Raw genomic sequence first — 43,913 nt, 5'->3', positions numbered from 1 at the left:
GCTGGGCGCACGTAAAAAAAGTTCAGGTAATAAACCTGAACTTTTTAAATGATATTTTATTTAAGGATTGTAATAAGCCGGTTAATTTTGCACTTTCACTTTTTGGCTTAGTACAGTTGTGGTCCCATTATTGCCTGTCTCTCTAATCGTTATGGTGTGTTCACCATTGGTGAGTTTCGTTGTATCAAGGGTATATTGATAGCCGGAGTTCGCATTTTTATATTCTGGGAAAGCCTTTTGTACATCCAAACGTGTACCACCATATTGTGCTGTACCCACGCTTTTTCCATCAATCAACACCTCAATCTTGGCAACGCCGCTCCCATCCAAAAACCAGCCTTGAATTTTGCTTGATCCACTAATGGTTGAATTACTTGAAAGTGAATCAACATATCCTTTTGCCGGTAAGTTTTGAACATTCACCTTTTGGCTTAGCTCCGTTTTGTCTCCATTTTTACCAATCTCTCTAATTACCAATGTGTGTTCGCCGTTAGTTAATTTCGTGGTATTAAGAGTAAATTGATAGCCAGAATTTGCATTTTGAAATTCCGGAAAGGCCTTTTGAACGTCAACCCGTTCACTGCCATAATTTGCGAATCCCATGCTAGTTCCATCTACTAACACTTCGATTTTGTCAACACCGGCTTTATCTAAGAACCAGCCCGATACATTACTGTCTCCACTAATGATAGAATCGTTTGCCGGTGCATCAATATATCCTCTTACTGATATATTGTGTACATTCACTTTTTGGCTTAAAACCGTTGCAATTCCATTTTTGCCTGTCTCTTTAACCATTAAGGTGTGTTCACCATTGGTAAGTTTTGTTGTATCAAGGGTAAATTGATAACCGGAGTTCGCATTTTTATATTCTGGGAAAGCCTTTTGGACATCTAAGCGTGCCCCGCCATATTGTGCGGTTCCCACACTTGTACCATCAATTAACACTTCAATTTTGTCAACGTCGTTTTGATCTAAAAACCAGCCTGATACTTTAGTTGACCCACTAATGGCAGCATTATTTGCAGGTGAGTCAATATAACCCTTTGCAAGTAGATTTTGAACATTCACTTTTTGGTGCAGCTCCGTTGTTGATCCATTATTGCCTGTCTCTCTGATGATTAAAGAGTGTTCGCCATTGCTAATTTTCGTGGTATCAAGGGTAAATTGATAGCCAGAGCTTGCATTTTTATATTCCGGAAAAGCCTTTTGGACATCGGAACGTTCACTACCATATTTTGCGGTTCCCATGTTAGTTCCATCTATCAATACCTCGATTTTAGCAACGCCGCTTCCATCTAAAAACCAACCAGATACATTACTTGATCCACTAATGGCAGCATTGTTTCCAGGTGTATCAAGGTATCCTTTTGCCGTTAAATTTTGAACATTTACCTTTTGGCTTAGTTCAGTTATTTTTCCATTATTGCTTGTTTCTCTGATCACTAAAGTGTGTTCTCCATTTTTTAATTTCGTGGTATCAAGAGTAAATTGGTATCCGGATTTCGGATTTTGATATTCCGGAAAAGCCTTTTGGACATCGGAACGATCACTACCATATTTCGCCGTTCCCATGTTAGTTCCGTCAATCAACACCTCGATCTTGGCAACGCCGCTTCCGTCTAAAAACCAGCCCGATACATTACTTGATCCACTGATGGCCACATTAATTCCAGGTGCATCAAGGGATCCTTTTGCTGCTAAATGGGAAGTATCCTCTTTCACTGTTACTTTAACTGATGCCGTCAATCCATTAGGATTTGTTATACCATCAGACAATCCCAATATACCCTTAAATTCATAGATTCCTGCTTTACCTGAATTATAGGTAGGGGTTCCGTTATCCCAGGTTACATTCGCTGATACAGTTGAATTATTACTCAGAGTTACATTTACAGTAGAAGGCAGTCCTACCGTATCACGAGTAGTTCCAAAAGCTACCGTCTTATCTGGAACAGCTTGTATAGATGTTACTGTTACTGCCGGTATCTCTTTATTCACGGTAACCTTTATTGATGCCTTTAGTCCATTAGGGTTTGTTACACCATTAGGCAATGTCAATGTTCCCTTGAATTCGTATGTTCCAGCAGTATTTGGATTATAGGAAGGTGTCCCATTATCCCAGGTTACATTTGCTGACTTTGTAGTATTGTTACTTAAATTTAAAGTTACAGTAGTAGGCAATCCTACTTTATCAAGTGTGGTTCCAAAAGCTACCGACTTATCTGGAACAGCTTGTATGGATGTTACTGTAGTACTTTGTTCTGGTTCGGTTGGTGGTTGTTGTCCCCCCATATACGAGTTATACCATTCACTCATGGTAGCAACTTCAATTTTTTTATTTTTCACCTGTTGGTCAACATAATCGACAACTTTGGAGAAATTAGTAGTCGTTATTGTGTCCTTGGCAACGACATCTTGTACTCTGTGTATCATTAAAATAATGGTTGAACCTGTTTGAATTGCTTTGTCAATTTGTTCCTCAACTTCTGGCACTCTGTCGGTGCCATCGCTGTTTTCTTCAACATATACGGTTTTGAGTTTATATATGTTATTTACAGGAGTCGGCTGAATCCCTGCAGTAGTGACTCTGGCCGTTTTAACACCAATACCTTTTAGGATCTCAACCAATCTGTCACTATAGCTTCCGGAAGGATAAGCTACATCATATGCTCCTCTTTTCCATCCTTTTGACACCAGCCAGTTCTGATTATCCAAATATTCCTGTTTTACTTGGGCATCTGTATATTTAGCGGTGTTGGCAAGATCATCATGATGGCCAACAGTATGATTCGCAAGATCCCAACCATCTGCATACAATTTAGACAATTCGTCTTCATTCATAATTTCATAATCCCGAGCAGCTCCATCAGTAGTGGCTTTCTCCGTCGCACCTTTATTTACATAAACGGTTGCCTTGAAATTTTTAGCTTTCATAATGGGATATGCTTTTGTATATGTATCATACCAACCATCATCAAAGGTAAAGACTATTTTTGGTTTTCCGCTTACATTAAACGACATCCTGTCTACATTTATCACGGGACTCTGGCCAGCCACAGGAGTCACAATAACTCCAACATGCTTGATTTTACTTAGATCTACGCCATTAGCTGATGAATAGAAATCTGATTTAACCCTACGAATTATATTCCAGCCCGAGCTAATCTCCCAATCCCCAATGGTGGTTTCAGTATAGTTGGTTAGGGTATCATCGCTGTAAAATCTCACGTCAATTTGTTTAATTTGGTCTGGGTTAGGCGTATATAAACTCAACTCTGCATTACTCAAAGCGGATAAGTTTTGGGCTGTACTCATTGTATTTGTTAAGGAAAATACTCCTCCCGCTGCACTAGGGGTCAATTTAATAGACGCAGTTCCGGAAGTTTTATTTGCTGTATCCAAGGCCAATGTAGCACCCGTGGAAGTCCATGAGGACATACTATCAAACTCATCAATCAGAGTTCCTTTACTAGTTTGTAATGGCGTATTTGGATTTGGATCATCAGCCGTTGCTGCTAAAGCTATTGTTGTATTCATATTCGTTATTGGCAAAGCACAACCACATATAATGCCTGCAGTTGCAACAATTCTTGCAAACTTTTTCAAGACGGTACCTCCGAATTTATAATTATATAAAACATCTAAAACCTTCCTTCCATCCTTGCATTTAAAGGGCTCACATGCAGCTTACTAATTTACATAGAGAGTCGGGAATGGTTCTATAAACATCACCTCCTTGAATTAAAACTTTTTGGAAAAATAACCTAACTATATTTGCCCTAACAATCAGATTTCTGCCTTGGTAAATTTTATAATGAAATTATTGTACGTTATAAAGAACATTTTGGCAATACCTAATCAATCTATTCTTTTTTAAGTAATGGATTTCATTGTTCTAAATTTGGATGAATGTAAACAATAAATTAATCCTATGACAAAATTATACTTTTTTTATTTGTTGAAGGCTACAGAATTTTGTATTAATTGGAATTTTATTGAAATAGATTATCTGCTACAAATCTAAAAAAACAAAAAAGACATTAAAAATATGCATTTGCTTGACTTCATACAAATGATAAAACCTTTTTAAACTCGGAATAAGTACCTAATAATACACCAAACTAAAGAAAGTGATATTACTATATCTTACCTATTTAAAGCAGTTTTTTCAGGAGGACTCTCATGAAGGTATCCGATGTACTAGTACGTTGTTTAGAAAATGAAGGTGTAAAATACGTATTTGGAATGGCGGGCAAGGAGAATCTGGATCTAATTAATTCGTTATCAAGATCAAAACAAATTCACTTTGTCAATGTAAGGCATGAACAAGGTGCTGCTTTTATGGCGGATGTATATGGAAGATTGTCTAAGGAAGTGGGAGTTTGTTTGTCAACATTGGGTCCAGGTGCTACCAACCTTCTCACGGGTATTTCAAGTGCCCAACTCGATCACTCACCCGTGGTAGCATTGATTGGACAAGCAGGGGTGGAGAGGCAACATAAAGAGTCACACCAATTCTTAGACATTGAAAAAATATATGAACCCGCAACAAAGTGGAGTACTCAAATCAAGGACTCACAAAACGTACCTGCCATTATCCGTAAAGCGTTCAAATTGGCTTTAATGGAAAAGCCCGGAGCGGTCGCCATCTCGATACCAGAGAACTTTTCCTCTGAAATGATTAATAATATGCCAATCCCGGTAAAAAATTTACCTGAGAGTGTTCCTGTTACTGAAGCCATAAACGCTGCATCTACCCTTATCCGAAATTGCAGCCAACCTTTTATTATTATAGGTAACGGCGTGCTAAGGCAAAACGCCGTCGATGTGCTTCGAACCTTCGTCAATACCCTTCAATCCCCAGTTACTCATAGCTTTATGGCAAAAGGTGTATTAGATAAGGAGCATCCTTGTAATTATTTCACTTTTGGATTTTCTGAGGAAGACGAAGTTTTACCCGGTATAAATGAAGCCGACTTATTAATCGTTATTGGGTTCGATTTTGTTGAAAAACTTCCAAAGGATTGGAATACAAAGAAAATTCCCGTCTTACATATCGATACATTACCAGCCGAAATAAATGAATATTATCCTGTTGAGATTGAACTGGTAGGCAACCTCCAGAAGACACTACAATTGCTTAATAACACCGCACTACCCAAGAAAGCTTGGAAACCACTGGGAACTCTCAAGTCCAGAATAATTTCTGCTTATCAAATTAATGAAAATCAACGTCAACCAAGCAATTTACCTTTTACTATTGAAAATATGCTTCATTGTATTGAGGAGCTTACTTCAGAGTATACAATTGTGGTATCAGATGTTGGGGCCCATAAAGTTTCTATCGCCCGAACGTATCAGCCTAAAAAAGCAAATGGGTTAATCATCTCCAACGGATTAGCCTCCATGGGAGTTGCCATACCAGGTTCGATTGGGGCAAAACTTGCTTGTCCCAATGACCTCGTCATTTGTATTACCGGTGATGGTGGGGCATTAATGAATTTTGCTGAAATAGAGACAGCAAACAGACTAGGTCTTCCTTTTATTATCATTGTATTAAATGATTCGGAGTTAAAACTTGAGGTTCAGCAAATGAATAAGTTGTTTGGTGAGAGTTTCGGTGTCACCTATCAGAACCCCGATTTTGTCAAATTAGCTGAAGGGTACAGAATTAAGGGGAGAAAAGCTAGAAACCTGGATGATTTTGAGAAAGCTTTAAAAGAATCTTTGCAAACCTTAGAGAAAATGGTTTTGATTGAGGTTTTCTTACAGGATTCAAAATAACCCTGGAATTCCTCTTCAGCATGTACAAAAGCTTTGTTTTTCAAAGACTTTATATATATATATGACGTTGAGTTAAGAATGGCTGTTCAATAATACGTCCTTTAGGGGTTGTTTGTCTTCTAGTGTGGGTGGCATTAAGACAAGCAACTGGCCTTTATGAATATCCGTGGGCATTTCCATGTTTATCGATTCCACTTAAAAAGCTCCCCCTTCATAAAAAAGGGGAGAAAAATTTCCGTTATACTAAACTTTTCAATAATTATTTATTTATCGACAACAAGTATTCTGCATCTCGGATGAGGTAATCTGGATACTGCTCAGAAATATGCTTACCACCTTGGGCATGTACTTCATTCAAAAATGCAGCCAAATTTCCTGCGTCTAGCTTGCTTTCCAAGCTATTAGTGATGCCGTTACTATCTATCCATCCAGCTTCCGTAAAGCGTGTAATCAATTCCTTTAATGATTGCATGCTTGTAGAAGTTTGGAACTTAACGACTTGTTTTTCCATGTTTCCTGCCAAATCATATACTGTTACGCTATACTCGTGCTCACCGAGTGGCAGCGTATAAAGCGAGATGGTCTTCCCATTTTCTACGGTGTTTCCATCCAATGAGATTGTTGTTTTTGCGGTGTCAATTCCGGACAAATTGTCTTTCAAATCTATGACCGGATTGATAACCATGGAATCGCTGTAACTATCATTCACAAGGCCAGTTATATCAATAATAGGAGCAGTTGCATCTAGATTAATAGAAACGCTTTGCTTCTCTTCTATATTCCCGGCATAATCCAATGAACGATAGCTTATATTATATTTTCCATCTTTATCAATGCTGATTGGCTCAGTGTATGTTTTCCATGTGTTTCCATCATCCAAGCTATACTCTGTTTTGGCGGCACCCGATAGATTATCAGAAACGTTAAGACTCAACTTTACATCATGGTTATACCACCCGTTCAGCCCGTCCGGTTGAGCGGGTGTGACAGTAGCCGTTGTAACAGGTGCTGTTGTATCGGCTGCTGTCACTTCAACACCGTCCACTACCAGTTTGATATCGCTAAAGGTAATATCCGCATTACGTGCTACAAACATACCTACGTAAACGTAATTTGGATCGATGCTTGTAAGTTTAAAATCAAACCCTCCAGTGATGGTTTTTTCATTTCCAAATTTAGTTGCATAACCGTCTGAATTTCCTGAAATAGAAAGATCTACTGTATCTCCTACTGAAATTGGGTTTGCTGCGGTTCCACCTTGGGTAAGAACTCCACTCTTTCTAGCGAAACTATTCCAAAATCCTCCTGTGGCTGCCTTAGAGAGCTTTAAAGGTGCTGCTGCAACATAATCACCCATAGTAGTGTTTATATATGAATCGATATGCATTTCATCCCTGGCCATCAAACCAAAGGATACTTGATCATTCAAGCTAAAGCCATTAATCTTAGCTTTAGCTGTTAGGGTAAATGTGCTGTTTGCAGGTACTTTATAGTAATACATGGCAAATCCGTCAGTCACACTGGCCATTTTCCCTTTATTATTTCGTACTGCAATATGCATATTTCCATCTCTATCTGTTTCAAGGGTTTGATTTGCAATGCTAGGATCTCCTCCAATATCACCAAATACCGTACCTTTCCAAATACCATAATCTTCCCATAATGCACTTTGTGGCAATTCTCCGGTGTACGGTGTTTCTTGGTAATTAGGATTAGGGACTAACGTATCTGCTTTCGTTGGCGCTGCAGCATTTATCACATGTTCTGAGAGTCCGCTTACGCCTGATTCTTTAATTGCCTTTGTTAGAAGGTATGCATTATACCTTCCGCCCCAGATATTGGTATGTGTATTATCCACACTTGCCGGTTTGGAAGAAGTCCACGCATGGAGATACAGAGTTTCACTTGGACCCAGTTGGTCATATAAATTTTTAGTTAAATTAGTCATATCAACTACCGGTATATTAAGAGCATTCCCCAACTCCCTAATGGCTTGCGGATAATCTCCGCCTGGATACTCTCCGACAGTGCCCGTAATATGAAGATTTGAATTGCTCCAGACACCTGATTCCGTTCTTCTGACAATAGGGGTAGAAAGGATTACTTGTGTTCCCGCTGCCTGAGCAGGTTTAATATAATTTTCATACAAGGAATTGGCAAATGATCCTTGGTCCATATAGGTTCCATTCGGATTTGTATATCTTTCCGGCTCGGCTTTTTCATCATTATGGCCAAACCCGATTAATAAGTAATCTCCATTCTTCATACCACTGAGCAACGTTTGATACTCAGGATCAGTGGTATAACTTTTTGAACTTCTTCCCGACAAGGCAAGATTTTTTATGGTGAAGGAGCCATCGAGATAATTTCCAATTTGAATGCCCCATCCATACCTTGGATAATAGTAATTATCCGTAAAAGAGCTTACGGTCGAATCCCCAACAATCCAGATCGTTGGAGCACCAGCAGTCGTTTTTTCTGTTATGTTAGATGTTTCACTGGCAAATGCAAAAACGTTGTCAAATGCTAAGGTAAAAAGCATCATGATAGTCAGTATTGTGCCAATCAGTTTCTTTGACTTCATTTTCATTCTGAAACCCCTCTCAAATAAGTAAAGCTTCTTAGCCCACAAATTCTCTAATAAAGTAGTTTAATAATGTCTAGTAACAATTTAACCGTAGACATTTCCATGTTTATCAATGCCCATTTTAGAAAAGCTCCCCCTTCATGAAGAAGGGGGAGAAAATAATTCGTTGATTTAAACTTTCCACTGATGATTTATTTATCGGACAACAAGTATTCTGCATCTCGGATGAGATAATCAGCATACTGAACAGAAATATGCTTGCCACTTTGAGCCTTAACTTCATTTAAAAATGCAGCCAAATTTCCTGCTTCCAACTTGCTATTCAAGCTATTAGCTATGCCGTTAGTATCTATCCATCCAGCTTCTGTAAAGCGTGTGATTAATTCTTGTATGGATTGGATGCTTGTAGAAGTTTGGAACTTAACAACTTGGTTTACCCTATTCCCTGCCAAGTCATATGCTGTTACGCTATACTCGTGCTCACCAAGTGGCAGTATACAAAGCGAAATTGTCTTCCCGTTTTCTACGATATTTCCATCCAATGTGATGGTTGTTTTTGCGATGTCAATTCCGGACAAATTGTCTTTGAGCTCTATGACCGGATTGATATCCACGGAATCGTTGTAACGATCATTCACAAGGCCAGTTATATTGATAGTAGGAGCGGTGGCATCTAGATTAATAGAAACGCTTTGCTTCTCTTCGATATTTCCGGCTTTATCAATAGAATAGAAGGATACTGTATGATTTCCCTCCGAACTTATTGTAAAGGTTGTTCCACTCACATAATCAGACCCATCAATTGAATAGAAGGTCTCGGCCACACCACTCTCGTTATCAGAAGCGTCCAGTTTGACAGTAACGTCGCCATTCGACCAATCTGTTGGAGCATTGGAGGTTGTGACTGGGGCGGTATGATCCACAGGTTTAGATAGACGATTAATAAGAGCCTGCGTCTCACCAGTCCAATAATCATTTAGCTGACTTGTATAAACACCACTTGCATCAGGGGTATACACACTTACTTTACTGTGTGAATCCACTTCAAATTGTACACTGTTCTTATTGTCTACACCGCCTACTCTTACAGGTGGAATCACGTAGTTAGAGATGTTATATCCTAGGCCCCGTACTTCATTGGCCAATAATGCGCCGTTATAAAAACCGCCAATTTTATTATTGTGAGTTGAATCTGCCGGATTCATGATTGCCTTCGCTAATGGAGAGCTTCCATTAGTAGCTGCAGGGTCATTCTTGTATGCTTTTTCTAAAGAATCTTTTGTTAAATCAAACATATCAATTACTTTAACACCCTGCTCCGCACCTAACTGTTCAACAGCTCTTACATAAGCATTATTGGAAGTTGTAGTTGTTCCCGTTGTGGTGTCGGCAGCATCATGATGAGGTCTTATTGTGCCATCCTGGTTAAAATATTGTCTTGAAACAGGAGTCACTAAAATCGGTGTTGCTCCAGCATTTTTTGCTACATCAATATACTGCTGCAGATACCACTTGAAGGTACCGCTTGTATATGGGTAATATTCTGCTCCATACTGTTGGGAAAGACTGGCCGGTGTTGCCTCTTTAACACCCGGAATCGAAGGATAAATCCCATTTGCATCCGGTTCTCCCATAGAAACAAATCGGTCTAAGAGATATCCTGTTTGATTGGCAGAGTCATTATGTCCAAATTGAATCAGCAAATAGTCACCAGTTTTAATGGTAGAAGCAATTTTATCAAGACTTCCCTCATTAATAAAGCTTCTTGAGCTTCTGCCTCCGTTTGCATAGTTAACCACATTCACCTTATCCGAATTGAAAAAGCTCTGTAAATATTCTCCCCAGCCACCTGTATCTGAGGTTGGTCCGTATGTCTTAACCGTTGAATCACCTGCTAAATAAATATTGACACGCTCTCCATCCGGAATCTCATTGCCTCCGCCACCGGATGAGCCAAATCTAACCAGGTTATCCAGCTTAATGGACATCGGTGCGCCCTTCAAACCATTCACGGTTTCCGGCGTCACAACAGCCTTGATATAGTATCCTGCATCAGCACTTGTCAGTTTGTAAGTTTTTGAAATATATGCTGTTGTTGCATTAATCAACGTCTCCGTTCCATCCGGGCTTACTCTATACCACTGAATTAAAGAACTGTCGTTTACGTTATCATTATGATTAGTAAACTCATAACCTAAGCTAATGGTATTTCCGACGTAAGGTAGATTGATATCATCATCTGTAGTAAAGAATGGAGCAACCTTAAATGTTGGCGCTGTATCACTGTCAGCTGTATAAGATGATGGAGTCCAGCCTCCAAAATAATCGGCAACATTAATGGCAGCAGCTTGTGCCTCCGTTAAAACGGGTGCTCTTCTTTGGGATGTATCTACTGCTGAATGATTATAAGTCGTATTATATTCTGCGAAATGCGCATTTTCAGGTGGGCCGCTCATATCCGTCCAGCCTTTGGGGTCTAAGATTGATTCATTCTGAAGCTTGGTATTCAAAAAAGTTACTCTTGCTCCTGCTCCCCATGGTCTTCCGAAGAAACCTGAAGTTTGCATATTTTTGCTGCCCGCTGTTACTGTGCTGTTCCTAAATAGGTATCCATAGGAAGCTGTATCCCTTGCTGCTGTAATATAACCACCTACAGCCTTATCACTGTAACCAGCGAAATTCAATGTAACATTATCAAATACTACATTTCCATCACCAAATATATAATCTGTGTTACCTTCTATAAAAGAGTTTTTAAAATAACTGCTATTCGTAGCACTGCTGCCGGTGTAAAGTGTGTCCTGGCTTCCAAGGAAACTACAATTAACAAACTCTGCTCGGTTTCCCTCGATCAGCATAGCTGCAGCTCTTTCGGTAGCTGCTTTTGAAGTCACATCTGTAAAAGACTTTCTGTCTTCATTTATTGGGCTTGCGGTTGGTATTTTGGCAAGCTCCACACCATCAGCCAATTCTTCATCTGTCATGTATTTGTTAAAGGAATTTTCAAATACGATGTTTTCAGCCTTGAAGTCAGTAGCCGTACTGGTGAGATAGACGGTTCCTCCCCACTTGCTGGCAATATTCTTGGAATACTTATCAAATGCATTTTCTGCATTATAGAAGCCGTCAGCCCCCGCACTGTAATATTTATACCCAATCCCGTAATACCAAGTAATTTTAACCTGTGTACTTGGATCGCTGGTCGGGTTTGGATTAGAGTTTACTAATGTAATATAGGGAGTTTTTATGACAAGCTGTGCCCTATATACACCCGGTGCGATATGAATGGTGATTCTATGCGCTTCGTCTGTTGGATTCATTCGGGCTGCTGCATCAAGAGCATCCTTAACCGTACTGAAATTATTAGTCTTCGAGCTGTCCCCAACATACAAATCCGGAACCCAGGCAAGCGGCTCTGGGGCCGTGTTGTTAACAAACAGAATATCCTTGGTGGTATCCTGCCCATTGATCACTATGTGAGAACTCGTACTATAATTCTCGGAAGCAACAGCTGTAACGGTATACGCCCCATCCCTGAGGCTTACTGTGTATCCTCCATTTGTAACAGTCCCTGCATAAGTGTAGCCATCATCAACATTTGTAAATGTAATACTTGAAATTTGCGTTTTTGAAGGTAATCCTTGGAACAATCCAGTTGCAGTATGTACTGCTTTTTTAGCAACTGTAATATCCTGAACCGTGTCAGCGCTTAAATGTATACTACCGCCATCCACAATTTCGTAATCATTGACACCCGAAATAACCGCTGTATATGGTAATCCATCCTGAACATCGGCTGTAAATGTCTTATCATTTGTATTAACAGTAGCTGCAACCGGTGAGGCAAGGCTTCCCTCTGGAGGAGTAAATTTCATTTGTAATTTACTTACATCATAACTGCTGTCGAAGCCCTTAATATGACCACTTATAGTTACAAGCTTGTTAGCTACAACATCAAAGCTTACACTCTTTCCTGCCCTAATATCAGAAGTTGATGTGCTTACGACTTTGGTTTCATCGGAAATTCTGTAACTGGCTATATTCTTTAAATTGACAATATAATCATAGCCCGTCGCGAGAACCGTATCAAAGCTATTGTCTGCATTAACATTTACGCTTGTAGTTTCGCCTGTTTTCTGATTCGTAAAATTAAGGGCATAGCCTGCGGAAATATCACTGCCGTTTAGATTCACAGATCCGCTTACCTTCACTCCAGGAGTCCGCATTACTCTTTGGAAATAAGGTTTTCCACCTTTATCAGCTGAAACATAAATTTGATAGGATCCGGAATATTGTGCTGTAAATTCAACCTTTTGTGCAGATGTAGTAAAAGCAGCTGTGCTATCTTGAACCTCTGTAGCATCCGGTTTTACTGTTACTGTCGTACCGCTTACACTTACGTCTGCGTGAACAAAGTGAAGGGTTTCATCTCCATTGCTCGTTCCACCATAAACGGTAATTTTATCCCCGGCTACAACATGATCAAGGGTCAAATACCTTCTCCCAGGACCTCCCGTACCATTTGCGTAATACACTCCGTTTGCATTATAGCCATCATCATAACTATACTTTTGAGTTCCCCAGAAACCAGAGGAATTTACACCTACCGTAGAACCATCTGCCTCATAATAGTAGGATCGATCCGTGGTACTCGGATTGGCTATGGTTAAATCCCCAAATGAGGTGGTTACAAACGTACCGGTTTTAATGGTCGTTTTACTGTCAAGAACATCTGCTGTAATCATATTGTTGTATAACTCTCCTGAAGTTTGGATTCCTCCAAAATCCCAAATGTCAATCTTCCGGTCGTTAGATGTGTCACTGGCAAATGCCACAACGTTGTTAAATACCGAAATGAAAACCATAATGATAGTCAGTAATGCGCTAATCGCTTTCTTGGACTTCATTTTCATTCTTGAACCCCTCTCAGCTATTGAAGCTTCTTTAAATTACTAGAATACTAATACTTTAACAAATAGAGTTTGTCCTCCTAAGCATAGCTCTTTAACAGAGATCCAAAAATGCAAACGTTAACAAAAAGTGGCTGCCTTTTCTCTTTCTTACGCATGTATCAGTTCCCCCTCCATTCATTGTGAGTTACCCACGTGTTATTATGAAGGCTGACACTATGTCATAGTAAATAATCCAAAAGTTACATTTCCTCAATAGGAACACCAACTAAAACATACTGCATTTCCTGTTGTTCTTCTATTACATTGGCAATGACAATTCCAATAATGTCTCCATTCATTTGTAAGTGATGCTCCTGCATATACTTAAAGGGTTCTTTCAATAAATCTTCTTTTACATTTTTTTCGCCATTTGTCGGGATTTTGGCAAAACTAATGAGGGATTTTCGTTTTTCATATCTTTCCGTAAAATCATTTTCTTTTATATGATATCGATCCAAATGGGCCGTTTTAATAGCTACACCCGAATTTAGAATGAAACGGTTGTTTTCTACGTCTTCTTTTCTAATAAGATAGATTCGTACTACTTCCGGTGACAAATATAAATAATCCTGGATAGCCGTTATTCTTTGGGGTTCCGTTAATATTTCATCGTTGCTTTGATAAAGTACATATGAAAAATCTACGCAATCTCTTATGTAGCATAGTTGTTTCATCTCATCGGCTTTTTTCATTAGAACCAAATCATCTTTAAGTCTATGTCTTAGATTTGTTAAATAGTTAATTTGTTCGTCAAATTCCCTCATTCGCCTCTCGTATTCAGAGATTAAATCTGACAAATTACTATTCTTCATATCTTTTATTTCGGTATGTGTAAAACCATACTTTCGTAATAGCCTAACATTCATGAATGTGGATAGGTCATCTTCATTGTAGTATCGATAATTGCTATTTTCAGATCGTTTGGATGTGATATACCCCATCTTTTCATATCTTCTAATGGTATTGGTTGTAACGTTAAGTACAGTGGCCAATTCACTAATCTTGTATTTCATAGAATCCCCCTTGGAAATAACAGTTAGTTGTCATATTTATATTATACAAATTTTTCTGTCATATCTTAATGTTTGCTTTTTATAACAGTTCTTTATGCCTAGTAAATTAGCCATCATTTACGCTAAGGTAATTTATTTTCAATTATCATATGATAGCAGTAGTAATCGAACTGTTTACGACAATATGGCAAAATAAAACCCCTGCCATAATAAATATCTTGATGATCCTTTGTACCTTTGAAGATAGTTATATAAGCGACTCCGCTACTGGTAAATATAATTTTATAAACAACTTAACTGAGGGAAGAACTAGTAAAAACAAGGATTATGTCCAGATATTGATTAAAGAGTAAACTCCCATAATCCAAGCTTTCCTTGGGCAGGAGTAAATTGATTCAACAAACGCATTTGTTCAACTTCCCAAGCATAATTTCCAACTTTAAAATCCCCTAATAAATAATCATTGCCCGATACAATTTGTCCATCCTCTAAAACAGCCCATGTTTGGTTATTTTCTATAACCTTAAAACAATTTTTAAGCTTGCATTTAGCAATAATCACACCAGTTGGAAGATTTTCTTTCGTAAACCCATACTTACTTAGTAATGACTGATAAAATACATTGTTGCAGGCATCCTTATCTAGTTTTTTACTTGTGTGGATTGCGAGTGGACCACGAAAATTTGTCCTCCAGGTTCTTGTTTCATATTTGGCCTCCCCAAGGGCAAAAAGGCTTGCCCAAGGTTGAATCATTGTTAAAACTTTCACTAAAATCCCTCCAGCCCATAAGAGCTTTTAATTTTAGATAAAGATTAATGATTCTTTAATAAAATTATCCAAATCTTCCTTTACCATTTAAGATTTCCTTCACCAAATAAATACGCTTTTCTTTTGTATGATTAAACTTTTCAATACCCTGAGTTTTATTTCCCTGATATTTTCAATTGCTTTTTAATTTTATCTAAATCCTCACTATTATACTCTTCTCTCCAGGACGTAATAGTATAATCTTCTACCAGTTTTTTCCCGATAGGATGCTTTACCTGTAATTTCATCAGTCTTAATAAAACCACATATATATGCATGTATTGGTTTAAAATCTGGTAAAATGCTTTTTAGCTTTTCAACATCCCCCTCTGTTAATACACCGATTTCCTATCCTTTTTGCAAAATGGTATTCCTAACGATTTAAAAATTTAAATAAGTGATCCCCCGCCACCCCCTATTTCAACCAAAACATGATAAGCTGGTTTCCCAGTAGGCAGCAAAATCAGCAAAAAAACCAATTGAGAAGGTAAGGGGCGGCTCAATGGTATTAATCCAACTATCAAAAAAAGAATTAAAAAAGGGAGACATTAATAATGTTAGGATCAATTAAAAAAGATGGTAACTCATGGTATGTTGTTTTTGACCTTGGAAAGGACTCCGTAACTGGTAAAAGGAAGCAAAGAAGAAAAAGCGGCTTTAAAACCAAAAAGGAAGCAGAAAAACATTAATGAACACTTGATTGAAATTGATAAGGGACATATTTTGAGCCAAGTGAAATTTCCCTATGTGAGATTGGCTGTAAATCATGCAAAACCTAATACTGCACAAAGAACTTTCAGTATTACCAATACATGATTAATCAGTAAAACATCACCACCAGCTAATTTTTAAAACCTTAAAAGATGCAGTTAAATGGCAACTAATTGTGAAAAAAATCATACATATCAGACAATCCTTACAAGAAATAAAAAAGATGGGATTAACATTTAATGTACTTAAATCAGGGGAAATTAGGTCAATCACTTTAAAGTCTCTGACTCAACAATTAGAAAAAAAACTTTTATTTAGACAGGCGGGTCAACTAGATTTAGTTGTTGCTCAAAGAAATAGTAAATCCAACAACCGAAACGGCAAGGATTTATCGTAAGATGGTAAACAAAGAGGATGACCATGATTTAAGACACACTCACGCTACTTTATTATTAAAGCAAGGTATTCACCCTAAAATCGTTTCAGAACGATTAGGTCATTCGACAATTGGGATTACGATGGACACATATACTCACGTGTTACCAAACATGCAAAAAGAAGCTGCCCAGCAGTTTGAGCAGCTCATTGAGTAGTAAAAATATGTAAGTATAAACCTTGTGTCCATTTTGTGTCCACTTATGTAGATTCCTTATATTTCAGGGAAAAAAACTTTCTATTCTCAGCTTCTAAAATATCCTCAGAATTTTAGATATATCAAGGTTGGCGGGACTGCGTGGGAATCGAACCCACCTGACCTGGCACGCAGGTCACAAGCAGTTTTGAAGACTGTGGAGGACACCAGTACCCCATTCAGCCCCATATAAGATATTTGGACTATCTTTAACTTTTGTAACACTATATTACAATACAAAATAGTGACAATCAATAAAAACGCACTTATTGTCACTTTTCCGACAACTTTCTACTAACTCAAGGAAGTTCTGCCTAGTTTAAATACTATCCCCCTTCCCCTTAAGCTGTTTGTGACAATTACTTGTCTTATCGTCGAAAAACCGTCTATAATAAAAGAAGTATAAAAAGGTTTTGTAGGTGAATTAGATGCAGCTTCAAGGTTGGTTTTTATGGTTTATCCTGTTCTGGGTTGTGTTTTTAGTCGTGATGATGGGCATCGGCGGATTTTTTATGTTCCGCAAGTTTTTAAAAAAGATGCCTAAAGAAGATGGAAAATCCGTCATGGATTGGGAAGAATACTATGTGAATCAATCGCGCCATTTATGGGGCGATGAAGAAAAGGCCTTGCTGGAAGATTTGGTCAGCCCTGTTCCGGAATTATTCCGGGACGTTGCCCGCCATAAAATCGCAGGCAAAATTGGGGAACTAGCCGTTAACGAAAAGGTTCCTAAAATTACCGAAGAATTAGTAATCCGCGGCTATATACAAGCCACTCCTAAACGTGATCATAAATTCTTGCGCAAAAAACTGTTTGAAAATAAAATTGACGTCACACCATATGAACACCTATTCTAAAACCGTCCATTGAGGCGGTTTTTTTCACTAAAAAACACTGACCAAAGTTGGTCAGTGTCCTCTTTAAATGACATTTAGTCCATCCAGTTCCTTCTGCAGCTTCATATAGTTCCGATACATGGCCACACGCCAAGGGACAATCATACTGAATGCCAACAGGAAGAACATGCCGCTTAATTGCCCTACATCGATTGTTGCGCTTAAGACAGATTTTAATGCCACCCTTATGACTAATAGTCCAATCAGGATAAAAACAAATGCTTTAGAACGTTTTAAGTAAATATCGTTTCCTTGAATTTCGAATTTAGAAGTTTTAATTAATAAAATTGAAAAAACCATCCCCAGCACAATGGCTTCTATTATTTCAGCCGGCGTCAAACGAAACTGCGGGATGATATACATGAACGCACCGGTTGACATAAAGATGGGCGGCATAATGATTTTTTTTGCGTTAGTCGGTTTTTTGGAAGCTTTCAATCGGACGAAAATGACCGTAACTCCCATTAAAACAGCAACAATGGTAGATATAATAATGTAACTCATAAGTAATCTTCCCTTACCAGTAAATATTCACCTTCTCATTATAACGCAAAACTTAATAATTGAATAACGAAACATACTATAATAATGTTGCCAATTTTGTTAATGTCATTCCTTAATGATATTGATATGGAAAAAACCATTTCAGTGTTACTAAAATGGTTTTTTTACAGGAAATCCTTAATTCATTTAAAATCCAGTAAACCCACCAAATATTGGGGATAAAATCTGGATAATTTTTGTCATCCAATCAAAGAATAGCACGACCCCCATGACAATCATGATATAGCCGCCAATCTTCATAATCATTTGACTATGGGTTTTAATCCATTTCATCCTGCCGACAAAGAACGAAAGAATGAAGAATGGAATGGCAAAACCAAGCGAATAGGCAGTCATATAAAGAACACCTGAACCTGGATTTGAGGCTGCAAGCAGTATAACGGATGACAAAATAGGACCGGTACACGGTGTCCATCCGGCAGCAAATGCCATACCAATTAATATCGATCCAAAGTATCCTGATGGCCGGTTTTTGAATTCAAAACGGCGATCCTTCATCATGAACTCCGGTTTAAACACACCAACAATAATCAAGCCAAATAGGACAATAAAAATCCCACCCAATTGGCGAATTAAATCCCTGTACTCCTGGAAGAAACCTCCGATGAATGAAGTCCCAAAGCCAATCGCAATAAAAATCACGGAAAATCCAATTAGAAAAAATAGCGTATGCAGTAGACTGCGCCGTTGCAGCATCGCATTATCACTCTTCAGCTCACCCACTGACATTCCGGTTATGTATGATAAAAATGCTGGATAGAGCGGCAAGCAGCATGGAGAAATAAAACTTAAAAAACCTGCTCCAAGCGCCAAGAATATATTAACATCTGCCATATTAACACTCCCACCTAGTCGATACCCTTTCATTCTAACAAAACATTGGCGGAAAGGATATTGATGTGCATGAATATTTTGTGTCGCGATAAAAATAATCTTGCTTTATTTGCCTCATCAAGTCTCCAATATTTTACAGAATATTACAACTCAAATGGCTTTGAAATAATTTACATCTTAGGTTATACTAGTAAACAGTTCCCTTTTAGGAGAATCAATTTTTTACCAATTTTATTTCCACTATAGGAGATATTCCGGAAAGGAAAGCGGCCGTGATTAAACAGGATTTAATAGCATTAATAGAAAACAAGCGAACTGAATTAATTAAAGTCGCCACCAGCAACGGTTTAACCTCCTCGTTGGCTATTCGATACAGCCAGGAGCTCGATCATCTAATAAACGAATATAACCGAAGATATATAGAGAAAGTTACTTCTTAAACTGTTATGAGAGAAACTTATACAAATTACAAAAGCCTGTTCCATTTTGGACAGGCTTTTTCTATTAATGTATAGGATCCTCTACCTGTTGAGAGAGACCATTTTGCAGCAGGTACATTTTATGGTAGAGCCCTCGTTGCGAGAGCAGCTCTTGGTGCGTTCCCCGTTCCACGATTTCCCCTTGATGCAGGACCAGAATTAAATCTGCATCTTGAATGGTTGATAATCGGTGGGCAATCGCAATCGTGGTACGGCCTTTTCGCATTTTTGCCAACGCGGTTTGAATTGCCTCTTCTGTCTCCGTATCAATATTTGCGGTTGCTTCATCCAGCACTAATATTTTGGGATTTGCCGCAATCGTTCGGGCAAAAGCAATCAGCTGGCGCTGGCCGCTCGAAAAAGTGGCGCCCCGTTCGACAACCTTATGATTGTAACCTTTCTCTAGTTTTTCAATAAAAGCATTTGCTTGAACAAACTTGGCTGCTTCCTCGACTTGTTCTTCTGTCATAGTCTTCTGATGGAGACGAATATTGTCTTTTACTGTTCCGTAAAACAAGAACGGATCCTGCAGGACCAGCCCTAACTTTTCTCTCAATTCCTGTTTTGAAAACCTGCGGATTGATTGTCCGTCAATCGAAATTTCTCCACGGTCAAATTCATAGAATCGCATCATTAAATTTATGATGGAACTTTTTCCGCTTCCTGTATGGCCCACTAATGCCACCGTTTCTCCTGGATTGGCGGTAAAGGATATATTTTTTAACACATCACGCTTTCCGTCATAGGAAAAGCTTACGTTGTTAAATTCTATTTTCCCTTCTTCAATGGCAAACTCCTGCTTCTGCTCTTCCTCCTGGGCTGGAGCCAGTTCTTCATGATCCAATAATTTAAATACGCGGGAACCAGCTACAATTGCTTGTTGGTACAATGAAAGCCGCATCATCATCTGGTTAACGGGTTCAAAAAAACGGTCAACGTAATTAATAAATGCGTATATAACCCCTATTTTTACCGTTGTATCAAAAGAGGTAATCCCAAAGTAAGTTAACACGATGATAAGGCCAAAAATATAAATCAGGTCGATCGCTGGTCGGAGAAGCAATGCATCGATTTTAATATTTTTCATGCCGGCATCGTAATGCTTTTCATTGATGGCGGCAAATTCTGCCCGAAGCCGTTTTTCCTGACGGAAGACTTGAACAATTGACATGCCCTGAAGCGATTCACTGAGCTTAGCGTTTAGCTGACTCAGTCTTTCCCTCATATCTAAATAGTACCGGGAGCTATACTTTCGATATAAAACAATCACAAGCATTAATATGGGTATTAAGACCACACATAACAAGCCAAGTTTAATATCCAATATAAACATGCTGATAAAGATACCCGCAAGGAACACCCCGCTCTGGATAAACGTTGATATGACCGTCACGAACATATCTTTAATCGCTTCCGTGTCATTGGTCACCCGGGAAACAATACTGCCAGCGGGCGTTTTATCAAAGTACTTTAATCCTAGAGATTGTACCTTTGCAAAAACATCGATCCGCAGCTGCTGGATAATGTAAAGTGCTATTCTTTGAAACGCCACCAGCTGATAAAATAATAGGATTGCTTTAACAAATTGAATTCCCATATAGGTAGAACCGAGGATGACCAATGGGGTAAAATCAAGCTTCCTTGGTGTTAAATAATCGTCAATAAAAACTTTAACCAATAGGGGGAGAACAATATCTCCGACAGTGGTTAGCAACAGTAACAAAAAGGCAATCGCAATTTCTTTCTTATGGGGTTTGGCATAAGAAAGCAGCCGAACTAATACTCTTCTTTGTTCGCCATTTGACAGCTGTGTTTTTTCTTCCATGTTACTGTCCTCCATGTTCCACCAGCTCTTCAAGCTGCTGATGTAAATACATTTCTTTATACCATCCGGCATCCGCCATAAGCGATTCATGGGTGCCCCGTTCCATAATTTGGCCCTCATCAATGACTAGAATAAGGTCCGCATGCTGGATCGCACTTAAACGATGAGAAGTAATAATGGTGGTTTTACCCTCGCGATTTTCCCGCAGCGAAGATAAAATGGCCTCCTCCGTTTTCGCATCCACAGCCGATAATGAGTCATCGAGTATCAAAACTTCCGGATTCATCAGAAGTGCCCGTGCAATCGATATGCGCTGCTTTTGTCCGCCAGAAAGCGATACCCCGCGTTCCCCGACCACTGTTTGGTATCCGTCGGTGAATTGAAGTATATCCTCATGAATATTTGCCAGTTTGGCAGCTGTTTCGATTTCCTGTTTGGTTGCGGATGGGTTGGTGAAGGCAATGTTTTCAGCCACTGTCGCTGAAAATAGGAAATGGTCCTGCGGCACATACCCTACCGCTTCTCGCAATCTATCTAATTTGTATGCTTGCAAAGGATGGCCGCCAAATAAAATTTTCCCCTGATAGCCTTCAAATTCCCGAATGAGCAGCTTTAACAAAGTCGTCTTCCCGGCTCCTGTTTTGCCTACAATACCAAGGGTTTCTCCTCTTTTTAGCGAAAAATAAATCTCCTTTAACATTGGCCGTGATTCACCAGGGTAGGTAAACTGCGCGAGTTGATATTCAATATCACCAACTGGTACTTTATTGAGGGCATTAGCCGTGTCTTTAATCTCCACTTTCTCCCTCAGTAGTGCAGATACCCGGTCATAGGAAGCACTTCCCCGTTCCATAATATTAAATAGCCAGCCAAATGCCAGCATCGGCCAGATTAATAAGCCCAAATAAGTCGTAAACGAAATTAATTGCCCAATCGTCAACTCACCATTTAAGACATATTTTGCGCCAAAGACAATGGATAAAAAATAGGAAATGCCCACGATAATGGAAATGGTAGGATCATAGAGAGAATCAATTTTTGCCACTACGATGTTTTTTTGCACCACATCTTCCGATTGCCTTCGGAAATCTTCTATATCTTCTTTTTCTTGACCAAAGGTTTTGATAACCTTGATTCCCATGATGCTTTCTTGGGTCTTATCATTGAGGGAAGAGAAGGCTTCCTGTGCTTTATAGAAACTTTTATGGAGCATGGTGCCGAACCAGCTGGTCAAAATGGCCAACAGCGGCATCGGGATTAAACAAATCAAAGTCAATTTCCAGCTGATGGTAAATGCCATCGCCAGAATTACGAAACCTCCTGTTGATAAAGAGTCGACCAGTGTTAAAACCCCTGAACCGGCTGTTTGCTGAATAGCTGCCAAGTCATTGGTGGCGTGTGCCATCAAATCTCCTATCCTGTTCTTTTGATAAAACGAAGGAGACATCTTTGTAAAATGATGATATAACTGATTTCTTAGTATTTTGCTTAACTTCACGGCAGAGCCAAAAATCTGTATACGCCAGTAATAACGCAGGACGTACATAGCCAGCCCTGAAGCAATAAGAACCAGCACCCATTCAGCCAGCAATCCTTTTGTCAGTGTTCGATCATGAATATGATCGGCGATAATACCTATGACCTTAGGTGGTACTAATTGCAATAATGCTACAAATAATAAAATTAAAACGCCTGATATATATGCCTTTTTCTCTTGTTTAAAAAACCAGCCCAGTTCCAAAAATACCTTCATTCACATGCCCCCAAACCATTAGATGTCAACTTCTAAGCGGACTAAAAAGAAGCCCTAATTTTCTCCGTCAAGGCTTCATTTTATCAAATGTTTATAAAATAATAAAGATTGAAAATAGTAAAAAATTACACCCTCACAGTCACTAGCGGTAAAATAAAAAAACCACCTTTCCGTTTTTGGCGAAAAAGTGGTTTTGAAAGAATAGGTATTATGGCTAATCAACCATTAAAATAAACGATTTAAAAAACAGTTTATTTTGATTGCTGCTTGTTCATCGCATTCATCATTTGATTGATTTTCTTCTGGGATGGCTTCATACCCATCTGCATCATCATTGTTTTTAACATTTGCTCATTGATTGGCGGATTTTTCTTTAAATAGCTCATCATATAACGGCGAGCAATGAAAAATCCTAGCGCTATACCTGCAGCCAAGCAGAGTATACCAACTAGAATGTACATACCCATTAAAACTTCCTCCTTCAAGTTGTCTAACATACATCAGTTTACTAAATAAAACACAAATAGACAATATTTCATTTTGATTAGACAAATTTTCTTTCTTTTATCGGTTTCAACCAGCCAAACCGTTCATGTTCCATGTCGATTGCCAGGAAGGAAGACTCGCATTTTCGAAGAACTTCAAAAAATGCGGTTTCTGCTTCAAAGGACCCTTGTGCCTCAATCGTGATTAACTCTTGGAACACCTCTAATTTTGCTCTGCTTATTTTTCCACTTAATTCAAGTGTATATGCACCATGATCAGCTCTAAATCCAGATAATTTACCTAACTGTTTTTGTATCAATTGATGGATTTTTAAAACTTCTAATCTCTTCGTTATGTAATGGATTTGTTTATTAATAATATATTCTAGTTCGCCGCGCGCCTGCTGCTGATCCTGAAAAAGCCGAAAAAATATACGCTCTCGTCCGAAGTAATGGGTGGCAAATTCATCTTCTATTAAATATAGCTGATATTTTCTCACACAGACCTCTCCTTCGCTGACATGTCCTTTTATTCATTATAAAAAATCAGTAAGGAAACATTTGTCTTATGGCGGCAAAAACTTCCACTACTTTTGTCGATTGTCAAGTAGTTTATTCTTTTATTTGATTTATTCAATAGAAGAAAGCCATTATCCTGCTAAAATTGCCATTTTTCATATTTTATTAATATTTTATACAAGGCTCTACTAAATTTGGTTGGTTGATTTCCGCTCCAGGCGCTCCAATCAACAGAGTTAAGAAAATCAACATTATCGTTTAACAGAGCCTTATACAAAAAAAAGAGACGGAATAACCGTCCCCATGTCTCTTTTATTTTGAAAGTAAAGCTTTTACTTTTGACACGACATTTTCTACTGTAAAGCCGTATTCGCTCATTACTTTTTCGCCAGGTGCGGAGGCGCCGAATCGATCTATAGCTAAAACATCGCCTTCGTCTCCGGTGTATTTATGCCAGCCTAGAGATGCGCCTACTTCGATTCCCAAACGTTTTTTTACGTTTTTCGGAAGAACGGATTGTTTGTATTCTTGTGATTGTTCCTCAAATCGATCCCATGATGGCATGCTGACAACAGATACGTCGATGCCTTCACCAGCTAGTGTTTGTTGCGCTTCAACTGCAAGGCTTACCTCGGAACCGGATGCAAGCAATAAGGCATCTGGAGTTTCTTTGGATGCTGGTGAAACCACATATGCACCACGCTTCACACCATCATATGCGTTTTGATCTGTTCCTTTTAATGTAGGTAAGTTTTGCCGAGTTAACACCAATGCTGTTGGTTTATTCGTGGACTCGACAGCCAATTTCCATGCTGCAGCAGTCTCGTTACCATCAGCTGGACGAATAATCGAAAGATTCGGCATGGATCTTAGAGCAGCAAGTTGTTCGATTGGTTCGTGGGTTGGCCCATCTTCTCCAACTGCGATACTGTCATGAGTGAAGACATAAGTAACTGGTAGTCCCATGAGGGCTGCCAAGCGAATAGCAGGGCGAAGGTAATCAGAGAAGACAAAGAAAGTTCCCCCGAATACTTTGACTCCACCATGAAGAGCAATACCATTCATCGCAGCACCCATCGCAAATTCCCGAACGCCAAACCAGATATTGCGGCCATCATAAGAGCCAGGCATATAGTCTTTTGTTCCTTTAATGGTTGTTTTATTAGAACCCGCAAGGTCAGCAGATCCGCCAATTAAGATTGGAAGATTCTTAGCAATCCCATTTAAGGCTTCACCAGATGAAGCACGGGATGCTAGGCTTTTACCTTCAGCATAAACAGGAATGTCTTTATCCCAGCCTTCAGGAAGTTGGTTGTTCAAGGCTTGTTCAAGTTGTGTTGCTAATTCTGGATATTGATTTTTATATTGAGCGAACAGATCATCCCACTCTTTTTCTTTTTTCTCGCCGTTTTCGCCAATTAATTTGCGGAAGTTTTCATATACCCCATCCGGAACATGGAAATCTTCTTCTAATGTCCATTGATAACTTTGCTTGGTCAGTTTCAGCTCTTCGGCCCCAAGTGGTGCTCCGTGAACGCCTGAAGTTCCGGCGCGATTTGGCGAACCAAAACCGATAACAGTTCTTACCTCAATAATAGTTGGATGGTCAAGATCGTTCTGTGCTTCCTCTAAAGCTTTCGCAATTTCCTCCATATTATTTCCATCTTCAACACGAAGGTATTGCCAGCCATAGGATTGGAAACGGTTTTTTACACTCTCAGAGAAAGATTTATTTAAATCCCCATCTAAAGAAATATCATTAGAATCATAAAGAACAACCAATCGACCTAATTTTAAATGGCCTGCTAGGGATGCTGCTTCAGCAGACACACCTTCCATTAAATCGCCGTCTCCGCAAATACCGTATGTAAAATGGTTCACAATTTCATAATTGTCTTGATTATAAACACTGGCTAGATGACGTTCAGCCATTGCCATTCCAACAGCCATCGCAATCCCTTGTCCAAGTGGACCAGTAGTTGCTTCTACTCCTTCCGTGTGGCCATATTCAGGGTGGCCTGGAGTCTTACTGCCCCATTGACGGAATTGTTTTAAGTCATCGATAGAAAGATTGTAGCCGGACAAATGTAACATGCTGTATAGTAAAGCAGAACCATGGCCTGCAGATAAAACAAAACGGTCACGGTTAAACCATTTCGGATTCTTCGGATTATGGTTCATAAATCTTGTCCATAATGTATATGCCATTGGAGCAGCCCCCATCGGCATTCCAGGATGGCCTGAGTTTGCTTTCTCAACCGCATCAATAGCTAATGTACGGATTGTGGTTACGGATAAATCATCAATCGTATTAAACATCTTTTACATCCTCTCTTTTTCACAGGATTATTAACCCACAATTTTAATATTATATTTCACTGGTCATTAATTCAACTAATATAATAAAAAATGGAACAAAAAGTAATTTTATTTAATATATTCCTGCAATTAGTGGCCTAATATGTAAAAAGGAATACAATTTTGTATTCCTTTAATGAAGGTTTCTTTTTTTCCTTTGTTTTATTTTTTCTGGTGTGACATCGTTTCCCTGTGGATCGATGATTGTGGTATGGGTCAATGTATCTAACATCTGGGAACGAAAGGCTGCTAGATACTCACTTCTTAATGAGCTTTGCTCCCTCGCTTCTTCTTTTGATAAGCCCGAAGTTTTACCTTTTCTTGCAAGTTCATTAATTCTTGCCAACTTCTCTTTAGATAGCATGCATGCACCTTCTTTCGAAATCTACTACATAAAAATTGATTTTACTAAAAATAACACCTTCTGACAAGGCAGAAGGTGTTATCTAAAATTATTCCCACATTTAAACTATACATGTTAACCTATGTTGGGAGGATTTTATAGTTAATTTATCGGTTTAAATAAAAAATCAAGTGCTTCATGTATATTGCCTGTTGTTACTATATAAAATCGGCCAAAGGGGTTTCCCCTTTGGATTCCTAATTAGTGTTCAATTAATTCAATTCGGATCTTCCATAGTTTTTCTTTCAATATATTCTTGGTATCTCCTATGGACAGTTGCCTTCGAAATGGGGTAACCAAATCCCCTTAATGTAGCTGCAATTTCGGCAAAGGTTAGCCCATTTGTCCGCAATCTAGCGATTTCCTCCACCGGGACTTCAATTTTTTCACGACCCGAATTCTCCCCAAGATTTTTTAAGTTTTTTTGGGGTTTATAGCCCTGCTGAACGGCTCGTTTCATGCCACGCTTTATTTTCACATTATGTAATTTCCGCTGGTATTCTTCTACCATACTGACAATTTGCAATACCATGGAATCAGACTCGGACAGCTGTAATTCACCATTATGAGCAATGCTATAAAGCTTTATTCCTTCTTTAACAATACAGTGCAGGATAGCAATTTTGGCATTTCCTCTGCCAATTCTTGTTTCGTCCTGAATGAGAACCGCTTGTACATCCGGTTCCTTTATATGTTCTAGCAGTTGAAGTATACCTTCCCTGTCAATTTCATAGCCGCTCGCCTGCTCCTTAATGACAGCAGCAACTTCAAACTGATACTGAGCAGCTAATTGAATGAGCTCTTCCTCCTGACGCTTTAGGGAGGTTTCTTGTGTTTCTTTATTGGTACTGACGCGACAGTAGATAATTGCTTTCATTGTGTTCCCTTTCTATTCTTCCATTGCACCGGCTAATTCTGTAACTGTTGAAACGTCGTTGCCTATAGGAATGATAATCTCTTCACCTGGATAAATTTCATCGTCTATTTTCTTGTTATGCTTTTTTACCCAATTAACAAATTCTTTATTGGTCATAGAGTGGTCATTAGCGTACGTTTTAGAAATCTTCCATAGGGAGTCTCCGTCCGAGACAGTAATTTTCATATATTGCTCTTGATCGTTCGGTCGGTGCTGAATCGTAAAAATTAGGGCAAAGGCACAACTTATAAGTAAAAGAATGATAGCATAGGAGTATTGAGTCCATAAATTTTTCATACTAAACACCTCTTGTAGAATATATGTTCGCAATTTCTGTTTTTAGTATAATCCGAACGCTTGTTTGTTGTCAACAAAAAATTCGAACTTATGTTTGTATAAAAAATGCGAACATGCTATAATAAAGACAACATTAACCAGGGCGAGGTGCAATTTATCATGGTAAAAATATCAAAGCGGCAGCAGGATATTTTGAATTTCATAAAAGACGAGGTTAAGAGCAAAGGCTATCCTCCATCCGTTAGAGAAATTGGAGAAGCTGTCGGGCTTGCATCCAGCTCTACCGTACATGGCCATCTAGCCAGATTGGAAAGCAAAGGATTGATTCGACGAGATCCTACTAAGCCAAGAGCAATTGAGGTATTAGAAGCAGATGAAGCAGCAAGTATACCAAGAAACCAAGCTATTAACGTTCCTGTAGTGGGTAAAGTCACTGCCGGGATGCCTATTACAGCCATTGAAAATATTGAAGAGTATTTTCCGCTCCCTGAAAGACTTGTGCCCGCAGATGAACAAGTATTCATGCTGGAAATCATGGGTGAAAGTATGATAGAAGCCGGAATACTAGATGGAGACTATGTTATTGTAAAGCAGCAGCAAACAGCTAATAATGGGGATATTGTGGTAGCCATGACGGAAGATGATGAGGCTACCTGCAAAAGGTTCTTTAAAGAAAAGGATTTTATTAGGCTGCAGCCTGAAAATTCCACAATGGATCCCATTATTCTAAAAAATGTATCTATCCTTGGAAAAGTTATCGGAGTATATAGACAAATTCATTAAGAAGTCACAAAATCAATGAGAATTTCTTTCGATTTACCGTCTGGTTGTTAAGAGAATAGCGAATTTACTAAAGTGCCGGCAATCCTGATTGTCGGCACTTTATAGTCAAGGTATAGAGGCTATGTTTCATATATCTAACAATATTGTTTCAATTTATTGAAAATTGCATATATTTACCTATGCTATTGTGTTTCCAAGTTTTGTATAATGTTAATACACCAAGATTTACCTTAGGTCAAAAAATCAGGCTTAAGGAGAGTGAGAATAAGTGTATGATGACATGATTTTCTCGTTTGTAATTGGTGGTTTAGTTGGTATTATTGGACATGTCTTTAAACATGGAAAAATCATTATGCCCCGAAGAACAAAAAAATTTCTTTACCTCGGCTTTTTGCAAGAAATGCTGCTAGGTTCTGTCGCCGCCCTTCTCCTGGTTTTGTATATAGCCCCAAACTCTTTCGTTGAAACGATTCTTTATTCTATTATTGCAGGCATTGCCGGTGATGCCATCCTTTTAAGGGCGAGGCTATTAAGCGAGAACAGCCAGAAAAATAACGAACCATAACTTATAAACTAATGACAAAAGACAAACTCTTCATCCAAGTTTTTAAATTCCCCCATAAACCACAAAAACACCCAGTTACATTAACTGAGTGTTTTTGCTGATGGATCAAATGATTTCCTAACAATTAATACATTGACATATATTGTTCGCGTTCCCAAGGATGGACTACCGTACGGAACATATCCCACTCAATTTCTTTTGCTTCAACAAAGTGTTCAAAGATATGCTCGCCAAGACCAGAAACAATTACTTCGTCTGATTTTAGGTTTTCGAGAGCAGCCATTAATGTTGCAGGAAGATCGATGATGCCTTCTTCAATTCTTTCTTCTTTGCTCATCACATAGATATTACGGTCAACTGGTGCAGGAGGAGTTAATTTATTTTTAATTCCGTCAAGACCAGCTTTTAATAGAACAGCCATAGCTAGATATGGATTAGCAGCCGGGTCAACGCTGCGGACTTCAACACGAGTACTTAAACCGCGGGAAGCAGGGATCCGAATTAATGGTGAACGGTTTCTAGCAGACCAAGCCACGTAACAAGGTGCTTCATATCCAGGAACCAATCGTTTAAAAGAGTTTACAGTAGGATTGGTTACTGCTGTAAAGTTTGGTGCATGCTTCAGTACACCAGCGATAAACTGACGGGCAGTGTCGCTCAATTGAAGATCGCCTGTTGGTTCAAAGAAAGCATTTTGGCCGTTTTTGAATAATGAAAGGTTACAGTGCATTCCAGATCCGTTTACACCGAACAATGGTTTTGGCATGAAGGTTGCATGCAATCCATGCTTACGAGCAATAGTTTTAACGACAAGCTTAAATGTTTGTATTTGATCGCAAGCAGTTAGCGCATCTGCATATTTAAAGTCAATTTCGTGCTGGCCAGGAGCAACCTCATGGTGAGAAGCTTCAATTTCAAAGCCCATTTCTTCTAATTCAAGTACGATATCACGGCGACAGTTTTCACCTAAGTCAGTTGGAGCTAAGTCAAAATATCCGCCTTGGTCGTTTAACTCTAGAGTTGGTTCTCCATTTTGGTCTAATTTAAATAAGAAGAATTCAGGCTCTGGTCCAAGGTTGAAGTTAGTAAAACCAAGTTCTTCCATTTCTTTTAATACCCGTCTCAAATTGTTGCGAGGGTCTCCATCAAATGGAGTACCATCTGAATTATAAATATCACAGATTAGGCGTGCTACTTTTCCTTTTTCAGCTGTCCATGGGAAGACGACCCATGTATCTAAATCTGGAAACAGATACATGTCAGACTCTTCAATACGTACAAACCCCTCAATCGAAGAACCATCAAACATCATTTTGTTATCCAGCGCTTTTTCCAATTGGCTGATTGGAATCTCCACGTTTTTAATCGTTCCAAGAATGTCAGTGAATTGCAATCGGATAAACTTTACATTTTCTTCATTCGCCATGCGCTGAATATCTTCGCGTGTGTACTTAGTCATTTCATTTCCCCCTGCTTTAGTAAGAATTTTTAATGGAAAAAGCGAGACATATCACCTTGTCTCAAGGTGGAGCGATTGAATCTTCCTGAATGCATTAATTCATTGCGGAGAAGATGACGCAACTGATCGTCCGTTAACTCACGTTTTGCTTTTTCCGATTGCTGCTGTTCATTATTAGTTTGTTCTTGTTGTTGTTTGACAAGGAATATTTGTTTAATTCCGGCCATGTTAACACCTTGATCGATTAAATCCTTAATCTCTAATAATCTATCAATATCGTTTAAACTATATAACCGGCGGTTACCTTGGTTCCTTGCCGGAGAAATTAACTGGTGCTCCTCATAATATCGGATTTGTCTTGCAGATAGCTCTGTCAGCTGCATAACAGTACCGATTGGAAAAAGCGGCATCGAACGACGAATTTCTTTCCCACTCACCAAATTTCTCCTCCTTTTTTCTATTTCATACTGCTATTATATTTATTGTTAGAAAAGATGTCAATGATATGTCAGAAAATCTAACATGGTTTTTAAACAGGAAAGAACAGCTTCTAATTTGGCTGTTCTTCGTATCATTTCCTAATTTAATTCCATTAATCCCTTTTCAACTAAATGATCGAGGGCAAGACAAATGGCAATTTTTACGTGCTCGTAGGTCAACCCGCCTTGGACATAGGCAACATAAGGGGGACGAATCGGACCATCGGCCGTCAGTTCAAGACTAGCTCCTTGAATAAACGTTCCTGCTGCCATAATGACATCATCCTCGTAACCGGGCATATAGCTAGGATGCGGGGTGACATAAGAGTTAATCGGTGAGGCAAATTGGATGGCTTGGCAGAAGGACACCATTTTGTCTCTGTCGTCAAATTGCACCGACTGAATTAAATCCGTCCTCTTTGCATTCCATTTTGGAGACGAATTCATTCCTATTTTTTCAAGCATAGCGGCCGTAAAAACTGCCCCCTTTAGCGCCTGTCCGACAACGTGCGGCGCCAGGAAAAATCCTTGATACATTTCTTGCAGGCTATAAAGAGATGCACCTGCTTCGGCACCGATGCCAGGCGAAGTCATCCGATAAGAACAGGCCTCTACCCATTCTTTCTTTCCGACAATATATCCTCCGGTTTTGGCTATTCCGCCCCCAGGGTTTTTAATCAATGAACCCGCCATTAAATCCGCTCCAACATGGCATGGCTCGATCTCCTCCACAAATTCACCGTAACAATTGTCTACAAAAACGACGATGTCTTGTTTGATTTCTTTTACAAACTTAATCATTTCGCCAATTTCCGTTACGGTAAATGATGGACGAACCGCATAGCCTTTGGACCGTTGAATCCCTATCATCTTAGTTTTGGGTGTTATTTTTTGAGCTACTGCGTCCCAATCAATTCCTCCCTCGCTTGTTAAGGCAACACTATCATAGGAAATCCCAAATTCGCGCAGCGAACCGACTCCGTTGCCGCGGATCCCAACGATTTCCTCTAATGTATCATAAGGTTTCCCGGTAATATATAGGAGTTCATCACCGGGACGAAGCACCCCAAATAATGCAATTGAAATTGCATGGGTACCAGAGATAATTTGCGGCCTGACAAGTCCCGCTTCACCACCAAACACATCCGCATAAACTTTCTCTAGAGTATCCCGGCCGATATCATCATAGCCATATCCTGTGGAAGGAATAAAATGCGAATCACTCACTCTGTGTTTTTGAAAGCTTTCGAGTACCCGAAATTGGTTGGTTTCCATTTTCTCCTCGATTTGTTTATGTACTTCAGCGATTTGCTGTTCTACTTCTCTTACTAACGTCTGAAGCTTTTCCCCATTTTTTAACTGTTGAAACATGTTGATGTACTCCAATCTAAACTTTAAATTTCTGCAATTGCCCTGTTATTCCATGATCCTGTAAGGAGTATCCTCTGCAGCGATATAACTCTTTTTCCTCATCAAACGAAAGTTCTCTTAAGATGGTTTCGTTTTTTAATTGAGAAAGCAGTTTTCCTTCAGTCGAAGGAACCTCCACTTTGTAGGGCTCCATCATATCCATCATAACCTGCTCAATTCTTAACTTTAATGCGTGGCGGTCTTCTTCATCAAACGCACTAATGAACGCAGTTGGTGTATCAGATGTTGGAACAAAGTCTGGATGCTTGATATCTCGTTTATTATAAACCGTAATCTGCGGAATGTCTTTCACTTCTAAATCCTCCAACAGCTTCTGGACGGTTTTTTCGTGCTGATAATAATCCGGGTTTGACATATCCACTACATGAAGAAGCAAATCTGCTTCCTTTACTTCTTCAAGGGTCGAGCGGAAGGCAGCAATTAAAGCAGTCGGCAAATCTTGTATGAAACCAACCGTGTCGGTAATCAATGCCAAAAAACCACTCGGCAGGATTAATTTCCTTGTCATGGGATCCAGTGTGGCAAACAATTGATTTTCTTCATAGGAATCCGCTTCCGAAAGGCGGTTAAACAAGGTGGATTTGCCAGCATTCGTATACCCTACAATTGCCACCTGGAAGGTTTTATTTTTCTTGCGCCGTTCGCGATATCGTTCTCGGTGCTGAACAATCACGGAAAGCTGACTTTTGATATCATCAATCCTACGGCGGATATGGCGTCGGTCTGATTCTAATTTCGTTTCTCCAGGTCCTCTTGTCCCAATACCGGCACCAAGCCTCGATAATGCGGTACCTTGACCAGCGAGCCGCGGCAATAAATATTGAAGTTGGGCAAGTTCTACCTGCAGTTTCCCTTCTTTAGACCGAGCGCGAGTCGCAAAAATATCTAAAATCAGCTGGGTGCGGTCGATAATGCGAGCCTCGATTCCTAAAGCTAGATTCCGCTTCTGGCTCGGTGACAGTTCATCATTAAAGATCACGATATCCGCTTCGAGCTCCTCCACCAATGTTTGCAGCTCCTCCACTTTCCCCTTGCCGATATAAGTCGCGGGATGAATTCTTTCCCGTTTTTGAACAAGTGTGGCTACCGTCTTTCCTTGTGCTGTATCTGTTAATGATTCTAGTTCCTCCATTGAATATTGGAACCTAGCATCTTCATCATCTGTTTGGCAGCCAACAAGAATGACCTTTTCTTTTGTTTCCTGTTGTTCCAAAGACATCCATTCCTTTCCTCATGCTTAATCCATCATACCAAAAAGTTCCTTGATTCTCTAATTTTCCTACTGAGTATTAAAAAAATCGGCATTCCCTAAGATTGGCCGATTTTTTCAATATATACCTCATTTCCTGTGAGTACTAGTCTTCCTCAAAAACTAAATCATTACTCCTCAGGGTCATCAATTCGTGCTTATCATAAGCGTTAATCATGAGCAGCCTCATTGCTTGTGAGCGGATTGATTTTTCAATAATATTTCTGATGTATCTGCCATTGGAAAAATGATTGGGATTCAGCACTGATTTCACCCAAATTAAGTGGTCCTTTAGCTTTTTTTCAGCTTCACGGCTAAACATATATTCCCTTTCCGCCAACATTTTGCTGGCTATTTCCATTAATTGATCAATATTGTAATCCGGAAAATCAATCACTAATGGAAAGCGTGAATGGAGCCCAGGATTTAGGGATAAAAAATAATCCATTTCTCTGGAGTACCCCGCAAGGATCAGGATAAATTCGTGCTGTTTATCTTCCATATGCTTTACTAGTGTATCAATGGCTTCCTTGCCAAAATCTTTTTCGCCGCCTCTTCCTAACGAATAGGCTTCATCAATAAACAGGATTCCTCCTTGGGCTTTCTTAACCAGGTCCCGTGTTTTTTGAGCGGTATGCCCAATGTATTCCCCCACTAGGTCAGCACGTTCTGCTTCAATCAGATGCCCTTTTGAAAGAACATTCATTTTATGAAATAATTTTCCGATTAGCCTTGCTACGGTAGTTTTCCCAGTTCCCGGATTCCCTTTGAACATCATATGCAGGGCTTGCCTTTTTGCTTTTAGCCCCATTTCTTCCCGCTTTTTATTGACATATATCCAAGCGTAAATTTCTTTTATGGTTCGTTTCATTTCCTCCATTCCAACTAATGCTCCAAGTTCTTCTTCTATATCCTTTAGAGCCGAATGCTCAGGGGAAATAACCTTTGGAGCAACATGAAAGTCTGGTAACTCTTTCGTTACAGGTTTCCTTTCTTGATTCTTAAGAACGACTCTTATTTGACCATTGCTCTTCGTACGAATGGGTTGATCCAAAGCTTTCACCTCTCATTCTGCAGACAATACCCTATATGGTCTTTTTTATCGCCGTTTTACTGAATGTCCATAAACAACCATTTGTGTTATTTTCAAATACATAATCTTTCATACTATGTGTATTCACCGTTAAGTCATTTCATTAAAGGTTTTCTTGCTTATAAATGAAAAAAGAGCCCAATAATGGGCTCTGGTTTCAAATCGTTTATTGGTTATCCAAATCAAGTTGTACATTTCTTTGAGGAGCAAATGTAGAAATCGCATGTTTATAAACAAGCTGCTGTTTCCCCTCGGATTCAAAGAGAACAGTAAAATTATCAAAGCCCTTAATTTGGCCTCTTAATTGAAATCCATTTAATAAAAATACTGTGACGTTTGTGTTGTCCTTGCGGCATTGGTTTAAAAATTGGTCCTGAATATTAATGGTTGTTTTCATTATTGTAAATCCTCCTCTTTTATCTCTACTAATATGTATTCGATTTTACTTGAAGCTTTCCTTCAACATAATGTGAAATTTCATCTATTTTTTTTGAGAAAATTTTCACATTCGTTGTATCAAACCATTTTACCTCCATTTTGTTCCGAAACCAAGTAAGTTGCCTTTTGGCATAGCGCCTGGAATTTTGCTTAAGGTTTTCCACCGCTTGTTCCAATGAAATGCGCCCATCCAAGTATTCATATATTTCTTTATATCCTATCGCTTGAATGGATTGACAGTCACGCAAACCTTGTTCATATAAGTGTTTAACCTCATCCAATAATCCTTCTAAGAGCATCAAATCAACACGCGCATTAATTCTCTCATAGAGTTGCTCGCGGTCCATTGTTAATCCGATCATGGCTGCATTGTATAAAAGGTCTGGTTCCATCTCTTGTTTATTCCCATTTTGACTGTTTTCACCTGACAGATGGTGTATTTCAAGTGCACGTATGACTCTTCTTACATTGTTAGGATGTATCTTGGCGGCACTTACCGGGTCAACTTCTTTTAACTGCTGGTGTAAAGCCTCGTTGCCAATTTCTTTGGCGCGTTCCTCCAGCTTCTTGCGAAAATCTTGGTTACCCGTAACATCGGAGAATTGATAGTCGTAAATAACCGACTGAATATATAATCCGGTACCACCAACTATGATTGGAAGTTTTCCTTTTTGGGCAATCTCCGTTATTTTAGCCCTGACAAGCTGTTGGAATTCAGCAACAGAAAAACTTTCATTTGGATCCTTAATGTTAATTAAATGATGGGGGATACCCTCCATTTCTTCGTGCTTGATTTTAGCCGTCCCAATATCCATGCCACGGTATATTTGCATGGAGTCTCCGCTGATGATTTCGCCATTAAAACGTTTAGCAAGTTCGATACTTAATTTTGTTTTTCCGACTGCGGTTGGTCCGATAATGACTAATAACTTTTGGTTTTCATCCAAACTTTTCACACTACCTTTACCACTTATAAAAATTAACTCTCAGCTAAGTAGAAGATTATCACATTGAAAAGTCACGAATCCTCTACTAAGATTCCCGTGTGACTCAGCTTTATCGTACCACAATTTAAACGCAGTTGAACATCAAACAAGTATAGTCAAAATCATTGTTTTCTATGCGTAAATTCAAGAATGATTTTTACAAACCAAATCAGGTAAATATTTCTTACATATTTACAAAAAGATAACGGTTCTTTTACAAAAGCCTTTTCACCCCCAAAACAGTGATAAGCTTATTCGTAGTTTATTCTTGTAGAAATAACTCAGATTATGTCAGTAGCCTCATGAAGTGAACGATGGTGAATAAATAAAAATAAGAAATAAAGGTGAATAATATGTTTTCAGGATTTGATATTGGTATTGATTTAGGAACAGCAAATACACTGGTCTATAGCAAGAACAAAGGAATTGTAGTGAATGAACCATCTGTCGTGGCCATTGATACAGAGTCGAAAAAAATTGTGGCTGTCGGTATGGAAGCAAAGGAAATGATCGGGAAAACACCAGAGAAAATTATTGCTGTCCGTCCGTTGAAGGATGGCGTGATTGCAGACTTTGATACGACAACTGAAATGATTAAGCACATTATGCGACAAGCATCTAAAAAGATTGGTTTAGCCCTTCGTAAGCCAAATGTAATTGTGTGTATTCCATCAGGTTCGACTAGCGTGGAAAGACGGGCTATCCATGACACCGTAAAAAATGCCGGTGCTAAAAAAATCACCCTGATTGAAGAACCAGTAGCAGCTGCGATTGGTGCTGGTCTTCCGGTCGATGAACCGATTGCCAATGTGGTTGTGGATATCGGCGGAGGAAATACGGAGGTTGCGATTATCTCCTTTGGTGGGGTTGTGGCTTGTCATTCGATTAAAGTTGGCGGCGACCGCTTGGATGAAGATGTGATTCAGTATGTTCGTAAAGAATACAATGTGATGATTGGGGAAAGAACAGCGGAGAATGTAAAAATGGAGATTGGCTATGCGTTGATTGATCACGAGGAAAAGTTCATGGATGTCCGCGGACGCGACCTTGTTACAGGGCTGCCTAAAACGATTAAACTATCATCCTATGAAATTCGAAATGCGATCAAGGAATCATTGCTTCATATCTTAGAAGCTGTCCGGGCCACACTGGAGGATTGTCCTGCAGAGCTTAGCGGTGATATTGTTGACCGTGGAGTTATTTTGACAGGCGGCGGCGCTCTCTTGAATGGGATGAAAGACTGGTTGAGCAAAGAAATTTTTGTTCCTGTCCAATTGGCCGAAGAGCCTTTAGAATCTGTGGCGATCGGTACTGGCATGGCAGTTCCTTATATTAATAAACTTCCTGCTACGATAAGCAAATAAGATGATTGGGGTGGTTGGCTTCTATTAACCCTAAAACCAGATTAGCATGGTACTCGGGTGGTAGGGAGGTCTTCTATTTACCTTAACTCGTCTTTGGATTGGTTCTCGGACGTTAGGAGGGCTCCCTACTTCCCCTGACTTCTCTTCGGATGGGTTCTTGGGCGTTAGGAAGGCTCTCTACTTCCCCTAACTCTTCATTAGACAGCTATTAAGGCATTAGAAGGAGTTAACTATAAAACACCAATCTACTGAGGGCATTTGAAAGAATCCCTCCCAGCCCCCTATTCAACAAGAAAAGTCCGATTCGTCTTTGCGAATTGAAAGTACAATTTATATTACATAACTCGCTTAAACATCTTTTCCATTTCATAAATAGAATAATGGACAATTATAGGTCTGCCGTGCGGACAGGTAAATGGATCTGAAGCTTTTCTAAGGTCATCCAGGAGGGTTTGAATTTCATCGTTTCTCAGATGTCGATTGGCTTTGATGGATGCCTTACAGCTCATCATAATTGCCGCCTCTTCACGAAGTTTCTTAATATCGACTTTTTTCATCGAGAGGAGCTGTTCTATCATTTCTTCAATAATCTCTTTTTCCTGCCCCTTTGGCAGCCACGTGGGATGGGCACGAACAATAAAACTGTTAATCCCAAATTCCTCTAAAAACACGCCTACCTTTTCGAGTTCATGTTTATATTCAATGATTTTCAAATAGTCATCTGATGCATATTCAAAAGTTAATGGCATCAGCATATCTTGCAGTTCCGAATCGACACGTCCCACTTTTTCACGAAAATACTCATACTTTAACCGTTCCTGCGCCGCATGCTGGTCAATGATGTATAAGCCATTTTCATTTTGAGCGAATATATAAGTTCCATGCATTTGTCCGATCGGATACATCCTCGGTACCCTGCTTTCACTAGAATCGGTCTCCTGCACTACCTGATGTGTTTCTGGCTCTTCATGAGAAGGAAACTCGTTTACCTCTTCTGGAGGAAAATCATAGCTAAACGGGTTAATTTGGTCCCATGTTGAACTCTTAACAGGTGAAATTTCGGCAGGTTTTTCTTGGTTAGCAGAAATACCAAAAGAATCTCTCACTTGATTTTCTATAGGAACTTCATGAGTTTGAAATTCTGTAAAAACATCCGTACTCGGTTTCGTGAATGTCGGTTTTGCAGCATAAATACTCGATGGCAGTGTGCCCTCATCAAGCTCAAGTGCAGTTTGCTCGGACTTCGGCTGCTGTGCTTTCGATGGCGTAAAGCCGGTAGGGATTAATACCTTTGATTTGAACGTATTTTTTATGATTGTGCTAACCAATTCATTTAACTCTGGTTCTTTACTAAAGCGGACTTCCATTTTCGATGGATGGACGTTCACATCGACTAATAACGGATCCATTTCAATGCTAAGCAGGACAATGGGGAATCGGCCGATTGGAAGCAGTGTATGATAGCCTTCCTGAATCGCTTTTACCAATGGATAATTTTTAATAAACCGGCCATTAATCATGGTAGAAATATAGTTTCGTGAAGCCCGGGTCACCTCCGGCATCGAGGCATATCCGGATATCTTATAGTCCAGAGATGTCCCCGAAATCGGCACAAGCTGCTTGGCAATCGCCAATCCATAAATAGAGGCAAGCACTTGGCGGACATCACCGTTGCCATTGGTCTGTAACAGCTTCCGTTCGTTGTGGATTAACCGGAACGCAACTTCTGGATGGGCCAAAGCTAAACGGTTCACGACATCCGTAATGTTACCAAGCTCCGTATGGATTGTCTTCATATACTTCAATCGAGCCGGTGTATTGTAAAATAAATCGGTAATCGTAATATCCGTGCCGCGTCTGCTCGACGCTTTTTCAAACGTCACGACCTTGCCGCCTTCAATCACAACTAAGTTTCCCGCCCCTTCACCGGTGGAGGTCTTTAATTCGAGCCTAGATACAGAGGCGATACTTGGCAAAGCTTCGCCCCGGAACCCTAGGGTACGAATGCGGAACAAATCATTTTCATCTTTAATTTTGGAAGTCGCATGGCGCTGAAAGGCGATTAGCACATCGTCCTCATCAATTCCACCGCCATTATCGGTGATCCTGATTTTCGCAAGTCCTGCTTCTTCGACTTCTATTTCTATCACGGTGCTTCCCGCATCAATCGAGTTTTCAACTAGTTCTTTGACAACTGAGGCAGGGCGTTCCACAACTTCTCCCGCCGCTATTTTATTTGAAAGAGCATCGTCTAATTGAATGATCTTCCCCATGATACTGCCTCCTTACTTTTTTCAGCCCTTTAACTTCTTTTGCAACTCATAAAGCATGTTAATCGCTTGTAGCGGTGTTACATCCAATAAGTCAAGCTGTTTTATTTTCTCTAACACTTTTCGTTCTTTTCCTGATGGTTCCTGCTTTTTCGGCTGAGCTGGTTCATCAAAGAAGGATAATTGAGATGTTTCTTCCACAGGCTTTGCCGGCTGTTCCTTTATGGTTTCCGCAGATTTTATCGGAACAGAAACTTCTGATGAATGCTCTAATGCGGTTAAAATTTCATTGGCCCGTTTAATTAATTCAGGGGGCAATTCCGCAAGCTGAGCGACATGAATCCCGTAACTTTTATCAGCTGGACCTTGTTTAATTTTGTGCAGGAACACGACTTTGCCGTTATGTTCAATAGCACTCACATGCACATTCTTTAATTTGGCCAGTTCTTCATCCAATACCGTTAATTCGTGGTAGTGAGTCGAGAACAGCGTCTTTGCCCCTATCCGGTTATGAATGTATTCAATAATCGCTTGGGCCAATGCCATGCCGTCATAAGTTGATGTTCCACGCCCAATTTCATCAAATAGAATTAAGCTATTTTGTGTAGCATTGGCAATCGCATTTTTAGCCTCCAGCATTTCCACCATAAATGTACTCTGCCCTGAAATCAAATCATCAGCGGCACCAATTCTGGTAAATACCTGATCAAAGATTGGCAAAATGGCTTCTGCTGCTGGCACGTAGCAGCCAATCTGTGCAAGGATTGCGGTCAAAGCAATTTGACGCATGTACGTACTTTTACCAGACATATTCGGACCGGTAATTAAAAGTACCTCACGCTCGCTGTCCATATCACAATCATTCGGCACATATTCCTGAGAATTTAATACTTTTTCCACAACAGGGTGGCGGCCGTCCTTGATTCTAATTTTGCGGTCTTGTGAAAATACCGGTTTTACATAATGCCGGTCCTCGCTAACCTTGGCGAAGCTTTGCAGTACATCCAGTTCACTGACTGCTTTAGCTAATGCCTGCAAACGTGGGATATATTCTTTCACAATTTCGCGAATCTCTGTGAACAAGTCATACTCTAATTCGCCAATTTTCTCTTCTGCTTGTAAAATTAATGCCTCTTTCTCCTTTAACTCTGGAGTAATAAACCGTTCGGCATTGGTCAGGGTCTGCTTCCGCTCATAGCGTCCTTCTTCTAACAGATGCAGATTGGCACGAGTCACCTCAATGTAGTAGCCAAAGACACGGTTATAACCGACTTTTAACGATTTTATGCCCGTTTTTTCCCGCTCTTCCCGCTCCAGCTGGGCTATCCAGGTTTTGCCGTTGCGGCTGGCATCGCGGTATTGATCCAACTGCTCGTTATACCCATCCTGAATCATGTTGCCTTCTTTTAACGATAACGGTGGATTCTCCACAATTGACTGCTCTAACAAATCCGTCACTTCTTCACATGGGTCCAACTGTTCCGCCAACCGTTCCATTTCTTCACTGTTCATAGATTGAAGGATTTCTTTTAAAAAGGGAACCTGCATTAAGGAGCGTTTTAATTGGACCAAATCCCGGGCATTTACGTTGCCAAAGGCGACCCGTCCGGCAAGCCGTTCCAAATCGTATACTTCTTTTAATTTTTCCCGCAGGTCCTGCCGTTCAAAATAGTGACTCATCAAAACTTCCACTAAATTATGACGATGCTGAATCTCTTCCCGGTCGATTAATGGACGGTCAATCCAGTATTTCAGCATCCTTCCACCCATTGCTGTCATCGTTTCATCCAACAGCCAAAGCAAAGAACCTTTTTTTCCCTTAGAGCGGATGGTTTCTGTAAGCTCCAAGTTCCGCTTGGAATAATAATCAATTTTTAAAAATTGTTGTATTTGATAGGTAGTAACCGGCTGAAGGTGGTCTAAGCTCCGTTTCTGGGAGCGGAATAAATAGTTAAATAGTCTGGCAGCCGTCTGCTTCAACTTGTCTTGATTTAGATTTTCAAGCAAGTGGGAAAAGTTCAACTCTATTGAACTATTATCCTCAAATGAGATCGTTAGGATATCCCGCTCACGCATTTTCCTTTGTAGTTCCCCATCAAAATCGCTGGCAACTACTACTTCTTTTGCGTTTAAAACAGATAATTCATTTAATACTTCATCAAAGTTCTTCGCAAGCAAGGTTACCTTGCTTTCACCGGTTGAAATATCGTTATAAGCAAATCCATAGGTCTGGTCGTCAAACGCGGTAACAGAAGCAATATAGTTGTTCTCTTTGTCAGCAAGCCCCTTGCCTTCCATCATCGTTCCCGGAGTGATGAGTTGAATCACTTCCCGCTTCACGACACCTTTTGCTAGCTTGGGATCTTCTACCTGTTCACAAATGGCCACTTTATAGCCTCTAGAAATCAACGTTTCAATATAGTTTGCGGCCGAATGGTAAGGGACGCCGCACATTGGGATACGTTCCTCCATTCCGCCCTCTCGGCTTGTTAAGGTAATCTCCAGTTCCTGTGATGCTTTTACAGCATCGTCAAAAAACATTTCGTAAAAATCGCCTAAGCGAAAAAATAAAAAGGCATCTTGGTAATCTGCCTTGACTTGTAAGTATTGTTGTACCATCGGAGTGTATGCCATAATTTCCTCCATTGTTTCTAATTCTCTCGAGTATCTTCGACAAATTATTATAACATACATTTCGCCAACTTTATTAGGCAGAAATATCCTATTCTCTTAAAATGCCTTGCTAAATTGTCCATTATTTTAATGTTTATAATGGTAAATTAATGGTAAAATAAATATATCAAGCATACGAGTGTAACGGCATAAAATAGTTTTAGGAATGTCTAACTAAGTGGAGGCTCGTGAATGTGGTTTGGCGGCCAAGTCGAAGGTTATCGTTTTGAAATGTTTTCAGTCAGCCATATCGTAATGATTGCCTTACTCCTTATCGGTTCTACGTTGTTATTATTAAGGAGAGAAAAATTAAAACCGATTGAATGGGCCAAGTTTGAATTTTGGCTGGCCGTTTTCCTAATTGTTTTTGAAGCAGTTTACCATATTTGGATGCTTTGGAATCACAACTGGCTAGTCAGTCATTCCCTCCCTTTAGAATTATGCAATATCAGTTGGATTTTAACGATTCTTTTACTATTTACCAAAAAGAAGATTTTCTATGAGATTCTGTTATTCACAGCACTTTTAGGAGCATCACAAGCGGTTTTCACACCCGTTTTGCATTACGATTTTCCTCATTTCCGGTTTTTCCACTTTTTCTTAACGCATTTAATCATCATTTGGGTGTCCCTGTTTTTTACTTGGGTGAAAGGTTACCGGCCCACCATTTGGTCGATTGTTAAACTGTTTGTTTTTTTAAACGTATTGTTGCCGTTTATTTTGCTGATTAACAAATGGGTAAACGGAAACTATATGTTCTTAAGTCATAAACCTGCCAGTGCCAGTTTGTTGAATTATTTAGGCCCCTATCCTGTCTATATTTTATCGATGGAAGCTTTACTAATTGTACTCAGTTCCATTGTTTGGCTCCTTTTCCGTGAAAAAGACGGAAACAAAATCAAAGAACCCAAAGATTTTTCAATTCGTTAACTTTTTTGTTGACCTCAGCCGATTAACTCTTTATAATAGAAAACGTTCCTATTAATGAACTTTTTATTTTTTCTTTACTTGTCCCAATAGCTCAGCAGGATAGAGCAACAGTTTCCTAAACTGTAGGTCGGAGGTTCGAATCCTCTTTGGGACGTCACTAAAACCCTTGTGCAACAAGGGTTTTTCTTTTTTTCCTATTCTATTACACCTTCCCCAAAAAACAAACGCCCTACAAAGGGCGTTTCAGATTGTAGACAAAAGGCCTTCCGAATGTCCCCATTTGGGTGCCTTTTTCTAATTATGAACCTTTTTACCATAGATTTTTATTCCAACCGACCCCTTTGGGGTCAATTTTTATGCCATTTTTGGATTAGCC

At 39.5% G+C, this 43,913-nt stretch carries 32 protein-coding genes, 2 tRNA genes and 1 pseudogene; 10 read left to right on the top strand and 25 right to left on the bottom strand.

Features of this window, described 5'->3' with window-relative positions:
• Positions 1–81: 81 nt before the first annotated feature.
• Entirely contained in the window at positions 82–3,609 is a 3,528-nt protein-coding gene (locus BN2425_RS06750) for an Ig-like domain-containing protein (RefSeq protein ID WP_052352791.1), read from the bottom strand.
• Between the two features lie 576 nt (positions 3,610–4,185).
• Between BN2425_RS06750 and BN2425_RS06745 the strand changes: the two genes are divergently transcribed.
• Complete coding sequence (locus BN2425_RS06745; protein ID WP_042456653.1) at positions 4,186–5,787, top strand: acetolactate synthase large subunit; 1,602 nt, start codon at positions 4,186–4,188, stop codon at positions 5,785–5,787.
• Positions 5,788–6,046: 259 nt separating this feature from the next.
• Here BN2425_RS06745 and BN2425_RS22460 read toward each other — a convergent pair whose 3' ends face one another.
• The 4 genes from BN2425_RS22460 to BN2425_RS06725 form a co-directional block, all read right to left on the bottom strand.
• Positions 6,047–8,377 carry an OmpL47-type beta-barrel domain-containing protein gene (locus tag BN2425_RS22460; protein ID WP_154663469.1) on the bottom strand — a complete coding sequence of 777 codons (2,331 nt, stop codon included), beginning with the start codon at positions 8,375–8,377 and terminating at the stop codon, positions 6,047–6,049.
• A 188-nt stretch (positions 8,378–8,565) separates the two neighbouring features.
• Positions 8,566–13,287 (bottom strand): pectinesterase family protein, encoded by a 4,722-nt coding sequence (locus BN2425_RS06735; protein WP_081798017.1) that lies wholly within the window; start codon positions 13,285–13,287, stop codon positions 8,566–8,568.
• A 239-nt stretch (positions 13,288–13,526) separates the two neighbouring features.
• The gene (locus BN2425_RS06730; protein WP_042456650.1) at positions 13,527–14,339 is read right to left on the bottom strand and encodes a MerR family transcriptional regulator; all 813 of its coding nucleotides are present in this window, start codon (positions 14,337–14,339) and stop codon (positions 13,527–13,529) included.
• A gap of 342 nt (positions 14,340–14,681) precedes the next feature.
• Positions 14,682–15,107, bottom strand: coding sequence for an ASCH domain-containing protein (locus BN2425_RS06725; protein WP_042456647.1), 426 nt, complete (start codon positions 15,105–15,107; stop codon positions 14,682–14,684).
• A 593-nt stretch (positions 15,108–15,700) separates the two neighbouring features.
• Here BN2425_RS06725 and BN2425_RS06720 point away from each other — a divergent pair.
• Complete coding sequence (locus BN2425_RS06720) at positions 15,701–15,835, top strand: Arm DNA-binding domain-containing protein (protein WP_081798016.1); 135 nt, start codon at positions 15,701–15,703, stop codon at positions 15,833–15,835.
• A gap of 441 nt (positions 15,836–16,276) precedes the next feature.
• A pseudogene (locus tag BN2425_RS06715) lies at positions 16,277–16,450 on the top strand (tyrosine-type recombinase/integrase); the annotation flags it as partial.
• Between the two features lie 128 nt (positions 16,451–16,578).
• Here BN2425_RS06715 and BN2425_RS22455 read toward each other — a convergent pair.
• Positions 16,579–16,675: transfer RNA gene (locus BN2425_RS22455), tRNA-Sec, on the bottom strand.
• A gap of 241 nt (positions 16,676–16,916) precedes the next feature.
• Between BN2425_RS22455 and BN2425_RS06710 the strand changes: the two genes are divergently transcribed.
• Positions 16,917–17,345, top strand: coding sequence for a DUF2621 domain-containing protein (locus BN2425_RS06710; protein WP_042456644.1), 429 nt, complete (start codon positions 16,917–16,919; stop codon positions 17,343–17,345).
• Positions 17,346–17,408: 63 nt separating this feature from the next.
• Here BN2425_RS06710 and BN2425_RS06705 read toward each other — a convergent pair whose 3' ends face one another.
• Positions 17,409–17,888 carry a CcdC family protein gene (locus BN2425_RS06705; RefSeq protein WP_042456641.1) on the bottom strand — a complete coding sequence of 160 codons (480 nt, stop codon included), beginning with the start codon at positions 17,886–17,888 and terminating at the stop codon, positions 17,409–17,411.
• 186 nt (positions 17,889–18,074) lie between these two features.
• Positions 18,075–18,782, bottom strand: coding sequence for a cytochrome c biogenesis CcdA family protein (locus BN2425_RS06700; protein ID WP_042456638.1), 708 nt, complete (start codon positions 18,780–18,782; stop codon positions 18,075–18,077).
• Positions 18,783–19,054: 272 nt separating this feature from the next.
• On the opposite strand from BN2425_RS06700, the gene BN2425_RS06695 reads away from it, so the two are divergent.
• On the top strand, positions 19,055–19,222 hold the full coding sequence (locus tag BN2425_RS06695; RefSeq protein WP_074433018.1) for an aspartyl-phosphate phosphatase Spo0E family protein: 168 nt from the start codon (positions 19,055–19,057) through the stop codon (positions 19,220–19,222).
• Between the two features lie 64 nt (positions 19,223–19,286).
• Here the strand turns inward: BN2425_RS06695 and BN2425_RS06690 are convergent, their stop codons facing one another.
• From BN2425_RS06690 to yneA, 8 genes are all read right to left on the bottom strand, one after another.
• Positions 19,287–21,086: an ABC transporter ATP-binding protein gene (locus tag BN2425_RS06690; RefSeq protein WP_042456634.1), complete on the bottom strand. Its 1,800-nt coding sequence runs from the start codon at positions 21,084–21,086 to the stop codon at positions 19,287–19,289.
• Between the two features lies 1 nt (position 21,087).
• The gene (locus BN2425_RS06685) at positions 21,088–22,839 is read right to left on the bottom strand and encodes an ABC transporter transmembrane domain-containing protein (RefSeq protein WP_042456631.1); all 1,752 of its coding nucleotides are present in this window, start codon (positions 22,837–22,839) and stop codon (positions 21,088–21,090) included.
• A 251-nt stretch (positions 22,840–23,090) separates the two neighbouring features.
• Positions 23,091–23,306, bottom strand: a complete 216-nt coding sequence (locus tag BN2425_RS06680; RefSeq protein ID WP_042456629.1) for a YneF family protein — start codon at positions 23,304–23,306, stop codon at positions 23,091–23,093.
• 77 nt (positions 23,307–23,383) lie between these two features.
• The gene (sirA, locus tag BN2425_RS06675; protein ID WP_042456626.1) at positions 23,384–23,824 is read right to left on the bottom strand and encodes a sporulation inhibitor of replication protein SirA; all 441 of its coding nucleotides are present in this window, start codon (positions 23,822–23,824) and stop codon (positions 23,384–23,386) included.
• A 331-nt stretch (positions 23,825–24,155) separates the two neighbouring features.
• On the bottom strand, positions 24,156–26,162 hold the full coding sequence (gene tkt / locus BN2425_RS06670) for a transketolase (protein ID WP_042456622.1): 2,007 nt from the start codon (positions 26,160–26,162) through the stop codon (positions 24,156–24,158).
• Between the two features lie 172 nt (positions 26,163–26,334).
• The gene (locus BN2425_RS06665) at positions 26,335–26,565 is read right to left on the bottom strand and encodes a DUF896 domain-containing protein (protein WP_042456619.1); all 231 of its coding nucleotides are present in this window, start codon (positions 26,563–26,565) and stop codon (positions 26,335–26,337) included.
• Positions 26,566–26,821: 256 nt separating this feature from the next.
• Positions 26,822–27,481: a YneB family resolvase-like protein gene (locus BN2425_RS06660; protein ID WP_042456616.1), complete on the bottom strand. Its 660-nt coding sequence runs from the start codon at positions 27,479–27,481 to the stop codon at positions 26,822–26,824.
• Between the two features lie 12 nt (positions 27,482–27,493).
• Positions 27,494–27,817 carry a cell division suppressor protein YneA gene (gene yneA / locus BN2425_RS06655; RefSeq protein ID WP_042456613.1) on the bottom strand — a complete coding sequence of 108 codons (324 nt, stop codon included), beginning with the start codon at positions 27,815–27,817 and terminating at the stop codon, positions 27,494–27,496.
• A 159-nt stretch (positions 27,818–27,976) separates the two neighbouring features.
• On the opposite strand from yneA, the gene lexA reads away from it, so the two are divergent.
• On the top strand, positions 27,977–28,600 hold the full coding sequence (lexA, locus tag BN2425_RS06650) for a transcriptional repressor LexA (protein ID WP_042456611.1): 624 nt from the start codon (positions 27,977–27,979) through the stop codon (positions 28,598–28,600).
• 268 nt (positions 28,601–28,868) lie between these two features.
• A complete protein-coding gene (locus BN2425_RS06645; protein ID WP_052352790.1) occupies positions 28,869–29,165 on the top strand; it encodes a DUF4257 domain-containing protein in 297 nt (98 codons plus the stop codon).
• 124 nt (positions 29,166–29,289) lie between these two features.
• Here the strand turns inward: BN2425_RS06645 and glnA are convergent, their stop codons facing one another.
• The 7 genes from glnA to miaA all read right to left on the bottom strand — a co-directional run bounded on the left by glnA (position 29,290) and on the right by miaA (position 36,261).
• The gene (gene glnA / locus BN2425_RS06640; RefSeq protein WP_042456608.1) at positions 29,290–30,624 is read right to left on the bottom strand and encodes a type I glutamate--ammonia ligase; all 1,335 of its coding nucleotides are present in this window, start codon (positions 30,622–30,624) and stop codon (positions 29,290–29,292) included.
• Between the two features lie 29 nt (positions 30,625–30,653).
• The gene (locus BN2425_RS06635) at positions 30,654–31,061 is read right to left on the bottom strand and encodes a MerR family transcriptional regulator (RefSeq protein ID WP_042456605.1); all 408 of its coding nucleotides are present in this window, start codon (positions 31,059–31,061) and stop codon (positions 30,654–30,656) included.
• A 141-nt stretch (positions 31,062–31,202) separates the two neighbouring features.
• Entirely contained in the window at positions 31,203–32,474 is a 1,272-nt protein-coding gene (locus BN2425_RS06630) for a methionine gamma-lyase family protein (protein WP_042456602.1), read from the bottom strand.
• Between the two features lie 16 nt (positions 32,475–32,490).
• Complete coding sequence (gene hflX / locus BN2425_RS06625) at positions 32,491–33,753, bottom strand: GTPase HflX (protein ID WP_195891907.1); 1,263 nt, start codon at positions 33,751–33,753, stop codon at positions 32,491–32,493.
• A gap of 136 nt (positions 33,754–33,889) precedes the next feature.
• Positions 33,890–34,837, bottom strand: coding sequence for a stage V sporulation protein K (spoVK, locus tag BN2425_RS06620; protein WP_042456599.1), 948 nt, complete (start codon positions 34,835–34,837; stop codon positions 33,890–33,892).
• 205 nt (positions 34,838–35,042) lie between these two features.
• Entirely contained in the window at positions 35,043–35,273 is a 231-nt protein-coding gene (gene hfq / locus BN2425_RS06615; RefSeq protein WP_042456596.1) for an RNA chaperone Hfq, read from the bottom strand.
• A 28-nt stretch (positions 35,274–35,301) separates the two neighbouring features.
• The gene (miaA, locus tag BN2425_RS06610; RefSeq protein ID WP_042456655.1) at positions 35,302–36,261 is read right to left on the bottom strand and encodes a tRNA (adenosine(37)-N6)-dimethylallyltransferase MiaA; all 960 of its coding nucleotides are present in this window, start codon (positions 36,259–36,261) and stop codon (positions 35,302–35,304) included.
• A 392-nt stretch (positions 36,262–36,653) separates the two neighbouring features.
• Here miaA and mreBH point away from each other — a divergent pair, with 392 nt between their 5' ends.
• Positions 36,654–37,664, top strand: coding sequence for a rod-share determining protein MreBH (gene mreBH, locus BN2425_RS06605; protein WP_042456593.1), 1,011 nt, complete (start codon positions 36,654–36,656; stop codon positions 37,662–37,664).
• A gap of 335 nt (positions 37,665–37,999) precedes the next feature.
• On the opposite strand, the gene mutL is transcribed toward mreBH, so the two are convergent.
• A complete protein-coding gene (gene mutL / locus BN2425_RS06600) occupies positions 38,000–39,937 on the bottom strand; it encodes a DNA mismatch repair endonuclease MutL (RefSeq protein ID WP_042456591.1) in 1,938 nt (645 codons plus the stop codon).
• A 21-nt stretch (positions 39,938–39,958) separates the two neighbouring features.
• Positions 39,959–42,571: a DNA mismatch repair protein MutS gene (mutS, locus tag BN2425_RS06595; RefSeq protein WP_195891908.1), complete on the bottom strand. Its 2,613-nt coding sequence runs from the start codon at positions 42,569–42,571 to the stop codon at positions 39,959–39,961.
• A 228-nt stretch (positions 42,572–42,799) separates the two neighbouring features.
• On the opposite strand from mutS, the gene BN2425_RS06590 reads away from it, so the two are divergent.
• Complete coding sequence (locus tag BN2425_RS06590; protein WP_042456584.1) at positions 42,800–43,537, top strand: YwaF family protein; 738 nt, start codon at positions 42,800–42,802, stop codon at positions 43,535–43,537.
• 80 nt (positions 43,538–43,617) lie between these two features.
• Positions 43,618–43,691 (top strand) — tRNA-Arg (locus tag BN2425_RS06585).
• The last annotated feature ends 222 nt before the right edge of the window (positions 43,692–43,913 follow it).

It is taken from the genome of Neobacillus dielmonensis (assembly GCF_000612665.1).
Lineage (GTDB): Bacteria > Bacillota > Bacilli > Bacillales > Cytobacillaceae > Neobacillus > Neobacillus dielmonensis.
Note: the sequence above shows the minus strand (reverse complement) of the source record. Positions and strands in the feature narration are given on the sequence as shown.

Excerpts from the sequence above, each read along its gene's own strand:
- BN2425_RS06665 (WP_042456619.1), bottom strand. The coding sequence starts at position 26,565 with ATGCTATCTAAAGAGAAGTTGGCAAGAATTAATGAACTTGCAAGAAAA.
- hfq (WP_042456596.1), bottom strand. The coding sequence starts at position 35,273 with ATGAAAACAACCATTAATATTCAGGACCAATTTTTAAACCAATGCCGC.
- BN2425_RS06745 (WP_042456653.1), top strand. The coding sequence starts at position 4,186 with ATGAAGGTATCCGATGTACTAGTACGTTGTTTAGAAAATGAAGGTGTA.
- BN2425_RS06630 (WP_042456602.1), bottom strand. The coding sequence starts at position 32,474 with ATGTTTCAACAGTTAAAAAATGGGGAAAAGCTTCAGACGTTAGTAAGA.
- BN2425_RS06660 (WP_042456616.1), bottom strand. The coding sequence starts at position 27,481 with ATGAAAGCAATTATCTACTGTCGCGTCAGTACCAATAAAGAAACACAA.
- BN2425_RS22460 (WP_154663469.1), bottom strand. The coding sequence starts at position 8,377 with ATGAAAATGAAGTCAAAGAAACTGATTGGCACAATACTGACTATCATG.
- BN2425_RS06720 (WP_081798016.1), top strand. The coding sequence starts at position 15,701 with ATGTTAGGATCAATTAAAAAAGATGGTAACTCATGGTATGTTGTTTTT.
- lexA (WP_042456611.1), top strand. The coding sequence starts at position 27,977 with ATGGTAAAAATATCAAAGCGGCAGCAGGATATTTTGAATTTCATAAAA.
- BN2425_RS06730 (WP_042456650.1), bottom strand. The coding sequence starts at position 14,339 with ATGAAATACAAGATTAGTGAATTGGCCACTGTACTTAACGTTACAACC.
- hflX (WP_195891907.1), bottom strand. The coding sequence starts at position 33,753 with ATGTCTTTGGAACAACAGGAAACAAAAGAAAAGGTCATTCTTGTTGGC.
- mreBH (WP_042456593.1), top strand. The coding sequence starts at position 36,654 with ATGTTTTCAGGATTTGATATTGGTATTGATTTAGGAACAGCAAATACA.
- BN2425_RS06735 (WP_081798017.1), bottom strand. The coding sequence starts at position 13,287 with ATGAAAATGAAGTCCAAGAAAGCGATTAGCGCATTACTGACTATCATT.
- BN2425_RS06685 (WP_042456631.1), bottom strand. The coding sequence starts at position 22,839 with ATGAAGGTATTTTTGGAACTGGGCTGGTTTTTTAAACAAGAGAAAAAG.
- BN2425_RS06680 (WP_042456629.1), bottom strand. The coding sequence starts at position 23,306 with ATGGGTATGTACATTCTAGTTGGTATACTCTGCTTGGCTGCAGGTATA.
- BN2425_RS06700 (WP_042456638.1), bottom strand. The coding sequence starts at position 18,782 with ATGGCAGATGTTAATATATTCTTGGCGCTTGGAGCAGGTTTTTTAAGT.
- mutL (WP_042456591.1), bottom strand. The coding sequence starts at position 39,937 with ATGGGGAAGATCATTCAATTAGACGATGCTCTTTCAAATAAAATAGCG.
- yneA (WP_042456613.1), bottom strand. The coding sequence starts at position 27,817 with ATGAAAAATTTATGGACTCAATACTCCTATGCTATCATTCTTTTACTT.
- BN2425_RS06705 (WP_042456641.1), bottom strand. The coding sequence starts at position 17,888 with ATGAGTTACATTATTATATCTACCATTGTTGCTGTTTTAATGGGAGTT.
- BN2425_RS06590 (WP_042456584.1), top strand. The coding sequence starts at position 42,800 with ATGTGGTTTGGCGGCCAAGTCGAAGGTTATCGTTTTGAAATGTTTTCA.
- BN2425_RS06690 (WP_042456634.1), bottom strand. The coding sequence starts at position 21,086 with ATGGAAGAAAAAACACAGCTGTCAAATGGCGAACAAAGAAGAGTATTA.
- glnA (WP_042456608.1), bottom strand. The coding sequence starts at position 30,624 with ATGACTAAGTACACACGCGAAGATATTCAGCGCATGGCGAATGAAGAA.
- tkt (WP_042456622.1), bottom strand. The coding sequence starts at position 26,162 with ATGTTTAATACGATTGATGATTTATCCGTAACCACAATCCGTACATTA.
- BN2425_RS06710 (WP_042456644.1), top strand. The coding sequence starts at position 16,917 with ATGCAGCTTCAAGGTTGGTTTTTATGGTTTATCCTGTTCTGGGTTGTG.